The 56985-nt window shown below is 38.2% G+C and carries 62 protein-coding genes, 3 tRNA genes and 1 pseudogene (1 of these 66 only partly in view); 23 read left to right on the forward strand and 43 right to left on the reverse strand.

What is annotated here, in order from left to right:
* The 3 genes from V4596_13860 to V4596_13870 form a co-directional block, all read right to left on the reverse strand.
* On the reverse strand, positions 1-540 hold a 540-nt coding region (locus tag V4596_13860; protein ID MES2770226.1), incomplete at its 3' end, for a site-specific integrase.
* Complete coding sequence (locus tag V4596_13865; GenBank protein MES2770227.1) at positions 530-796, reverse strand: helix-turn-helix domain-containing protein; 267 nt, start codon at positions 794-796, stop codon at positions 530-532. The genes V4596_13865 and V4596_13860, both read right to left, overlap by 11 nt.
* 192 nt (positions 797-988) lie before the next feature.
* Positions 989-2392: a phage/plasmid primase, P4 family gene (locus V4596_13870; GenBank protein ID MES2770228.1), complete on the reverse strand. Its 1404-nt coding sequence runs from the start codon at positions 2390-2392 to the stop codon at positions 989-991.
* Between the two features lie 113 nt (positions 2393-2505).
* Here V4596_13870 and V4596_13875 point away from each other — a divergent pair, with 113 nt between their 5' ends.
* Positions 2506-3366, forward strand: a complete 861-nt coding sequence (locus tag V4596_13875; protein MES2770229.1) for a hypothetical protein — start codon at positions 2506-2508, stop codon at positions 3364-3366.
* A 130-nt stretch (positions 3367-3496) separates the two neighbouring features.
* Here V4596_13875 and V4596_13880 read toward each other — a convergent pair whose 3' ends face one another.
* The 10 genes and pseudogenes from V4596_13880 to rpsU form a co-directional block, all read right to left on the reverse strand.
* Positions 3497-6091 (reverse strand): S8 family peptidase, encoded by a 2595-nt coding sequence (locus V4596_13880; protein MES2770230.1) that lies wholly within the window; start codon positions 6089-6091, stop codon positions 3497-3499.
* Positions 6091-7071 carry an ATP-binding protein gene (locus V4596_13885; protein ID MES2770231.1) on the reverse strand — a complete coding sequence of 327 codons (981 nt, stop codon included), beginning with the start codon at positions 7069-7071 and terminating at the stop codon, positions 6091-6093. Before V4596_13885 ends, V4596_13880 begins: the two co-directional genes overlap by 1 nt.
* A 132-nt stretch (positions 7072-7203) precedes the next feature.
* The gene (locus tag V4596_13890; GenBank protein ID MES2770232.1) at positions 7204-7539 is read right to left on the reverse strand and encodes a hypothetical protein; all 336 of its coding nucleotides are present in this window, start codon (positions 7537-7539) and stop codon (positions 7204-7206) included.
* On the reverse strand, positions 7536-7823 hold the full coding sequence (locus tag V4596_13895) for a helix-turn-helix transcriptional regulator (GenBank protein MES2770233.1): 288 nt from the start codon (positions 7821-7823) through the stop codon (positions 7536-7538). Before V4596_13895 ends, V4596_13890 begins: the two co-directional genes overlap by 4 nt.
* Before the next feature lie 403 nt (positions 7824-8226).
* A tRNA-Ile gene (locus V4596_13900) sits at positions 8227-8303 on the reverse strand.
* Positions 8304-8407: 104 nt separating this feature from the next.
* Positions 8408-8707 carry a hypothetical protein gene (locus tag V4596_13905; GenBank protein ID MES2770234.1) on the reverse strand — a complete coding sequence of 100 codons (300 nt, stop codon included), beginning with the start codon at positions 8705-8707 and terminating at the stop codon, positions 8408-8410.
* Positions 8708-8834: 127 nt separating this feature from the next.
* Complete coding sequence (rpoD, locus tag V4596_13910; GenBank protein ID MES2770235.1) at positions 8835-10658, reverse strand: RNA polymerase sigma factor RpoD; 1824 nt, start codon at positions 10656-10658, stop codon at positions 8835-8837.
* Between the two features lie 28 nt (positions 10659-10686).
* A complete protein-coding gene (gene dnaG / locus V4596_13915) occupies positions 10687-12486 on the reverse strand; it encodes a DNA primase (protein MES2770236.1) in 1800 nt (599 codons plus the stop codon).
* Between the two features lie 54 nt (positions 12487-12540).
* Entirely contained in the window at positions 12541-12987 is a 447-nt protein-coding gene (locus tag V4596_13920; protein MES2770237.1) for a GatB/YqeY domain-containing protein, read from the reverse strand.
* Positions 12988-13166: 179 nt separating this feature from the next.
* Positions 13167-13361, reverse strand: a pseudogene (rpsU, locus tag V4596_13925) (30S ribosomal protein S21).
* Between the two features lie 114 nt (positions 13362-13475).
* Between rpsU and tadA the strand changes: the two are divergent.
* Entirely contained in the window at positions 13476-13946 is a 471-nt protein-coding gene (gene tadA / locus V4596_13930) for a tRNA adenosine(34) deaminase TadA (protein MES2770238.1), read from the forward strand.
* An 18-nt stretch (positions 13947-13964) separates the two neighbouring features.
* Here the strand turns inward: tadA and V4596_13935 are convergent, their stop codons facing one another.
* On the reverse strand, positions 13965-14399 hold the full coding sequence (locus tag V4596_13935; protein MES2770239.1) for a hypothetical protein: 435 nt from the start codon (positions 14397-14399) through the stop codon (positions 13965-13967).
* Positions 14400-14497: 98 nt separating this feature from the next.
* Between V4596_13935 and V4596_13940 the strand changes: the two genes are divergently transcribed.
* Positions 14498-14872, forward strand: coding sequence for a hypothetical protein (locus V4596_13940; GenBank protein ID MES2770240.1), 375 nt, complete (start codon positions 14498-14500; stop codon positions 14870-14872).
* Positions 14873-15023: 151 nt separating this feature from the next.
* Here V4596_13940 and V4596_13945 read toward each other — a convergent pair whose 3' ends face one another.
* The 5 genes from V4596_13945 to V4596_13965 all read right to left on the reverse strand — a co-directional run bounded on the left by V4596_13945 (position 15024) and on the right by V4596_13965 (position 19134).
* Positions 15024-15515 carry a hypothetical protein gene (locus V4596_13945; protein MES2770241.1) on the reverse strand — a complete coding sequence of 164 codons (492 nt, stop codon included), beginning with the start codon at positions 15513-15515 and terminating at the stop codon, positions 15024-15026.
* Positions 15516-15841: 326 nt separating this feature from the next.
* Positions 15842-16438: a DUF1579 domain-containing protein gene (locus tag V4596_13950; GenBank protein MES2770242.1), complete on the reverse strand. Its 597-nt coding sequence runs from the start codon at positions 16436-16438 to the stop codon at positions 15842-15844.
* Positions 16439-16550: 112 nt separating this feature from the next.
* On the reverse strand, positions 16551-17339 hold the full coding sequence (locus V4596_13955) for an ABC-2 family transporter protein (GenBank protein MES2770243.1): 789 nt from the start codon (positions 17337-17339) through the stop codon (positions 16551-16553).
* Complete coding sequence (locus V4596_13960) at positions 17336-18133, reverse strand: ABC-2 family transporter protein (protein ID MES2770244.1); 798 nt, start codon at positions 18131-18133, stop codon at positions 17336-17338. The genes V4596_13955 and V4596_13960 overlap by 4 nt, the downstream gene beginning before the upstream one ends.
* A gap of 20 nt (positions 18134-18153) precedes the next feature.
* Entirely contained in the window at positions 18154-19134 is a 981-nt protein-coding gene (locus tag V4596_13965; protein ID MES2770245.1) for an ATP-binding cassette domain-containing protein, read from the reverse strand.
* A gap of 81 nt (positions 19135-19215) precedes the next feature.
* On the opposite strand from V4596_13965, the gene V4596_13970 reads away from it, so the two are divergent.
* The gene (locus V4596_13970) at positions 19216-19650 is read left to right on the forward strand and encodes a hypothetical protein (protein ID MES2770246.1); all 435 of its coding nucleotides are present in this window, start codon (positions 19216-19218) and stop codon (positions 19648-19650) included.
* 10 nt (positions 19651-19660) lie between these two features.
* On the opposite strand, the gene V4596_13975 is transcribed toward V4596_13970, so the two are convergent.
* A complete protein-coding gene (locus V4596_13975; protein MES2770247.1) occupies positions 19661-20194 on the reverse strand; it encodes an NADPH-dependent FMN reductase in 534 nt (177 codons plus the stop codon).
* A 183-nt stretch (positions 20195-20377) separates the two neighbouring features.
* On the opposite strand from V4596_13975, the gene V4596_13980 reads away from it, so the two are divergent.
* A complete protein-coding gene (locus V4596_13980) occupies positions 20378-20959 on the forward strand; it encodes a YceI family protein (GenBank protein ID MES2770248.1) in 582 nt (193 codons plus the stop codon).
* A gap of 78 nt (positions 20960-21037) precedes the next feature.
* On the opposite strand, the gene V4596_13985 is transcribed toward V4596_13980, so the two are convergent.
* From V4596_13985 to V4596_13995, 3 genes are all read right to left on the reverse strand, one after another.
* Positions 21038-21754, reverse strand: a complete 717-nt coding sequence (locus tag V4596_13985) for a hypothetical protein (GenBank protein MES2770249.1) — start codon at positions 21752-21754, stop codon at positions 21038-21040.
* Between the two features lie 135 nt (positions 21755-21889).
* Entirely contained in the window at positions 21890-22789 is a 900-nt protein-coding gene (locus V4596_13990) for an EamA family transporter (GenBank protein MES2770250.1), read from the reverse strand.
* An 8-nt stretch (positions 22790-22797) separates the two neighbouring features.
* On the reverse strand, positions 22798-23799 hold the full coding sequence (locus tag V4596_13995) for an EamA family transporter (protein MES2770251.1): 1002 nt from the start codon (positions 23797-23799) through the stop codon (positions 22798-22800).
* A gap of 80 nt (positions 23800-23879) precedes the next feature.
* Here V4596_13995 and V4596_14000 point away from each other — a divergent pair, with 80 nt between their 5' ends.
* On the forward strand, positions 23880-24326 hold the full coding sequence (locus tag V4596_14000) for an Lrp/AsnC family transcriptional regulator (GenBank protein MES2770252.1): 447 nt from the start codon (positions 23880-23882) through the stop codon (positions 24324-24326).
* On the opposite strand, the gene V4596_14005 is transcribed toward V4596_14000, so the two are convergent.
* Both V4596_14005 and V4596_14010 read right to left on the reverse strand, forming a co-directional pair.
* Positions 24323-24784: a DUF4442 domain-containing protein gene (locus tag V4596_14005; GenBank protein ID MES2770253.1), complete on the reverse strand. Its 462-nt coding sequence runs from the start codon at positions 24782-24784 to the stop codon at positions 24323-24325. The two genes, V4596_14000 and V4596_14005, sit on opposite strands and share 4 nt — an antisense overlap.
* Before the next feature lie 2 nt (positions 24785-24786).
* A complete protein-coding gene (locus tag V4596_14010) occupies positions 24787-25113 on the reverse strand; it encodes an SMR family transporter (GenBank protein MES2770254.1) in 327 nt (108 codons plus the stop codon).
* Positions 25114-25177: 64 nt separating this feature from the next.
* On the opposite strand from V4596_14010, the gene V4596_14015 reads away from it, so the two are divergent.
* Positions 25178-25267: transfer RNA gene (locus V4596_14015), tRNA-Ser, on the forward strand.
* Between the two features lie 206 nt (positions 25268-25473).
* Here V4596_14015 and V4596_14020 read toward each other — a convergent pair.
* The 5 genes from V4596_14020 to V4596_14040 form a co-directional block, all read right to left on the reverse strand.
* On the reverse strand, positions 25474-25674 hold the full coding sequence (locus tag V4596_14020) for a DUF2892 domain-containing protein (protein ID MES2770255.1): 201 nt from the start codon (positions 25672-25674) through the stop codon (positions 25474-25476).
* A gap of 20 nt (positions 25675-25694) precedes the next feature.
* Positions 25695-26132, reverse strand: coding sequence for an OsmC family protein (locus V4596_14025; GenBank protein ID MES2770256.1), 438 nt, complete (start codon positions 26130-26132; stop codon positions 25695-25697).
* 132 nt (positions 26133-26264) lie between these two features.
* Positions 26265-27122 carry an MBL fold metallo-hydrolase gene (locus V4596_14030; protein MES2770257.1) on the reverse strand — a complete coding sequence of 286 codons (858 nt, stop codon included), beginning with the start codon at positions 27120-27122 and terminating at the stop codon, positions 26265-26267.
* 15 nt (positions 27123-27137) lie between these two features.
* Entirely contained in the window at positions 27138-27353 is a 216-nt protein-coding gene (locus V4596_14035; protein ID MES2770258.1) for a hypothetical protein, read from the reverse strand.
* 78 nt (positions 27354-27431) lie between these two features.
* Entirely contained in the window at positions 27432-27803 is a 372-nt protein-coding gene (locus tag V4596_14040) for a rhodanese-like domain-containing protein (GenBank protein MES2770259.1), read from the reverse strand.
* A gap of 54 nt (positions 27804-27857) precedes the next feature.
* Here V4596_14040 and V4596_14045 point away from each other — a divergent pair, with 54 nt between their 5' ends.
* Positions 27858-28172, forward strand: coding sequence for a metalloregulator ArsR/SmtB family transcription factor (locus tag V4596_14045; protein MES2770260.1), 315 nt, complete (start codon positions 27858-27860; stop codon positions 28170-28172).
* A gap of 205 nt (positions 28173-28377) precedes the next feature.
* Here the strand turns inward: V4596_14045 and V4596_14050 are convergent, their stop codons facing one another.
* From V4596_14050 to V4596_14060, 3 genes are all read right to left on the reverse strand, one after another.
* Positions 28378-29622, reverse strand: coding sequence for a DnaJ domain-containing protein (locus V4596_14050; GenBank protein ID MES2770261.1), 1245 nt, complete (start codon positions 29620-29622; stop codon positions 28378-28380).
* Positions 29623-29641: 19 nt separating this feature from the next.
* On the reverse strand, positions 29642-30430 hold the full coding sequence (locus V4596_14055) for a hypothetical protein (protein ID MES2770262.1): 789 nt from the start codon (positions 30428-30430) through the stop codon (positions 29642-29644).
* 205 nt (positions 30431-30635) lie between these two features.
* Positions 30636-31328, reverse strand: coding sequence for an SAM-dependent methyltransferase (locus V4596_14060; GenBank protein MES2770263.1), 693 nt, complete (start codon positions 31326-31328; stop codon positions 30636-30638).
* A 180-nt stretch (positions 31329-31508) separates the two neighbouring features.
* Between V4596_14060 and V4596_14065 the strand changes: the two genes are divergently transcribed.
* From V4596_14065 to dbpA, 3 genes are all read left to right on the forward strand, one after another.
* Positions 31509-31742, forward strand: coding sequence for a hypothetical protein (locus tag V4596_14065; GenBank protein ID MES2770264.1), 234 nt, complete (start codon positions 31509-31511; stop codon positions 31740-31742).
* A 171-nt stretch (positions 31743-31913) separates the two neighbouring features.
* Entirely contained in the window at positions 31914-32465 is a 552-nt protein-coding gene (locus V4596_14070) for a hypothetical protein (protein MES2770265.1), read from the forward strand.
* A gap of 49 nt (positions 32466-32514) precedes the next feature.
* Positions 32515-33909: an ATP-dependent RNA helicase DbpA gene (dbpA, locus tag V4596_14075; protein ID MES2770266.1), complete on the forward strand. Its 1395-nt coding sequence runs from the start codon at positions 32515-32517 to the stop codon at positions 33907-33909.
* A 123-nt stretch (positions 33910-34032) separates the two neighbouring features.
* On the opposite strand, the gene V4596_14080 is transcribed toward dbpA, so the two are convergent.
* The 5 genes from V4596_14080 to V4596_14100 form a co-directional block, all read right to left on the reverse strand.
* The gene (locus V4596_14080) at positions 34033-35061 is read right to left on the reverse strand and encodes a hypothetical protein (GenBank protein ID MES2770267.1); all 1029 of its coding nucleotides are present in this window, start codon (positions 35059-35061) and stop codon (positions 34033-34035) included.
* The gene (locus tag V4596_14085; protein MES2770268.1) at positions 35061-36302 is read right to left on the reverse strand and encodes a hypothetical protein; all 1242 of its coding nucleotides are present in this window, start codon (positions 36300-36302) and stop codon (positions 35061-35063) included. The genes V4596_14080 and V4596_14085 overlap by 1 nt, the downstream gene beginning before the upstream one ends.
* Positions 36303-36307: 5 nt before the next feature.
* Positions 36308-37264, reverse strand: a complete 957-nt coding sequence (locus tag V4596_14090; GenBank protein ID MES2770269.1) for a hypothetical protein — start codon at positions 37262-37264, stop codon at positions 36308-36310.
* Between the two features lie 246 nt (positions 37265-37510).
* Positions 37511-38419 (reverse strand): hypothetical protein, encoded by a 909-nt coding sequence (locus tag V4596_14095; protein MES2770270.1) that lies wholly within the window; start codon positions 38417-38419, stop codon positions 37511-37513.
* A 92-nt stretch (positions 38420-38511) separates the two neighbouring features.
* On the reverse strand, positions 38512-39135 hold the full coding sequence (locus V4596_14100; GenBank protein ID MES2770271.1) for a hypothetical protein: 624 nt from the start codon (positions 39133-39135) through the stop codon (positions 38512-38514).
* A 76-nt stretch (positions 39136-39211) separates the two neighbouring features.
* Between V4596_14100 and V4596_14105 the strand changes: the two genes are divergently transcribed.
* The 5 genes from V4596_14105 to V4596_14125 all read left to right on the forward strand — a co-directional run bounded on the left by V4596_14105 (position 39212) and on the right by V4596_14125 (position 43179).
* Entirely contained in the window at positions 39212-40039 is an 828-nt protein-coding gene (locus V4596_14105) for a hypothetical protein (protein MES2770272.1), read from the forward strand.
* A 59-nt stretch (positions 40040-40098) separates the two neighbouring features.
* Positions 40099-40173: transfer RNA gene (locus tag V4596_14110), tRNA-Asn, on the forward strand.
* Between the two features lie 411 nt (positions 40174-40584).
* On the forward strand, positions 40585-40872 hold the full coding sequence (locus V4596_14115; protein ID MES2770273.1) for a helix-turn-helix transcriptional regulator: 288 nt from the start codon (positions 40585-40587) through the stop codon (positions 40870-40872).
* On the forward strand, positions 40869-41552 hold the full coding sequence (locus V4596_14120; protein ID MES2770274.1) for a hypothetical protein: 684 nt from the start codon (positions 40869-40871) through the stop codon (positions 41550-41552). Before V4596_14115 ends, V4596_14120 begins: the two co-directional genes overlap by 4 nt.
* Positions 41553-41673: 121 nt before the next feature.
* On the forward strand, positions 41674-43179 hold the full coding sequence (locus tag V4596_14125) for a hypothetical protein (protein MES2770275.1): 1506 nt from the start codon (positions 41674-41676) through the stop codon (positions 43177-43179).
* 15 nt (positions 43180-43194) lie between these two features.
* Here V4596_14125 and V4596_14130 read toward each other — a convergent pair whose 3' ends face one another.
* Complete coding sequence (locus V4596_14130) at positions 43195-47340, reverse strand: hypothetical protein (GenBank protein ID MES2770276.1); 4146 nt, start codon at positions 47338-47340, stop codon at positions 43195-43197.
* Between the two features lie 262 nt (positions 47341-47602).
* On the opposite strand from V4596_14130, the gene V4596_14135 reads away from it, so the two are divergent.
* The 5 genes from V4596_14135 to V4596_14155 all read left to right on the forward strand — a co-directional run bounded on the left by V4596_14135 (position 47603) and on the right by V4596_14155 (position 51643).
* On the forward strand, positions 47603-48310 hold the full coding sequence (locus tag V4596_14135) for a hypothetical protein (protein MES2770277.1): 708 nt from the start codon (positions 47603-47605) through the stop codon (positions 48308-48310).
* A gap of 81 nt (positions 48311-48391) precedes the next feature.
* Positions 48392-49846: a hypothetical protein gene (locus tag V4596_14140; GenBank protein ID MES2770278.1), complete on the forward strand. Its 1455-nt coding sequence runs from the start codon at positions 48392-48394 to the stop codon at positions 49844-49846.
* Positions 49836-50189, forward strand: a complete 354-nt coding sequence (locus V4596_14145) for a helix-turn-helix domain-containing protein (protein MES2770279.1) — start codon at positions 49836-49838, stop codon at positions 50187-50189. The genes V4596_14140 and V4596_14145 overlap by 11 nt, the downstream gene beginning before the upstream one ends.
* Positions 50179-51276, forward strand: coding sequence for a site-specific integrase (locus V4596_14150; GenBank protein MES2770280.1), 1098 nt, complete (start codon positions 50179-50181; stop codon positions 51274-51276). Before V4596_14145 ends, V4596_14150 begins: the two co-directional genes overlap by 11 nt.
* Before the next feature lie 232 nt (positions 51277-51508).
* Positions 51509-51643, forward strand: a complete 135-nt coding sequence (locus V4596_14155) for a hypothetical protein (protein ID MES2770281.1) — start codon at positions 51509-51511, stop codon at positions 51641-51643.
* A gap of 243 nt (positions 51644-51886) precedes the next feature.
* Here the strand turns inward: V4596_14155 and V4596_14160 are convergent, their stop codons facing one another.
* The 4 genes from V4596_14160 to V4596_14175 form a co-directional block, all read right to left on the reverse strand.
* The gene (locus V4596_14160; GenBank protein ID MES2770282.1) at positions 51887-52711 is read right to left on the reverse strand and encodes an undecaprenyl-diphosphate phosphatase; all 825 of its coding nucleotides are present in this window, start codon (positions 52709-52711) and stop codon (positions 51887-51889) included.
* Between the two features lie 104 nt (positions 52712-52815).
* Entirely contained in the window at positions 52816-53196 is a 381-nt protein-coding gene (locus V4596_14165; GenBank protein ID MES2770283.1) for a hypothetical protein, read from the reverse strand.
* A gap of 41 nt (positions 53197-53237) precedes the next feature.
* Positions 53238-53666: a hypothetical protein gene (locus V4596_14170; protein ID MES2770284.1), complete on the reverse strand. Its 429-nt coding sequence runs from the start codon at positions 53664-53666 to the stop codon at positions 53238-53240.
* Positions 53654-54244: a hypothetical protein gene (locus V4596_14175; GenBank protein ID MES2770285.1), complete on the reverse strand. Its 591-nt coding sequence runs from the start codon at positions 54242-54244 to the stop codon at positions 53654-53656. The genes V4596_14170 and V4596_14175 overlap by 13 nt, the downstream gene beginning before the upstream one ends.
* Before the next feature lie 667 nt (positions 54245-54911).
* Here V4596_14175 and mdh point away from each other — a divergent pair.
* Both mdh and sucC read left to right on the forward strand, forming a co-directional pair.
* Positions 54912-55853, forward strand: coding sequence for a malate dehydrogenase (gene mdh / locus V4596_14180; GenBank protein MES2770286.1), 942 nt, complete (start codon positions 54912-54914; stop codon positions 55851-55853).
* Positions 55854-55872: 19 nt separating this feature from the next.
* Positions 55873-56985: the 5' portion of an ADP-forming succinate--CoA ligase subunit beta gene (sucC, locus tag V4596_14185; protein MES2770287.1), read on the forward strand. 54 nt of this gene lie beyond the right edge of the window; the window shows 1113 of its 1167 coding nt (coding positions 1-1113); it begins with the start codon at positions 55873-55875; its stop codon lies off the right edge, out of view.

The raw sequence follows: 56985 nt of genomic DNA on the forward strand, positions 1-56985 counted from the left end.
CTTCCGAAGTAAAATCAAAATTTGTTCTTCATTTAAAACAGCTCTAATTTTTTCATTTACTTTGAATTTTATCACAGGCGTTGGATTGCGTTGTATTAATCCTCCACCAAGAGCGTAATTGAAAGCACCACGCACACCTTTCAAAATAAACTTTCGATGAGACTCAGAATTCTCACTCAATTTTTCTCTAAGAAGAGAATGAATGTCTTGAGTCGTTATCTCATCTATATATTTATTTTCCCATAAAGGAAGCGTGTGCCTTCTTAAAACTTTATCTCGCTTATATACAGTGTCTTTCGTGAGAACATTTTCAATTGAAAGATCATTAATGTAATTATCAAGTACAACTGGCCAAGTCGGAACCGATCGTCTCTTTATAGCTTCATTTACTATAATAATTAGTTGAGCTTCAGTACGCTTCGCTTCCGCTTTAGCTTTTATACCCTTTCTCACCCGGCTCACTGGCTGCCTTGTGATGGTGTGTCTCTTAGAATAAGACACTGTAAAGGTATTCGTTTTATTATCAAATTTAATTCCCATATTGCTTTCCTCTTTTTTGTGAAAGCAACAGAGCTTCAAGTTCATCTTTGCGATAACGATTTCTGCGTCCCAATTTGTAAAAAGGGATCTGACCATTAGAAGTCATATTTCGCAGAGACTTTATAGACACTCGCAAAAACTCCGCTGACTCAGTCGTATCTAACCATTCAATTTTCAAAGAACCTTCTCCGATGTCATGGGAAGATGCCGGAACTAAGTAGAATGCTGGAGAAGCAACAGAGTTTCTATTTCTCATGGCGATCCCCCCATTGGCAATACAGTAATTTATATTGCTTTTTTTTGGGGGTGGGGCTCAGCTGACAAGGCACTAAATGCACTAAAGATTTTATTCCTTCTTTACATAAGTATATATTCCATTTTTTATCTTTACTTAAAACGCAAATAAATCTGTGCTTTCTGTGCGTTAGATTAAAGGTGACTTTAGATTTCATTTTCTTACCTTTATGTTTTCCCAAATACGAGATCGTCTTACGAAATTAGAATTATCTCTTACTTTAGTTGCCTTTGGGTGTCTAGAGAGCCGCGCCTGTGGAAAAACTCTTTTAACCTCACGAGTAAAATGCGATTTACCAAGAGGCTTTCCACCGTGCTCTTTTACGCAGTCGCTATATTGACGATAGAGTTGCTCTGAACAGGTATTTCCACTTACTTTTATCATATAATTTTCGAGTAAAAATGTGACCGCAGGATTTGCCTCGGCTTTATATTCTTCTTTCATATCTAAGCTAGCTTTAGGTTCTAAAAAGTGTCCTCTATTAAGTAGGCTTAGAAGTCCTTCTAGCGCCCAATTCAAAATACCTTCGATTTCTCCCGATTTAATCCACCAATACTCATCCACAAAATTCTTATTCTGTTTTTTAGGGTCTAAAGTTTGAATAATGAACGGTAAAAAAATTATTCGTCTCCATAAACCATCACTTCTATCTCTGAAGCGAGGAACGACATTCGTAGCAAAAGTAAGTTTAGTTTTAAACTTCATTAAAAATGGATCTTGGCCCTTCTTTTCAACAGATAGCTCGCCTCCGCCAACAATAATTTTAAGAATATCTTCTGCAACTTTGTCGACGTCACCAATCTCTTCTACAATGTTTGCGGTTTTTCCCAGCATTCCGGTGAGTGGAAATGTTCGTGTCGGATTAAGCTGCTCGAGGCCTACGCCAGATGTATTTTCTTTTCCATAAAGCGCTCTCATTACTGTACAAGCAATGGATTTTCCATTGGCTCCGGCGCCTACCATCAACACAAACTTATGAAAACTTGTATCGTTTGTTAATCCATAACCCACCCATTCTTGAAAAGCATTCTGAACATCTAGGTCAGGCAGAATTTCATTAATAAGCTTTTTCCACTTTGGACACGTTGCTTTTGGCGAATACGAAAATTTTAGAGAATTAAGCGAAAAGAAATTGGGATTGTGCGGGAGTAACGGATTTTTTCCCTTTAGATAACGATCCAAATCAAAAATACCGTTTTTCATACTGATAAAATGGGAACTATTGTTTGTTGCTCCTCCTAATAAACATGGAATTTCAATATCATCAGGTATCATTACTATAGCCGCAATATTTGTTAACACCTCTTTTGCAAAATGTGTTTTGGTTTTTTCTCCAAGGTCTGGTTGATCTTGAAGAAATCGAATTACTTCCAAAAGCATGTTGTTGTTTGTTGTGGCTTTATAGTGTGTGCCGTAATAAATAAAAAACTGACCTTTATAATTTTTAATTTCGTATAACCCGTTTTTTAAATATCCCTCGCTATATAAAAATTCACGAGCCGCCTCATGGGGTGTGGCGGTTGACTTAAGTTTACTAAATTGTCTTTCTCTTTCCATATATCCTCCTGTTACGCTTCTAAGGCTTGTAGCACAAAAGTCTGGATTTCTAGATATCGCATTAATATCGGATTTAATTTGAAAAATTATCTATTTAAATCCGATAGGTTAATATGAGCAAAAACAAAAGCTTTGAAGCAGATTATCTGAATTCATGGAAAATAATTTTTGAGAAAGAATTAAGAAGAACTATCATTATAGAAATGGGTTACGGTGGATTGGATACGAATACCAATATTCGCTTTAAAAATGATCGTCAAAAAATCCATAGTAAGAAAATCGAAAGCAAAGACCTGATTAAATTCCAACAATCCTTTAAGTCACTTTGTAAGAAGCATAATATATTTAAAGAAGGACCTCGAAATAAATTAGAAAATGGTCCTGTTAGAGTAGAATCAAAATCGGGTTTAGGTTGGTATGGGTTACCTCGGTTTTTAGTTGAAGATTGCAGCCGTCTTAATATCAAACTTGAGACTTATATTAATGAAATTAGCGAATCAATAAAGAAGAGACACCGAAGACGCATCCCTCTCGACGTTGCAACGTCTTTACTCTGCTTAATGCATAATTGCAGTAATGATAAAAGTAAGCTTGAGGATCTCAAAAATCTTCTTAAGCCAAAAGGATATGTAGATAAGACCATTGGAAAAACTATAGAAATTATGCGGGATAAAGTTCTGAGTCAGAAATTAAATAGCTCAGAGGTAGCGCGTATTAAGAAATTTAAAATCACATGGAATCCTTGTGAAAGCTCAAAAGGAAGCCCATTTAATACGGTATGGATTAATCATCTAAAGCATCATTTAATAAAAGTTATACTGTCTGAGGGAAAACCTAAAATTATTAAAAATTTCGATGGTGTAGAAGTTGAAAAACAAAAACTTCTGGAAAAAATTGAGCTTTTTGGTTTAAAAAAACCTAATGATGGACTAACTTTTCTTCATGAAATTGGAAAATGGGCACAAAACCTATAAAGATATAACACCAATTAATCTATCTATGGCGATCTAGGCTAAAACTTTATTTGTGCAAAAATTCGACGACCACACGATAAGACGCTAAATAGCTGTTCGTTCATCTACTCCCCCTGGCTATTGTCTAAGATTATCTAGAAGTAACCCGTGATCTTGCTTGGATTGCTGCTTTTACTTCGTCATACACAGTTTGTACTACTCTATCTGCGGATTCTATTGTTACAGCCAAACCATATTTAATTTCAGAAGGTAATCGGCCTGCTTCGGCTTTGCAATTTACCATAATTTTCATTGCTTCCTCGGCGCTAAAGGTAGTGAGGTCTTCTCCCTCATATATTTCGTGCTGTAAAGTACCTCTTCGGGCTGTTTGCCAAGCAACTTCTTGAGTTGATATGCGCAGAGGATTCTCAACTATCTTACCAGCTCGCGAAAACCATAACTGAGCCTTTCTATAGCGCCTATTCATAATCTCTACAGGGGAAATCCAAGATAAAGTTACAACCATTCTTTTAATAGTCCTGACACCGCTCAAACCTATCGGAAGAGGAATCTCAAAAATTTTTGCTTCATCTGCTCCAATCGAACCAAATCCTATTGTCGTAGCTCGATGATTCTCACAAAGTAATGATCTAGATTCTTCAATTTCTCCATACCCTAAAAATCTAGTGACCCAATTTCTTAATCTTGTATTTCTGAATGCAGTAGGCGCTGTTGCTTCAATTAATTCTTTAGCTTCTTTCCACGAAGCACCATGGGCTAAGAGAGTTTTGGCGAGAACTGTGAAATATTCTTCAGGGATTTCATTTCCAATTGCTTCGTACTGCTCCAAGCTTTCTAAAATTTTTGCTCCTAGACGAGTTACCAAGGCCGCAGAGTTGCTAGTGCCATTACTATGGTTATAAAGGTTTAAAGCTCCCTGAGAATTAGATGGAGACGCAACTTTTTGTCCAGGCGGTTTAGTTAAAGATTGAGATGGCCAATATTCTGTAGAATCTTGCTCAGTCTTACGAGCAGAGAACAACATTCTACCTCCGGGAGCTAAAATATCTGGCTTCACAGCATTTCTGTAACCTAACCCAAATGAAGAAAATGGGCTGAAAACCGAACTGTCTTTAAGTAAATCAATTCGCATAGGATCGGTAGCGAAAGTAGAATTATCAGAGTAGCTTGATCCAACAGTTAAACCGTTTAAAGATTCAGCTGGGGAAAGAATTTTTTTTGTTATAGTATCTTTTGTTAAATTTAAGAGAGCATGCTCTTGTCGATTCTCCAATGACAACAGTTCGATACTTCTTTTTGGAAGAGGAATTTTTATATCAGGATTGTAGTTGCCAGCACTAATAACAAAAAGAACATTATATTCCCAAGATAACCAATCTATAAGGCGCGCCAAAGGGCTCATAAAATGAAGAAAGGGCCGATACTTTTCGCAAATGGATAAATTTATTATTTTTACTTTTTTTGCAGTAGGGGTAGACCCCTCGCCATCTCTAAACATGCGTATAACGGCCTGATGAATAATATCTACTACAAGTTTATTTTCTGGAACAATCTCTTCATTCATTGAGCCTTGAGACTTGGAAATCATAACTGGTCTTACGTAGATTGGTTTCTCTAGGCGATTTTGACCACTGTCATCATCTCCGTTGATAATAAGGCTGGCCATAGCAGTTCCATGATATCTTTGTTCAGTTGAAACTAACGAAGAAATTCCATCTGGATCATCAACAATAATTCGATCTTTCAACCAACTATGATTTTGAATTGGCATTCCATCAATTAGAGCTACAACAGGCTCATAGGTGTTTGGATCATAGGGAAATTGTGTAGTAGACGCAGGAGACTCTATTTCGGAATCAGTTTCGATTTTAATAAAGGACTGTCCTGTTGGCCTAAAAAACATAATTTGATCAGCTTTCGCTAAACTAATCTGCGGTTGAGTATGAAATAAATTTTCTATTGCCGAAATAGGCAGATTAACCAAAATAGAGTGATATCTGATTGATTCAATTTCACACGAAGTAATGTGCGTCCCTCCTGCTTCTTCAACAGCACTTAAGACATTTACCTCAGACTCTTCTCGAGCCTCCTGTGTTTTTCGAAACCATAATTCTATTTCTACATTAATATTTTCTTGATCAGTTTGAACTCGATCTTCCCAATCTTCTCGAAGACCAGTAGCCAAGAGTCGATCTTCAGTATCCCAAGTGCGGAGAGAATATAAATGCTCGAAAAGATCTCTCCATTTAGTTTTACCTCTACCATAATCGGCGGAATCACCATCTCGCTTATACTTTCTCCACATAGCCATTAGCTGGCGCATGCCCTCTTGATTAGACATTACAAAATAAACACGGCGACTCAACTGCCCAATTTCCTGGTTTTCCTCATTTTCCCCTAGAATATGAAAATCTTCGTTTTCTGCGACTTCTTCCCCATTAAATTCAGTTAGCCATTCTAAACCTTCTATATTTTTTGAAGCCTTGTAAAAATCTTCAACGGAACCAATCGTTTCAAAAACAATTACATGTTCTGGTTCAATTGCATCTATGGAAGTAGTTAGCTGCATTTGGGACGATAGAATTTCAAAATTGCTATCTAGACGCTGCGCCTGTCTTACCTTACCCGGTAAATATAAACCGCCCCCCGAACCTCCCGGAGGCCGACCTCTTCTTGAATTTGTGGGCTTCGGTAAAATCAGAAGAGGCTTATTGGGTAGAGCCATTATTTTTTAATTTTTTTTGTGTTTAAAAATGATTCAGATTGGCGTTTTATAATTGATTCCATTTTAGAACTTGGCTGTTCAAGAATAAATCTTCTAAAAACATCTAAGCAGAAATTTTCGACATCAGAAAATGAAGATCCAGTCATCAATTTAGGTAAGCTTTTTTTCGACTGTCCAAATTTAAGCTGGAATCTACTTTCAAAAATTGTAAGAATTTTTTCAATTTGAGTTGTTGTTGGTAAATCTAATTCCAACTTGACTTGAAATCTTCTCCAAACGGCTCTGTCGAGTAGTTCAGGATGGTTGCTGGCAGCCATTACAATCACATGAGAAGGTAGGCTATCTATCTGCATTAATAAAGAACTAACGACTCTTTTTATTTCGCCCGTTTCATGCTCATCGCCGCGTTCTTTACCGACGGTATCGAACTCGTCGAAAAAGAGTACGCATCGCTGAGTTTTAGCGTAGTCAAAAATTTGTTTTAACCTTTGATTGGTCTCACCTAAAAAGCTGGTTATGAGGCCATCATATCGTACTGTAATAAAGGGTATAGAAAGAGCTTCAGCAACTGCTTCGGCCAAAGATGTTTTTCCGTTTCCCGGAGGACCCGATAGCAGGATTCTGTTTCTTGGTTCTATATTGTATGATTTTAGCAGGTCTGAGCGAATTTGTTCTTCTATTAACTCAACACAAGCAGAATGAATATTTTGGTTTAAAACCATTTTATCTAAAGATTTTTGTGGAATTGTTTCAAAAATTAATGATTGTAAACGAGAAGAGTTAGTTATGAAGCCGATATCTTTTGTCTCACGTGGCTTAGCACTAGGAACTTTCATTTCAGCAATTAGTTGGTTAGCAAGAGTATGATGTTGTTTAGATCTTTCCTCTGCAATAATTGCTTCAACAGTTTGTTGAAAAAGACGTTCATCACCTCTGGTTTTAGAACGTATTAAATTAAGTAATAGATCAGATCTCGCCATTATGCATTGCCCCGTATGTATCTTTAAAAAAAATAAAATACTTTGCTAGTTTCTACAATACAAATTGACGTGCGGTACTTAAAGTATGTGGCGCGCTATGGTCATTCTGGATCGTGGGAGATATGGCTTCCCTTAAATTTCATAGTCCTGTCCTTCAATACGAATTCGGCCGTCTTCGCATTTAAACGTAGTTTTGGAATTCTGTCCCCATGCTTCAACTATAACTAGGTCTACCGACTCTTTAAGAATTTTTACAGGCCAACCTTCTTCCGCAAAACCGACACGCTGTTCGGACACAAACTTCTCACAGGCGTCCATTGGGAATTCCTTGTCACTAACTTGTACCACTCCAAGTTTAGGGTATTTCTTTTTTGATACCATTTTCTTAATTTCATCTTTTGTATAACTCTTAGCAAAAGCAATTTCTGAAGCTAGTAATACTAAAAGAAAAATTCTTTGAAATTTCATTTTTTCACCCTTCTTAAAACAACCTCAAAAATTCCAGCGTTAATTTCATCCTTAAAGACTTCAAGTTTGTCGGCTTCGACTTTTGATTTTGTTCCAAAACATAAATAATTAATATCAACTCCTAAACAATCGGCGACGGCTTTAAGTTGACGGATACTTTTGGGCTCACTTCCACTTAGCCAACCATGCAAAGTTTGAACAGGCACCTTTGACTTCTTGGACAAAGAAGTAATGGTTAGCCCTTTTTCTCGAATGATTTTACGTAAGATTGTTTTCAAATCCATAGATCATCCTCGCTATGTATAGGCGGGAGTTGAAGACCATTTCCGGCCATCAATAGTAAAATCCCATCAACCATAAGAAAACCTATGGCCAAGCAAAGTATGTATGGACGTTTGATAGCGGTCAAAAATACCTCCTTTGATTAATCAAACGCTCGATGGAAATTGAATGGCGGATAGTTAGAGGCGACGTAATGATGACTCTGTAGTTGTTTTTGTAGTTTGTGAAACTACAAACTACAGCGCGAACTACAGAAGCATAGCAACTCACGTGATTTCGCGGGTTCTTGCGGGATATCCGAAAAGATGAAACTTTGAAGCAGATGTTGCTTAGTTAATTGAAATGATTTCGAATTTTTGAATTTGGAGCCACTTCTCTCATTTCTTAAAAAGTGGCTTACAAATTTGGTAGGCCGTCCAGGACTTGAACCTGGGATCCTCCGGTTATGAGCCGGATGCTTTAACCAACTAAGCTAACGGCCCTCAGTTGATGATTCTTATAAAATCATAAAATAGTTCTCAAAGCAAGGCTGACCCTAGTGTGTCGGAACACACTTGGGCCCATCAACGTTCACAAAGTTTTGGATTTACTTTACAGTAGCTTCGCAGTTTGCATGCCAAATAAATTCAGATCCCGTAGAGTTTGCGTAAGGCCTAAAAGTATAAACCGGAAAACCCTTCTTAATCTTATCATCCACGTAGATTTGGCACTGACCAATAGCATTCGTTAATGCTTGGTCCGCAGTAGAGCCCACAGTGTCTCTAGGCATCAATTTCAAAATCTTAGTCACAGGCAGAGGACTCACAATAATTTCATCGCCATAAATTCGAACAGCATAAGAAGAAAGACTCGCTAAAGAAATCGCACAAAAAACTAAATATTTCATAAAACCCCCTATTAAATTATGCGTAATTAAAAATTACTCAATATAGTTTGCATAAAATTTAAACAAAGTAACCAAAAAAAAGCGACATTTCTGTCGCTTTCTTAAGTCATAGGAATTTTAAAAGTGATTAATCAATGAAAGCCTTTAGCTTCTTAGACCTAGAAGGATGTCTAAGCTTACGCAAAGCCTTAGCCTCGATCTGACGGATACGTTCTCTCGTTACGTTAAAGTCCTGACCTACTTCTTCCAAAGTATGATCGGACTCTTCACCGATACCGAATCTCATACGCAAGACTTTTTCTTCTCTTGGTGTAAGAGTCGCAAGAACACGTCTTGTTTGCTCAGCAAGGTTTAAGTTGATGATAGCTTCTGAAGGATTGATAACCTTTTTATCTTCAATAAAGTCTCCAAGATGAGAATCTTCTTCTTCACCCACTGGAGTTTCTAGAGAAATAGGTTCTTTTGCAATCTTCAGAACTTTTCTAGCTTTCTCAACTGGCATTTCCATCTTCTCAGCAATTTCTTCTGGAGTTGGTTCTCTACCCAATTCTTGAACTAGATATCTCGAAGTTCTAACTAATTTGTTGATCGTTTCGATCATGTGAACAGGAATACGAATTGTTCTAGCTTGATCGGCAATTGCTCTTGTGATCGCTTGACGAATCCACCAAGTCGCGTAAGTCGAGAACTTGTATCCTCTTCTATATTCAAACTTGTCCACGGCTTTCATCAAACCAATGTTACCTTCTTGGATTAAATCCAGGAATTGTAAACCACGATTTGTGTATTTCTTAGCGATAGAAACCACAAGTCTTAAGTTTGCTTCAACGAGTTCAGACTTAGCTCTGTCTGCTTCTCTCTCACCTCTCCAAATAGAAGTGTAAGTGTCTTGCAACCATCTGTGGTTCATTTCAGTTTCTACTAATAATCTTTCTAAACGCTTAGATGCATCCGCAGCTTGGATTGCAAACTGTCTGAAAGCATCGTAGCTGAGTCCCGTTTCACGGATGACTTTTGCTAGCTCTTGGTCACTCTTTTGTACCAATTGGAATTTTTGAACTAGATCAGCAACGTCTTTAGAGAACGTTCTCTCTACGCCAACTTTTACGCGTTTCTTCAATGTCGACATTCTTCCAGAGATGTTTTTGAACTTGATCACGATTCTGTTGATGATCTTTCTGTTGAAAGATACTTCTTCAAAGTTCGTCATTAGTTTTTCAACTTGCGTGTTTAATTCTTCGTTTAATTTTTTGTACTCAGCATCAGTGATTTTTTCTACTCTTAAAGCCTCGAACGTGGGCTTCATTTTCTTTTCGAATTTTTTAACTTCGCCAATCAGCGTGTGAATTTTTTCGATGTATTCTTTTTCGTCGTATTGAGTTTCTTCGTCTTCAAGACCACGGAAGATAGCTTTAATTTTGATTCTGCCTTTAGTAAGATATTCACCCAACTGGATCAATTCAAAAGTACCCAACGGAGATAAAAGAATAGCTCTTACGATCTTTCTTTCACCTTCTTCGATACGTTGAGCGATCTCAACTTCACCTTCACGAGTTAAAAGTGAAACGCTACCCATCTTTCTAAGGTACAATCTTACGGGATCATTACCCTTAGCATCGGTCGCTTCTGCTTTTTCTTCTGCTTCGTCTTCATCATCATCGTCTTTGCCAGAATCGAGAGAGAACTCTTCCGATTCTTTGTCTTTAATACCCGATACCTCAATAATTTTTACACTATGAGTATCCATACCAGTCATGAACATATCAAGGGCTTCAGCCGATGTAATATCCGGTGGTAAAAGTTCGTTGATCTCTTCGAATGTGAGAAACTCTTTTTGCTTAGCTAAAGCGATAAAGCGCTGAATTTCTTCGTGAACTAGCGTCTTTTGCTCTTCAACTGTAAGCTTTGATGTCTCAACATTTTCTGTATCCGATTTATTGTTTTTTGCCATTTTTAGGGACTCCAAATACGTCTATTTCTCAATCCTTGAGCTGTTTTATTGCATGTCTATTACGAATTACATTCATGAACTGTTCCAACTTTTGGGGATCGTTATCTAGCTTTATTTCGTTTACAAGGAAACGAGCTTCTTTTTGGCTAGAACGAGCTTCAACTCGCTGTAAACAGTCAGTTTTTAGCTTTTGGATATCTAAATTCGACTCCCAGTCTTGATCCAAATGCTTTGTAATGATCGAAGGATCATTAATGAGGGAACATAAATTGCTGGTCAGTGTAGCAAAAATTGCCGGATTTTGTCTATACTCATTCGCTGCCTTTTTGAAGACAATATCTAAACCTGACTTAGTTAATTTTTCTTCCAAACCCCATTCGATAAGTTCGTCCATCATTTCCTGTTTGGCAAGCGCAAGATTCACTAAGAAAACTTCTTCTTTGAGTGGATTCAAAACTTTGATTTTCTCGAATGGAATATCAATTGCTTTTTGCACTTCTGGCATAGAATTTGATTTAGAATTTGTAGCTTCTTGTACTTTTGTATTCTTTAAAGCCTTTAAAATCCAATCGGGAGTCACATTCAGATCCGTTGCAATTTCCTGAATGTAAAGTTCCTTCAAAGATTGATCTTGGATACTTAAAAAATATGAAGCGATGAGTTCAATTTTATGCACCTTGTCTGTCGGGCTATCAGAAAGACCTTTTGAAATTCTATTCCAGATTACGAGGAATAAATCCGTAGCAGCCTTCAATTTGTCTCTCAAAGAGTCTGCACCCAATGCTCTTAAGTACTCATCCGGATCTTTTTTATCGCCGAGGGAAATTGCCTTTGGCAAAAGCCCTTCGTTTAAAAGAATTGGAAGACTTCGTTCTTGAGCAAATAGCCCCGCTTGGTCTGAGTCAAAGAGTACGATTACGTTTTTAGTAGATCGTTTTAAAAGTTTTGCGTGATCAATTGTAAGTGCTGTCCCAAGTGAAGCCACTACGTTTTTAAAACCGTATTGGTAAAGCGTTACAAGGTCCATGTAGCCTTCAACCACGATCACCTGGTCTTCGATGCGAATGTGTTTTGCGGCTTCATTAAGACCATAAAGAACTTTTCCTTTATGGAAAACTTCTGATTCTGGTGAGTTTAAATATTTTGGATTTTCATTGGCAATTGTTCTTGCGCCAAAGCCCAAAACTTCCCCTTTTGGAGATAAAATTGGGAACATGATTCTGCTTCTGAAGATGTCGTAGTATTCTTTTTTGTAGGGTTTTTGTCTTGTTAAGCCCAAGCTTTGAGTCAAATGCATAGGCGCTTTTTTAGACATGAAATACTTTACTAAATTATCCCAGCCTTCAGCGCTAAATCCGATTTTGAAAGTCTCGATAATCTCAGGAGTTAATCCACGATTCTTCAAATACACTTTTGCTGGATGAGTTTCGGGTAATTTTGCCAATTCATTTTTGAAATATGCCCCGGCCATTAAATTTAATTTTAGCAATGTGGTTTTGTCAGATTTCTTTTCATTCTTGTATGAATTTTCCTCAGGCAGCGCAATCGATGCACGATTTGCGAGATATTCCACCGACTCAGGGAAACTCATTCCGTTGTAGTCCATTAAAAAATTGATGATGTTTCCGGACTTCTTACATCCGAAGCAATAGTAAACTTGTTTGTTTTCAGAAACAGAGAAGCTTGGAGTTTTTTCTTTGTGATCTGGGAATGGACAGAGGCCCACATGGTCTCTTCCGGTATGCTTGAAGGATGAGTATTGTGATAAGACATCGACAATATTATTCGCATCCCTGACTTTATCTACAAACTCAGGAGTAAACTTCAAATTTAAATTCCGCCTATTTATTACTAAAGTGGTCGTCGTTCTTTTAAAAAATGATTACGAAAGCTTTTCTTTGATGTACTGGCTTAGAAGTTTATTGTCGGCTCTGCCTTGTGCTTTCTCTGCTGCTAATTTCATAACTTTGCCCATATCTTTGATCGTTGAAGCGCCTGCTTCAGTGATCGATGCCTGAACAAGTTCTTTGACTTCGGCCTCAGAGAGTTGCTTCGGTAGATATTCCTTCAAAATCACTAATTCAGATTCTTCTTTCGATGCTAGGTCTTCGCGGTTTGCCGCTCGGAATTGCTCGATCGAATCGATTCTTTGCTTAGTTAACTTTTGGATCACAACCATAACTTCTGAATCAGAAACTGGGTTGGGTCTAAGTTCGATTTCTCTGTTCTTGATTGCAGCGTTCAAAAAACGAAGCACCTCGAGGCGCTCCGGTTGTTTGGCTTTCATTGCAATCTTGATATCTTCTAACAGTCTCTCTTTGAGTGCCATAAATTCCTTGTAGATTAATTTTAGTATCCGCCGCCGTTGTCGTCGAATCCGCCGCCACCGCCGAATCCTCCTCCTCCGCCGCCGCCGTAACCGCCGCCGCTTCCGCCACGACCTCCGCCTCTTCCAGGCTTATCGCCTCGATCAGGTTTCATGTCGTAAGAACCGCCGCCTTTTCTTGGTTCGCCAAATTTCTTTTGTTTTTTCAAAAGTCTTTTTTGAGCCGCGATAGATTTCTTTTTCAAACGTACGCTTGGTTTTTCGAAGTGTTCTTTCTTTTTAACATCAGAAAGAATTCCAGCCTTCTCACATTGTTTTTTGAATCTCTTCAAAAGTTGTTCAAAGCCTTCGCCTTCTCTAGATTTTACCATTGCCACTTAAATCACCTACTTCCAAATTTGTGGATAGAGATTGTTAACAAAATCGGCACTTTGAGTCAATGGAGCGGAACCTCGATTGACTTTAATAAGTAAATAACACATAGCATTGTTATGGAATTGGATCAGCGAGATGAATATTGGATGGCGAGAGCCCTCGAAATGGCGGAAAAAGCCAAATATCTTGGGGAAATCCCTGTGGGCGCTGTGATTATCTCTGGCGATCAGCTCGTAGCCGAAGCCTACAACGAAAAAGAGCAAAATGCCGATTCGACAGCTCACGCAGAAGTGTTGGTGATTCAACGTGCTAGCAAAGAACTTAAGCGCTGGAGGCTTTCGGAATGCACGATGTATGTGACGCTGGAACCATGCTTGATGTGTTTGGGGGCTGTGATTTCTTCGCGTGTGGACCGCTTAGTGTATGGAGCTTTGGATAAAAAAGCAGGGGCCGTGGAATCCATTTATAAATTTGCCGAGACGACGCACTTTAACCATTATCCTAAACTAACTTCAGGTGTGCTTGCGGATCAATCTAGCCAACTGATCAAAAATTTCTTTCTTGAGCTTCGTAATAAAAAATCTTGATTGCTTATTCAAATAATTTTAAGGATTTAAAAGAGACTTTTTAAAAATCTTGTCTAGAGAATCTCTCTCCGAAGTATTCATCAAAGTTTCAAAGCGATCATCATGCTTATTAAATATGGAAACCAGCTTTGGAACTATTTTTTTGCCCTTTTCCGTAATGATTAGCTTATATCTACGCTTATCTATTAAATTGATTGATCTCTTTAATAAACCCTCTGTTTCCAGTTTAGAGATTGCGTGGCTTATTAATGATTTTTGATATCCAAAGATTTTGGATATGTCTCCCAAGCGTATTTCATTTTCGTCCTCAGAATATAGAGCAATTAAACTTAATGATTCCGCTACGGAGAGTTTAAATTTTCTTAAGTCACTCACCAAGGGAGCTTCAAGTTCTCGAGATAATACAATAATTCTAAAAAAATAACTTTTCTTTCTGAAGGCTGTGATTTTCATGAATAGTTCAATACTGAACTATTCAAGTTTAAACAATTGTTTTTTCTGTTTATTTTATTTTTTGTTGCTTCTATAAGGAATTCAACAAAGGAGTATCTATGAAATTATTTATAGCGAGTTTAATATTTTTAAATTTTTCTAATATTGCATTGGCAGTAGGGCCCGATACAAAAGTCACATGCAAGATTAGCAATGGCTGGACGATCAACACGGACTATTACTGGGATGGGCATCCACAAGGCCCAGGAGGATGGAGCGGAGTTTCGCAAATAAACGATTGGGGGAAATTCATCGTTACAGTAAATGAAATTCCAAATTGGAAAACTATGGGTCACACGACTGGACAAACTAGATTAGAAAATATCCAAGTTGAATATTCTCTAGACGAAAAAAAAGAAGGGTATATCAAACTAAAAACTACAGACGTCATGGGAAAAATTCATCACGAGCAACACACTTTAAAGTGTGAATGATTAGAAAAAAATCCTGACCATTTGAGTCTTACCCATATCTTTTATAGGTATGGGTAATTTTTTGACACAAAACTTATAGCAGTTCACGACCATTTTTCACTGACTATCAAGTCAGCGTCTATTTGAAAATATTTTGATTATAAAATCAGGGTCATTTTATTAAAATTTCAGTCGTCCCTTTCCAGTTACTTATGGCCACGTGTTGTGCTTCTATTTTAAGTGAATGCTGGTCGAGAGATGAGACTGTATAGCGGCCCCATATATATGATGTGCCATCATGACGCAACTTTGACCATGTTCCAGCAATTACGCCATTATTTACACTCTCTACGCAATAACGGTTACCCACAACATCCATGCCTTTTATAATTTCTTTATAAATAATGTCATAACAACCATCATAAACGACATAAACATAATTAGTAAATTCATCTTTGTCGAAATCATCAATTGATTTTACAACAAGCATCTTTCCTGTATTGAGAAGGTAGCCAGTACCTGTAGCTTTTTCCGGAAGACCAGTATTATCATCAATACTATACTTAATAGAGCCACTTACAACCTTCGTTGCGTCTCCTGCAAACGACAAACTCGAGAATAAAAACAAACTTAAACTTGCAAACAAAGCAAATAGCATTTTCATAAATCTCCTTTTAACACGTGTATGACGTTCTGAAAGTTTGTTGGATATTTCCGCTATTCAAACTGAACGACTCATTATAATAGCGGGTAATTTAACAGATTAAATTGAAATAAGATAGATGTAATGATTCTGACATTATGACGATAAATGGCACCTTCAAAGGAAATAATTTTAGGCCTAAAATTAGCTTAAAACTTATAGACTAAATTGGCGCAATGACAGTACGAAAAACCAAGGGGTACATTTTGTCGCTAAGAATACCCATACCTAACAAAAGATATGGGCATATAGTAAGATCATTTGAGTTAGCATTTTATTTTTTAAAATTATTTCTTACGTTTATAAACCATTTCCATGGATTTATATTCTTTTCCGCCAGCATCTTTAGAGTACATGGTATAAGTATGTTCGTTTTTGTCTTTGATTTTTAATTCCGTGCGGAACCAATGATTCTTTTCATTTTTGTAAGGATTAGAAGCAGTGCCTTCTTCTTTGATTGTTTTGGTCGTTGGAGAGTTTGCTCCTTTTGTTAACATGATCGCCGTGCTCATATTGTCGACCCATGTGCTTTGGAATTCACCGGTGAAATTATCGTAACCTGTCATCCCGATACCTTCAAAGTCTTGTCCCATAGCGCGGCCTTTGACTTCTTGCTGAACAAATCTTCCGCCCAAAATCCATTTGTTTTCGCTTGTTCCGGTCTCTTGTTCTGGTTTGGCCTTAGGGTCCATCCACATTTTGATTGTGTAAGTGAAACTTCCTACAACATTTTCTAAAGTTTTTTTGTGCGCTTCTCCTGGTTGCGTGTACTTCATCCATTCTGGTGGCGCTTGAGTGGTTGTCGTTGATGTCGACGTTGAATCTTGAGCATTGGCCATAGAGGCTGCGAATGTAAGCATAGCTGTAATGAGTAGTGTTTTCATGAATCTCCTTCGTTGATTAAATTGGAATAGAAAGTTTATTCTCTCAAGCAAGACTCGAGCAACGGATTTAGTGTTAACTTTTGTACAAGAATTTTATTTATTTGCGTAATTATTAAGACGAAGCCGAGCTATAGCTCTTTAGACCGAAGTTCCAAATTTTTACCATTACAAAGTGCAGAACCAAAACAACAGCTACACAATATCCTGCCACTTCCCAAGTATTTTCTTGGAAAAGGGCCCGCGCCGGAAACGAACTCATAATGGCAAACGGCATAATCGAAACTAAAACTAATCTCACCACTCCTCTAAAAATTCCGTCAGGACGCTCGCCAAATTTTGTCAATGTCCAGTAGATCATTTCTAATCCGCGACCAGAGTGCGTCCAAAAGATTGGAGCAAGAGCTATAATTCTCATTTGGAAAAACAAGTATGTTCCATTCAAAGTTAAAAATAAAAATATTAAAATTTTATAAAGTGGATAAGTCACAGGGCTAGTCACAAACGCCCAAACCAAAATACCTGCTGCCACGAGAACGTTGATGAAGGAATCAAAGGCAAAGCTTCTTGTCGATAGAAAAAATAAAGATGAAACAGGTCTCAATAAATAATAATCCAACTCACCTTTATTCACCAAACCCGGAATCATCCAGCAACCACTAGAAATAACCGTCATCTGAATGGCGTCTACCATTAGAAATCCGGCTAAGAAAATCATCACCTGAGACTCAGACCAGCCCGCAAGCCCACCCGTATGAGCGAAAAGAATTTTGTAAAACAAAATATTCACAAGATAGAAAATGCAATCCATCGCAATTTTAAAAAAGAAATCAAAACGGAATTGCATCGCTTGCATCAGAGAAAACTTAACAAAATGTTTATAGAGTCTAAGATATCTCATCATATGCCGATACCCGAATATTGTCTTAAGCCTTTGCGGTAGGTTCCAAGCATAATGAGGGCCATAGGAATAACCCAGAGTAAGGTGATTCCTATTCCTTCTAATGATTGATAGAATGTGTTCTCACCAATAAAAGTTTTGATCGTATTTGAAAATAAGTATGGAAACGGCGTCATCATTAAGATTTTTAATGACCACTCCGGAAACATATTCAAAGGAATAAATGCTCCGCCAAAAAACATAGCGATAAATCTCAGCATGACACCCAAACTCCAAACCGAGTCGGCCCAAAAGGCAATCATTTCCAGAGTCATCAGCATCATCCCGTAAAGCAACATCGAAGCATAAGCAGCAACTATGCCTAAAGCAAAATTTGAAATATCAAAGTTCACTTTGATTCCTATGATGTACGCCACGATAAAAATACCTAAGAACGACTGCAAAATCGCAAGCGACGTATACACAACTTTCTGCATGATTTTATATTGAATGAAAGAAAGTGGATAAATTAAAAATTTGTTGAGTCCGCCCTCTCGAATTTCGGTGGCAAGTGAGAAATCTTCTAAAGATTTTACCATTCTTCCCACAAAGGGAACAAAAAGATAATACATCAGCATTTGGTGAAAAGTATATCCACCGATGACCGTCGTAAGACTGCCTTGATAAATCGCTTCCCACAAAAAATAGGCCACGGTGATTTCTGCCATCACATTCACCGCAAATTGCAGCCAGAAGTCTACCCGATAGGATAAAAATCTTTTCGCTTCTAATTTTCCTGCTTCTAGTACCCAAGACATATTTATCTCTTCATCCGATCTTATCTTTTCATGAGTGCTTCAATAATATTTTCGATATCTTCTTCTTCGATTTTAACGTCGCTCACATCGAATTTTTTTACGATTTCCGTCAGTGCGCTGCCAACGTCATCTTTGGAAACTTTAAATTTTGCTGTAGATCCATCTCTACTTAATAATTCTGAATTCTTCATTTTAAAATTTTCCAAATCCATATCTTTCAAAGTATCCGGATTAATTTGCACACTCAGAACTTTAGACTGGCTGTGCTTGTCTAAAACTTTCTGCAAAGATCCATCGTAAACAAACTCCCCATTCTTCATGATGATGATTCTTTCACAAAGTTTTTTGATATCTTCCATGTAATGAGATGTCAGAATCATTGCCGGTTTATGTTTTTTTCTGTACTCGGCCAAGAAATCTCTCACAGCTTTTTGCGCGGTGATGTCCAATCCAATCGTAGGCTCATCTAAGAAAACAACCTTAGGCTGATGAAGAAGAGCTGCTATCAGCTCCATCTTCATTCTTTCACCCAATGAAAGTCTGCGGATTTGAATATTAAGAACATGTCTGACATCTAGAGCCTCAACCAGTTCATTTAAATTCTTTTTGTATTCATCATCTGGAAGCTGATAAATTTCTTTGAGTAAAACAAAGCAGTCCTCTGCGGGTAAATCCCACCAGAGTTGAGCCTTTTGTCCCATGATCAAAGAAATTTGTTTTCTGTAATCATTTTTTCTTTCCCAGGGCTTAAATCCAAGAACACTCACCTCGCCACCAGATGGGTGGATAATTCCTGAAAGAATTTTTACCAGCGTGGTCTTACCGGCTCCGTTAGCTCCAACCAAACCCACGAGTTCTCCGGGCTTGATTTCAAAAGATGCACTTTTTAAAGCGGCTTTCTCGGTCCATTCTCTCCAGAAAAGAGATTTAATGGAATTTAAGAGTCCTGGTTGCTTCTTGTGGACTTTGAATGTTTTAGATAGGTTTTTAGCTTGAATCATAAGTCGTCGACCTTAGCATTGAACTTTCCTTTGCGCAAAAGTTCTCCTTTAAGTTACGATTATTTACATACAGGGGTTTGAGTGAAAATTAATACGATTTTATTTCTGATGGTTTTTGGTTTTCTAAACATTGCCAACGCATCTGTGGATGGAAAGTGGCGCGGTTGGGCTTATTGGAAGTATGACGGTGACGGCCCCAAATGCATAGCTCACATGATTTTTAAAGAAACGGCAGAAAGCTTTTCGATGATTATGGGTGATTTGGATTGTGACTTTGTCGCTATGCAGATTCCTGAGCGTCATTTTGTAAAAGAAAATGGCAAGCTCATGCTGGATGGAGAACCTGTCGGCCAATTCACCACAAATACTTTTGCCTGGTCGGAAAGATACAATGAACGTACAGTGATCAATGTATCCATCAAAGTTAACGGAACAAATCTTGATTACGTAGAAAAATGGATTCAAGACGAAGAAAAATTACTGTATGACATTTCTGGCAGACTCTTTAAAGATTAAAGTGTCCTCTCTAAATAAAATCAGAAAGATATTTTATATTTTTGACGATAAAATCTTTGGTTTTATCTGAAGCAAAGTCTCCCGTCTCGCTAAGGGTCTCGCTCTGAATTAAATAGATTTCTTTGGGCATAACGAGAATTCCTAAGTTCATTAATATTGTTCTTAAATGAAGTTGAGCCGAAGTTGTTCCAGCTTTTCCAGGGCTGATTCCCATGATCAGTGCTTTTTTATCTTTCCAAACGCTTTTCCCGTAGGGTCTCGATGCCCAATCAATGGCATTTTTTAGTACACCCGGAATGGAGCGATTGTACTCTGGTGTGATAAATAAGATACCATCGGCAGCTTCAATCTTAGATTTTAGATCTACGACCGACGGAGGAGGATCGTTTTCGATATCTTGAGAAAAGAAAGGCAAAGTACTTATGTCGAAATCTGAGAACTCAACTCCTTCTGGTGCCGCTTTTTTTAGCGCCCGATAAAGTTTTTGGTTTATAGAGCCCTTACTGATACCACCGACGAGGGTTAGGATTTTGTGCGTTTTCATTTAGTATTCACCTTAATTGTTATAACGTTGCTATGACAGTTACAGATTACGCTGCTAGACCGCAAAAGAGTATGAATATTTCTTTAAGAAATTACTTTTGATTGAAAATACAAATAATTGAAGTTTAACTATTTACTTCTGTATTTTCGTAACGAACAGAAACAACTTTAAGGAGAATTTTAAATGAAATTATTTATCGCACTTGCATTAGCTTTTGCCGGACAAGCAAACGCTGAAGTTTTAAAAGTAGACACAACCGCTAGTAACGTAGAGTGGAAAGGCACAAAGAAAATTGGAAGCTTTCACGCAGGTAACGTAGCGGTGAAAGAAGGCCAAGTAGAAACAAACGAAAAAGGTGATATCACCGGCGGAAACTTCGTTTTGGATATGACTAAAATCACAAACACAGATCTAGCTGCAGATCCTGACTCACAAAAAAAATTAGTAGGTCATCTATCTAGCCCAGATTTCTTTAATGTTGCCAGTCACCCAACCTCTACTTTCAAGATCACGAGCGTGACTAAAAAAGGCAAAGAGCATCTAGTAAAGGGTGATTTAACTATTCTTGGAAAAACAAATCCAATTGAGTTCCCTGCAAAGATCACAACTACTGCAACGTCAGCGACGGCCGATGCTAAAGTTAAAATTGATCGTACAAAATGGGATCTAAAATACGGATCTGGAAATTTCTTTAAAGAGTTAACTGCAGATAAAATCATCAATAACGATATCGAGCTCACTTTAAAATTAGCAGCTAAGAAATAATTTTTTAGATAGAACTTATTAGATAGATTTAGTTTAGCAACTATAAAAAGAGGATGCATTGTGCATCCTTTTTTTATTTTAGTTACAGTGAGTGCGCTTTAAAATTTGATAGTAGTGATATTCTCTAGGGCGTCCCTCAGTGTCATCGCACATCAACGATCTTTCATTGCAACGATCATGTATCAACACTGTTCCATACTCATCATCAAGACCCATCATATGTCCAATCTCGTGGGCATACATGGCTGGCTGCCACAGATTGCTCCATTCTGAATAATAAGGACCGCGGCTAATTTTTCCTGTTAAACGAACCGAAAAATCGGCTTCCTTTGCATTTTTCACAACCAAAAATTTAAATTGAAAGAGATCGTTTGGTACTTTTTCGCGCCAAATTTCTGCGGCCAGATTAAGGTTTGTTTGAATTTCACCTAGAACTTGCGCACCAAATAGATTTTGATTCTTAAAGTGGACTTTAACTACAATTTCATAACCATGAACTTTAGAAGGAGTAACACTGTAGGAATATTTCGCCGGCCAAACTCCTTCATATAAAATATGTCCTGTAATTTTTTTTGTTCTGCTTAATAGAGGATCGCCAAAGGCAACTTCCTTTTTGGGCTGGCAAATCTTTGTATCTCTTAAAATATTTTGTTGATAATAAACACAATCGTAATCACGACACTTTTCTGCAAGCGCCTTGAGAGCTTCCGTAATGTGATTATCAACGGCAAATGATTTTGAAAAAGAGAAAATAATAAAAAATGATACTAATAAAAAACTAAGTTTTTTCCCCACTCTATCCCCCCGGATAAATACCCTCTAATGATTGGATATATGAAAGTAGGGAAATTAAAGCATCGGGAAACTAGGCATTATACCTTTTTACTTAGCGGGTGCGTTTGATTTAAGGGAAAACTTTCCTAGCAGGACTTAACTTCTCGATAGTTCGATTTTTTTAGCGGCAATCGAGCGTCTTCTGATGTCGTAAATATTCATGCAAAGGCCCGTGATCACCAGTAAACCCGCATGAATTTTCCAATCTGTGATTTCTTCTTTTAAAATTATAGCCGAACCCAAAAATCCAAACACCGGTACAAGTAAGGTGAACGGCGCAACATTAGAAGCGCTATAGCGTTCCAATAGCCAACTCCATAATGAAAAACCAACGTGCGTAGAGATATAAACGATATAAACTAGCGCCCACCAAGTGCTGGATGAAATCGCGGAGATGTTGGTGAAAAGAAGCTGATCGGCTCCTTCCGCGAAGTAAGCCAAAATACCTAAGAATGGAAATGCCACCAACCCACCCCAAACCACAAGCGCAAAAGAGTTTACCGGCCCTAAACTTTTTGAAATGATATTTCCTGAAGCCCAAGAAAATGCACCCAAGATCAACATAAGCAACCCTAAAATATTCACCTCTTTGCTAGTATGAAGACCAATCATGGCAACACCAGCAAAGGCCACAACTGCACCGATAATCTTGAGAGGACCCGGTCGTTCTTTAAATACGATGGATGCAAGTCCGATGGTGAAGAAAACTTGAACCTGCAACACCATCGAAGACAACCCTGCCGACATTCCCAATCTCATACCCGTAAATAGAAAACCAAATTGCAATGCAAATATAGTGATCCCGTAGCCCGCAAGCGCAATCCATTTTACTTTGGGTCGTGGAATAAAGAAAACAAACGGAAGTGCCGTAAAGAAAAACCTTAAAAACCCCAAGGTGATTGGCGGAATATCATGGAGTGCTAGTTTTATCGAAACAAAGTTAAAACCCCAAACTGCCACGGTAAGAATCGCAATTAGGATATGTTTGAATGGCATTAGCTCTCCTAGCTGACTTTGACTGTGGCGATTTTTTTATCTGTAGATGTTTTTGGCTTGAAGATCACAAAATACAATCCCACCAAAACAACTAAGGAATAAAGCATAGTATTTAAGTCCACATGTTCATCTGCAATGGCCCAGCCCAACCATACCGCTACGACAGGATTTACCACGGCATAAGTGGTAACTTTCGAAGGCTCCACGTTTCTACTCAACCAAACGTATGACGAGTAGGCCACCGCAGAACCAAAGAAAATCAGATAGAGCACGGCGAGCACGCCCGTTGTAGTGATTTTAGAAACATCGAACTGAGCCAATTCACCACGAGTCGCTCCCAGTATTCCTACCAAAAATGAACCAATCAAAAGTTGATAGCCTGAGAAGGTAAAAATATTTCTAAGTTTCCCAGCTTTTCTTTGCATTAGGGTTCCTATGGCCCAACTGAGAATTGCAATTCCTAAAAGCCCTACGCCTACAAGTTGTGTCGAATCCGCGGAAGACATATCACCTTTGGTGAGCATCACGATTCCAGCTAGAGAAACTAAAATTCCAAATACTTGTCTAATCTGTGGAACAGATTTTTCAAAGAAAAACCAATTCAGTAACATGACAAATATAGGAGTTGTGCCGATAATGATGGCTGCAAACCCTGAGGGAATTGTCATCTCGGCGATACACACAAAACCATTTCCTAAAACCAAAAGCATTCCACTGATGCCTGCGATTTTTTTGTCTGCCGGTAAAAGCTTTTCTTCTTTTCTAATTTTTCCAATCGCAAACATCACAAGTGCTGCTAAGAAAAATCTCATTGAAGACATTAGCAATGGCGGAAAGGAAAGGACCGCGTATTTGATCGCAAGATAGGTCGATCCCCATACGATGTAGACGCTTAAGAAATTTAGGATGATGCTGGTTCTAGAGGGAGTAGAGAGATTATTCATGCTCAGTGTGCCTTTGAGAATTGCTTTGATGTAGCTTGATGCAGTTAATATAGATATGTTATACACTTAATGAGCTTCGGCCGAAATAGCGATTATTCGTTATTTGTTAAATATAAACCGTATTAGGCAAAGTAGGGGGAGATCCCATGATGTTGGACCAAGTAGACAAAAAGCTATTAAGTTTATTGAACCAGAATGCTAGACAACAGTACTCGGACCTAGGGAAAGCTTTACACCTTTCGGCGCCGGCGGTGCACGCTAGAGTGAAGCGCTTAGAAAAAGAAGGCGTCATCGAAAACTTCACCATTCGAATTCGGCCGGAGGCTGCAAATAAATCTGTTTGCGCTTTTGTGAGAGTGAATGCCGGAAGTGAATCTTGTATAGACACGGCAAAATTTTTAGAAAAATTCCCCGAGATCGAAGAGTGTCATAGTGTGGCTGGAGAAGACTGTGTGTTGTTGAAAGTGCGCGTGGGCACTCCGGGTGAATTGGATGAATTGTTGCAAAAAGTAAGAAAGGCTCCGGGCTTTCAAAGAACACTCACGACAGTGGTTTTGAAGAGTCACTTTGAAAGAGGAACAACTATTTCTTAAGAGGGTTTTTTGATTTTATCTTTTCGTTTTACATAAATCAGGCGATCAACTTCGGCAATCACATTGCCTTCATCGTCTTTGATTTCCACTAAAAATGTTGGCTCGTATTTTGGATTTTCATCGGCAAATTTTTTGATCTCGGCGATTTTTTCTTTGGCTAATTCAAACGTTGCGTAGACGGTGTCCTTAGCAGGTTTTTTGTAACGAATTGCTCCGGCCTTATCCCACACGATGTATTGCTTTCCTAAATGTTCGATGAGCATCAGCATGTAAAACGGATCAGTCATTGAAAAAAGTGAGCCGCCATATTGTGTACCTACGTAATTTTGACTCCAAGGTCTGCGCTTCATTTGGACCACTATGCGCGTGAGGTCTTTATTCATTTCTTTGATGCTGATACTTGAACCTAAGAAGGGCGGCCAGAGCCACATCCATTGGAATACGTTTTTAAGTTTCATCTTTAAACTCCACTCGTTATTTTAAGGCCGATGATGGAAGCTACCAATAGCACGAGGAAAAAAATTCTCCAAGTAGTCACCGGTTCCTGGAAAAGAATTATTCCTAAAATTGCTGCACCCGTCGCACCAATCCCAACCCAAACTCCGTACGCCGTCCCAATCGGAATTTCTTTTGCCGCCAAAGCCAAAAGATACATACTGCCGGCCAAAGAAAGAGCCACCAGGAGGCTGGGAAGGAGTCTTGTGAAACCATAGGTGTATTTGAGTCCCACGGCCCAACCAATTTCGAGCAGGCCTGCAAAACCTAATAAAATCCATGGATTCGACATAAATACTCCTTGATGTTGCTATGATAGTTTTATAAAAAATGAAGCTCAAGAAGTTTTCTGATACGGAGAGGTGGCCGAGTGGCTGAAGGCGCACGCTTGGAAAGCGTGTTTACGGTTAAACGTAACGTGAGTTCGAATCTCACTCTCTCCGCCACTATTTCGAATCTCTTTCTTTGCCCCGTGCTATAATAGAAAATAAAAAAGGGCTGATTATTAGTCAGCCTTTTCACAACTCATACTCAATAAACAAGTGTATTAGATTCCTTTTAATAAAATGCGTTATTCATCACCAAAAAATGGGTTCTCTATACTTAGTATAATTCTATCAACTTTGAACTTTGCCTTTTTAATTAAGTAATTTTATTTAGGCTTTGTAGCCAGCGGGCAAGTATCTAGTCCTAATATTTTGTATAGAGGACAGAATCCGATTATTCCTGTTAAAAGTGGAACTATACCAATCAGGCCCCACATTGTTTGTGGTCCAATAAATATTAGGGAAAGCAATCCCACCCCTACTACAATACGAATAATTCTATCAATTTTACCTTCATTTTTTTTCATATTACTTCCTTTTGTTAAGATTAAAATTTTGCAAAACCTTCGCCGACTTCTTTTCCATTTAGAACAACGTGGTATTCGATCGGAAAAGATTTTGATAGCATTGCACTTACTCCGCAATATTTGGTCTGCGAAAGTTTAATAGCTTCAGTGAGTTTCTCTGCATCCACAGCCCCATCCACTACAAAATTCAAAATCGCTTTTTCAAATACGATTGGATTAGCACCAGTTGAAGCTATTATTTCAACATCTACGCGAAAGGCCGCAGGCAGTTGCTTATACTTTTTCAAAAGGGCAATCACGTCCATAGCAGTGCATCCGCCCAAGCCCATCGCCACGAGTTCTTTCGGAGTAGCAGCAGAATCTTTTCCAATGGGCGACTTGGCGTCCATTGGAACAATGTGATTGCTTTCTATTCCGTCAAAACTCATTCCATCTTTCCAAATTACAGTAGTCTTCATTTTTAACTCCAATACTCCACTTAAAAGCAATTTATAGGCCATTCAAACCGAACATTGTGGTGGCTTACGTTTCATCTTTGAGCCAACTTGTCTCAAAATGTGCTAGAATGTCTCAACTCAGTTGAGGCATTCTCAGCTGATCGGAATACGCAAATATCTTTTACCATTTTTTGCTGGCGCTGGAAGATGGCCCGCATCGATGTTGACCTGAACCGATGGCAAAAGCAGTTTCGGCACGGCAAGAGTACGGTCCCGTTCCGTACGAAAGCGAACAAACTCTTCAAGTGAAGTCTCTGCATTAAGCTGAATATTTTCCTTTTTTTCTTCTTCGATCGTCGCCATAAATTTCAGTGGACGACCATTTGGAAGATAATCGTGGCCTGTATAAACTTTTGTATTCTCAGGCAGTTCGTAGATTCGCCCATGCACCGATTGATAAAGTTCAACAGCACTTCCTGCTGGAAAATCACATCGGCCTGTTCCGTAATCAGGCATGAATAAGGCATCGCCAACAAATACGTTTCCATCAATATAGTATGAAGCACATGCCGGTGTGTGGCCGGGTGTAAAGATTGTTTTTATTTTTATCGATCCAGCACTAAACTCTTCACCGTCCTTGAGTAGTCGATCAAATTGTGAGCCATCGGTTTTGAAATCTTGTGGCAAACCAAATACATCTTTAAAAATTTCTTGAACCTTCGTGATCTTTTCTCCAATCGCAATATAAGCATTTGGAAATTCTTTTTTAATGATTTGTGAGCCGCTAAGATGATCCGCATGGGCATGAGTTTCTAGAATAAAATGAAGCTTGAGTTCCTTCAAGTGCAAGAATTCGATAACAGCCTTTGCCGATTCCTCCGTTGTCTTGGATGAGGCTGGATCGTAATCCAAGACCGGGTCGATAACGATCGCATCTCTAGTTTTCTCATCCCACAGAACGTAAGTGAGAGTCCAAGTGTTCTTGTCGAAAAATTCTCTGATTTGAGTCATGATGTTTCTCCTTTGTTATAAATAAAGATGACGAAATTGCTCGATCAAAATAGTTGTTCCTAGAACGAGAACAAACCATCCGAAAGCGGTTTTTAAAGTTTGTTCTTTGACTTTGTGTGCGATCATAGAACCCGCAACAATTCCTGCGACTGCAACTGCTGCGATAATCCCCTTTACTTGGTCTTGAAAGAGATGAAGCCAGGATACCGCTGATTCCCGTAACCCTGCCATTAAAGAGCAACATCAGAGTTACAGATACGCCGATGAGAGCGCCCCCAAGAAAAGAATAAAGTGTTGAGTTGCGTTCCATTATTTGACTCCTGCTTTTTGTTTTTCGACTGGATATTTTCGTTCGTTCCAAAGAAGCATCCCACCCTGAAGATTAACGCTCTTAGAAAAACCCATGGTGCGGCTTTGTAAAGTTGCTCGACCTGACCGTGCCCCGCTTCTGCACACAAATACAATTTCATCGTCTTTATCATGAGTGCTTAGAAAGGCATCCAAATCTGGACCAAGCGTAATGAGCTTTGCTCCCGGAATATGTGAAAGCTCACCGTCAAACTCATCGGGACGACGGACGTCTATAAGAGTAATTTTGCCTGTGTAATTTTTAAATGCTTTAGGCGTTATCTCAGGTACGCCCTCAACTAACGTTGGATTAAAAATTTGTTTAGAGGCCATGTTTATCTCCTAATTTTACTTGCTTCTTACTTTAATATATTATAATATCATAATATGAAAAGTCAAGATAAAGCTAAATCACTTTCTAAACTGAGACAACAAAGCAAAGATGTGGCAGCATTACTCAAACAACTTTCACATCCCCAAAGACTACTCATTCTATGCAGTATGGCCGAGGACGAGAAATCAGTGAGTGAAATTGAAGAGGCCTGTGGAGCCTCACAGTCGGCTGTATCTCAATTTTTAAAGGGAATGCGCCTAGAAGGACTAATTGAATCTCGACGTGAGGGTAAACAAGTTTACTATAAAATTTTAGATAAAAGAGTTCTAAGCCTTATAAGATCTCTTTATCTTATCTTCTGTCGCTAGACTCTAATTGCCTCATGTTTATTGACGCCATAGCTCGAAAGTATCTCTGCCGATACCGCAAATATCAAACATTAAGTTATAAAATCATCTACTCGTCTCCGCCACTATTTCGAATCCCTTTCTCTGTCTCGTGTTAATTTTAGCTTAGAAAATAAAAAAGGACTCATTTTTAAGTCAGTCTTTTTGATACAAGGTTTGAATTGTACTAAATTCCAAAAAGAGACTTGCATGTGATTTGATTAGTAAGCAATCTAGGCTTTTCTCCTGCTGATATAAGCGCAGTTTTTAGTTTCGCAGTAGATATATAAGGTAAATCACGAAACTCTGGTAAACTTCGCATTGTTTGTGACCAAGGAGCAGAACTGCTATCAAATTGAATTTGATCTAATCTCGCTAAAGTAGCTTGATCAGCTACTAAAATTAATTGTTTCATAAGCTGAATTCCTTCAGGTAAATTACGCCAAGTTTCACTTCGTACAAATTTACCTGTATGATCTACAATAGGCATATCACCAGCCAATCCCAATGATTGGGCTACTTGAGCACTATATCCTAGCTCAAGAAATTTACGTAAAATTTTTGCACCACGCTTATTAACCCATTGAGGGTAATAGAAAAATGCACCAATTCCATGATTAACAATTTTATTATTTTTAGAAATAATCTCTAATAATAAATCTTCATGTTGATCCCAACCCGGGATATTAAGCATGCTCATCACGACTTGTCTTAAAAGAAATGGATTACCAGTTCTTATTACAATTTTTACGGTGTCTATATCTGTTGGCCACAAATAAAAGTCTTCTACAGAATCAACCCATATCCTACCTTTAGAATTATAATTGGGATCAAATGGATCGTAGTAAGGATGGCCTTTACTTACGACATAGTCTCTAAATTTCAATGCCGCTTCTCTCAACTTTTCAGCTTCTGCGGGATACTGCAAATCAAAATTTTTTCCCAACTCCTGATATTTTTGGTATTGTTTTATTACTTCTTCAGGGATTCCTTGTTTTATCCATTTACTTAAAACGTACTCTCCTAAGCTTTGTAACTCAGGATGTTTTTCCATTAGACGAAAGATTTTCTCTTGTTCCTTCCTATAATCAAAATCCTCAGGAAGCCAACTATCAGCTTTCATGTCGTGTGTATTTGGTCTTAGTACTGTATCATATTGCGCACGCTTTGCTGAATTGCTTAAAGTATCATAGGCTTCTTGAATTTTTTTAAATGGCTCAGTAACTTCTTCTTCACTACCGAGGTTGCGATCTGGATGTAACTTGAATGCTAATTTTCTATATGCCGTTTTAATCTGTGCGGTAGTTGCATTTTGCTCAATTCCTAATCTTATGTAGAGATTTGGTGAAAAATATTGATCATAACTTTTTTTAGCTGCAAATGCATTTGGTGCTAAAATTATAAAAGAAAAAATTATTACCAATGCCTTCATAGTCACCTCTTAAATAAATCTAAAGAAACATTTTTGTACAAACACTTTTGTCTGATTCGGTCGGGTTTTTGGTTTTTACAAATATTAGTGCGTCTGCGCTTTCTGTGCTCCGAAGAAGCTTATTATATTCTAGTTGCCATCCTTCTAATGCTTTTCTCTCTCGCTTTAGGGCGGCTTCAAAATCATTCAGCACGCTAGATGGTAAACTTGAATGAAACTTTTCTATGAATTGTTCAATAAACTGGATACCCGCTTTATAGGCATGAATTTCCGATTCTATCTGTATCGATTTTTCGCCCAAAGATGAAACTGATGAAGATAGTTTTCCACTTTTTATATCCTTATTTAATCGGAAAACATTCCCATACAATTCATGAGCAAGAGTCACAGTCAACCGAACTAATCCATCCGCTAATTCACGTTGAGATTTATCATATAATATTTTATCCCAAATCAGTCGAACCAGTAATACGGTATTTCCCTCTACGGAGATTACCACGGTGTAGGCGTCAGCTGAATCAACTCCCACCGCTCCGTTTTTTTCTAAATTTTTATTAAACTCTTTAACTTTCTGGGAGTCTGTAATTTCAATTATAAAATCCAATTGCTTTGCCTGGTCTTGAGTAAAAGCTACGCCATTCACAGGAGCTGCTTTAATTAGATTCATTGACGTTGAAAGAAATTTCAAAGTGGTATCTTGATCTAATTGAATTGCATTATTAAACATCAAATCAAAATACAGAGTCTCTTGTGGAGACCCAAATGAAATAGAACTATAAAATAAAATAAATAAGCTTATTTTTTTCACACAAAGGGTTTAATAGCATTTTTTATGCCACGCCCAACTTAACCTATTAAAAATTCAAGGTAAAAAACTGCCTAACAGAGTTTTTTTGAAGCGTAAAACGGCACCCTGATAATGTTGCAAAAATGTTGTGTTAATCTCCTTCTCCCACTGGCCAGATGGAATAAATGCTGTATTTGAGTTCAACTTGCTCACCGCTAAAGGCCTACTAGATAGACTGATATATCGAAAAATAAATATATGATCTAGGCAGCGCCCGCTTGGCAAGCCAAGGATGGTAGGCCTTAATGAAATCTCTCGAATCACGTCCTCGAGCAACTACCGTAATAGGTTTCTCTAGAGCTATCTTTTTTAGGTCAACGAGAGTCTTCTGAATGGCATCGGTGGTCCCGTAATCGTATATAAAATAATAATCCGCAGTGACGGGCTGAAATTCCGTAGAACTCAAATCCGCATGCTTAAACTTCACAAAGGGATGGTTAAGGCGCTTTAGGCATTTACTACTTTCTTTGACCCGTTCACCGACATACTCGTATCCGATAAATTTTATTTTTGGATAATGTCTCCCTACAACAAATCCCATTCGCCCGTAACCCGCGCCTAAATCAACAATCGTAGAACCTGGTTTGGGCTCGAGTAATGAAAGCATACTTCTAATTTCGGTGTAGGGAGTGAGAAACCGCTTCGCCGCCAATCCGATCCACAATTCCTGTGGTTTTCCAGAAAAATCCGAAGCCTTTAATTTGCATCCGTCGATGCGAAGTTTTTTTTCAACTTCTTCGATTTGCATGCCAAGATACGCATCTACTTGATCGGAATGAGCTCGTATCCTCGCTGGGGTGATGCTTTTATCAGTGGATCTAAGGAGTGGAAATGGATTTCTTGAGCTAAACTTCAGCATTCAAAATCGTACTGCTCTTCGTGATCGGTTACAAGAATTGAATCGCCGCCAAATTAACAGAGGTCGTTCTAGAAAGCCTTTACTTACAATCTCACTCTCTTACAAAGCAATAGTTTGACCGCGAGACTTTATTAAGATTAAAAGTAGGGTTGAAATAACTTAACAAAACTGGAGTACAAAATGGCAGACAAAGCAGTAAAAGAAAAAAAAGTTCCTAAAGTAAAAGTAACTGGATTTGCACCTATGAAATTCAAAGATTTTACAATTACACAAAAAGGCTCTGGACGTTATGCAATTGTTAACAGCAAAGGTAAAAACGTAAATGGATTAGAAAAAGAAAAGCTTTTGGTAGAAGCAAAATTACTAAAAGGCTCATTTAAAAAAGCCGCAACGGCAGAAGTTCCTACAACATAAATAAATCTTAAATAGGGAGTCTGACTTGACTCCCTAAAATTCCAAACATTGAGTTAAAAGCTCACTTTTAATTCAAAGCTGACAAAAAAGGTCCCCTCAAGTTAATCCATTATCATGCCGATAAGTACTGAATATAAATTGTACATAAAAATCTTTAATTCAGGAGAGAAAATGCAGCAAAAAAAATCAAGTAAATTTTATTTAATATTTTTTTTGTTTTTAAGCCTCATTTTAACAAATCTTTTATTTGTTAATTGTGGAGGATCTAGAACCGCATCTAATAGCAATACAAATAATGGTGACTCTTTACAAAACATATCTTCACTTGATGGAACGTGGGTCCAGGACTTTTGTTCCTCTCAAGGTGGACAGTCAAATAAAAATGTTCAAATATTGAATCAGATAGATAACAAAAGCATAACCCTTAATGTCGATGTACTGGCTTATTTTAATTCTAATTGCGGTGGCTCTGGAAATCTGGTTGGAAGTTCGTCATATGGAACTATTGTGTTTTCAAGCACAGCTATTGATGGCGTTGGAAATTATTTTCGTGGCACGTGGACATCACCTACTTCTACTACAAAAATTATATATGCTTTAAAAAACTCAACAACTCTTTGCATTATCGGTGACATTGAGCCAACAGTTTTTCCGAGCTCTGCTAGTATCACAGATCAGGTAAATCTAATGGTAAGTCAAAATATCTGCTATAAAAAAATATAGATGAAGATCTGAAGTCTCCTTTATTAGACTGAGTCAGGATTAAATTAAAATGCAATCACACAACTTTATCCACTTGGCTTTACGGTCGGAGCTTCAGGCCGCAATCAAGCAACTGGGTTACGCAAAGATGACACCGATCCAGGCGACAAGCATTCCGCTTTTGCTTGAAGGCTACGACCTTATCGGGCGATCGCAAACAGGCACGGGCAAGACTGCGGCGTTTGCATTGCCTATTTTACAGAAAATCAACGCAACAGAGAAACATCCGCAGGCTTTGATCTTGGCTCCGACACGCGAACTCTGTGAACAGATCCTGCAAGAGATTAAAAAATTATCCAATGGACTCGCCGGAGTCTTATCCATGACGCTCGTGGGAGGTCAGTCCGCTGCCGCTCAAATGAATTTACTAAATCTCGGCGCGCAAGTGATCGTGGGAACTCCGGGTCGCACGCTCGAATTTTTGAACAATCGAAATTTCGATCCGCGACGTTTGAAAACGCTCGTCTTAGATGAAGCCGACCGCATGCTTGATGAGGGCTTCACAGAAGAAGTCGCGCAGATCATTGACCTTTTACCTACTGATCGGCAGACGGTGTTTTTCTCGGCGACGTATCCGGAGAGCATTGATCTTTTGAGTCGCACTTACCAAAAAAATCCAAAAACGGTAAGCGCGCTGACTGAAACCGACTCAGGCCCGCAGATCAAACAATTTCTTTACTCAGGCGAGAAGGCTGAGAAAATTAGAATGCTCATGAACATTCTAGGGCAACACCCCGCTAACAGCGTTTTAATTTTTTGCCGAATGAAAGTCACTGTCGACGAAATCAATGATCTGTTAAATGAAGCAGGTGTAGCCACACGTGCAATTCACGGTGATCTTGAGCAGGCGCAGCGGAATCAAACGATGGCTCTGTTTCGCAGCGGAAGCTTGCGCGTGCTGGTTGCTACCGATATTGCCGCACGCGGGATCGACATCGATCATCTCGAGCTCGTCATCAATTTCGATCTCCCTTCGAGCCCTGACGTTTACCTTCACCGCATTGGCCGCACCGGGCGCGCCGGCAAGACCGGGACTGCCGTTTCAATCGCTGAGCCCGCTGAATCGCTAAAAGTAAGTGCGATAGAGGCTGCGATTGGTGAGAGCTTGATCCGCGACGAATTAAATTCTGAAAAGACCACGGCCGTTACAAGTCTTTTGCAACAGCCAAAAATGAAAACGATCTATATTTCCGGTGGTCGCAAAGACAAAATCCGCGCAGGCGATATCGTTGGCGCACTGACATCGGCCCCGACGATAATCTCTGCTACTGATATTGGAAAAATCGACCTTCACGACACATTTACCTACGTCGCGGTCTCATTTGAGTTTGCCGAAAAGGTTCTGCAAAAACTCAGCTCCAGCAAAATCAAAGGCCGCAAATTCAAAGTATCTTACGTAAAATAAAAAAGTTATAAACACTATTAAGTTTGAGTCTATCCTTTTCTCCTTACTGTAAAATCGACTTATAGGGGATTTACCCACAATACGCGTGTATGACACTAAAAAATATTTTTTTGTTCTTGCCACCTACTTAATGATCCTTACAAAGGTGGCGCCCACCGCTATTGATATGATTCCGACAAAGCCACTAAGGTAAATATGGGCCGAGTAATCTCGGCTGAGATAAACTGTGATGAATGAGCCAACACCGACCATGATTTCTTTATAAAAAAGATATCCGTAATCCTTTGCTAATTTGTCGTAGCGACTTAGCGCGCATTCGCCTAAAGTCAAAAGCAATAGCCAAATTACAGCCATCCCAATTTGTTCAACATGCATAACCGCGGGCATAGCCAATAGGGCCATCGCAGAAATTGAAAATACAAAAGTCATATTTTTTTTTGATTTACCTAAGTAATTTAAAATTTTATGCTGAAAAAAAATAACTCCCACGCTGTTCAATATAATCATGGAACCATACCAAGAGGGCAAAGAACCTGTTTTGTGAATTAGATATTGAGGCAAGATCGAAAAAATCCCGGTTAACTTTATTCCTGTGGCAACTCCAATTAAAATCCAACCTACCAATGGTACCATTTGCACTTTGGTTTTTATTTCTAAATTTTCCGTAGCTTTTTCAGATTCTAATATTTTATTCCAAGGAATTTTCATTGCTAAATAAAATCCATACAAAAGTAGCACAATTGATCCGCTCAAAAGTAAAGATTTATCTGCACTAAGTGCCACCAACCCTCCCGCAATTAAACTCCCGACATTCAAAGAAACTTTATTGTCTGCAGCCCCTCGACTCGTGTTGGAATTAACATATTTAGAAATATATCCCGAAACCGCCATACTGAGAGCGAATAAACCCATAGCAATATAATTAAAAGAATAAAGCGAGAACCCTAAAGCTAGCGCACCAATAAGAAGTGAAGATCTCATTCCATTTGCTATTCCAAAATACATAAAAAATGGAGCCGCTAAAAGAAAGGTACGATATCCTACCGCTAAAACAAGGTGCGTTTTTGTATCTGCCCATAAGTTGGCTTTAGCAAGCACCATAAATAAAACGATGGCAGTAATAACTCTTATCAACATGAATTGATTTCTCATTAAGATACCTCGATACAATTTAAAATAATTTTTTCGGCTAGTTCTAGATCGCTAAGGAGCTTTTCATAGTTTTTATTTTTAATAGCGATAAAAGCTAAAAAATCAGAATTGTCTCTAGGCTCTTTTCTGACGATAGACTTTTCTTCTTTCAAAAAAGACAATCTAAAATTGTCTCCGAATATTTTTGCTAATTCTTTTGCAGCCCTTTCTTTTTGCAGAAAATGAATGGCTCCATCTTTTTTAGAAATAACGCCTCTTACTCCAGCAAAATTGTTTTTCTTTAAATCTACGCCTTTAGGATTTCTATTTGAGCATAGGTCTATCCATTGTTCCCATGGGTTAAACCCATCGAAGGCCCATGAAGCCAAGTCCCAAAGCCACATCCCAGCGGGTCGGCGATTTGGTTCTACGCTAGCCACTCGATTATCATCCAAGATGAAAAATTCGTGATGAAATGCTCCGCCATTTGAACCCAATTTTTTTAAGAAAGGTGTGAGTATAGAGTAAATTCTATTATTTTCTTCTGTATTGAATGGTGCCGGTACAACGTGTTGGTATTCTGCTCTGTAAGAGCCCTCCGTTGTGAATTTTTTTGTAATCCAATAGGCTCCATTCACACCATCAAAACTATATTCATTTTTGTTGCTCAGCACTTCTTCACAAATTACTCCCACCTTTAAAGAGTTCGAATGATCTATCATCCAAATATCTAAATCACGAGTGGTTTCAATCTTCATGCAACCACGGCTATTGCCTTCGTTAGTGGGCTTTAAAAAATAAGGTCCTACCTTGCTCAGCAATGCTTCCAATTCTTTTTTAGAATGCAAAATATAAAAGAACGGCTTTTTATATTCTTCCGCATTCATTTCAATTTTTTGTTCTAGCTTTCTGAATTCTAATTTGTCGAGCATGGCCAACGATGTGGCTTCACTATCTCCAAATAAATTTAATTTTTTTGCGACGTGTGCAGCACCAACAACGCCTTTATCAGAAAATGGCAAGCAACCAATCAAATCTAAAGAGTTCTTATCCAGATAATTCATTAAAGGCAGAACGATTTCATGGTCGCTGGGCTCAAAATCAAAACAATATGGACTGACGTCTCTATCTAAAGAGGTGATATTTTTTTTGATCAAAACAATTTCTGCATTACATTTATTTTTTACTAGATCTTTGATTTTATAAACATCATATATACGATTGTTATTGTAACCAAATACTGCTACTACTTTTGTTTTCATAAAACCTACTTAATTCCTTTACTGCGATACAAAATGCGAGATGATTCACCCTCATACAACATCATCGGGTTAAGCGACGATCTGCCATGCAATACCTTAAAGTTAGATAAGATGGAAACCGACCCTGTTGACGGATTGGCTGACAAAGGTTTAATTGTTTTAAATCCTTCTCTTATTTTTGTTATTATGTTTTTTATATTTTCATCTTCAAATCTCATTCTTGGTCCAATTGAATCATCCACTCTAAAATCCAATCGAAGCCCCAATCCTTCGACTTTATCTTGTCTTAGAATTGGTTTCTTATTTTCAAGGGTAAGTCCTTCAACATTTGTCCCAGAATAAAAATTAGCCTCGGCTAAAGCCAAAACACCCAACTCTTCATTTGTGATTGATGCAATCACATCTTTGATTTGCCAAAACCAGGTAGGAGTCTTAGAGGTGTCCTTGCACACTGTTAAGCTCATGATGTTGATGTCCCGTGGTTCGTAGAGATCATCACTGTGTGGACGGATAATTCCCAAACCTTTGCCCCAGTCACTGGCTAGAGAATCATTTTGCTTAGGAAATAATTCTTTATGTTCTTCGTAAGGATATTTTATATCAATGATACCGCCTATTTTTGACATTGCTTCGTGGACAAGCTGTGCCAATTCTTTGGATGGAATATTAAAAATGTATTCCATAAATACCGCTGAAATTTTTTTGTTATCACAACCCACGGATTGAATGATCTCCAAATCTTCGCTCTTTAAAGTTTCAATAATCAGAGTGTAAAGTTTAGCGAGCGCAACTTCGGATTTTAAAGTGCTTCCGCCCTCGTCCCACCATTGATCAATCCCTGAGGATAGATAAGATAAATTCAATCGTTTGATTTGTTCTTTTTGAAATTCTCGGCGAAGAATACCGCCTATGATTTCGTAGTTGTTCATCGCCCTTGTTTCGCTCCAAAGCTCATTTTCCATTTGCATACTCCTTCTTCCGTATTTCGGATATTGCAATGGATGGACCAGGAGAGATTAAGTCTTAAGTATTTAATATTACAGCGCTTAGGCACTATTCGAACGTCCAAGATTACGGACACATCCAAGATATTAGATAGGAATTAAGATTGAATTAGAACGGTCGTCCATAGGGGTTTGCTACGGGGCAGATCTTGCGATTAGTAATTTGACCTTGTTTGATGTAAGATCATTACTAATGAACCTGGATTATTTTATATATTGAGACATCTTTTTAACATAATGATCCCGGCGTAAGATTAGATTTTCAATTTCTTGCTTTGGTAGTTTTGTATGAAAGTGATTACGAATTTCCCCACTGGTTGGCGCTTTAAGCTTAGCGAAGACTTCCCGGGATGGCGCAATATCTTTTAGTGATAGTTTTTCTTTATTTAGCGCATAAAGCAATGTTTCCCATTCTTGCGCTAGAGCCTTGTTTCCAGATTGCCAGTCTGTATTAAATCCAGAAGCATTATCGATTAGAATTTGTCGGTCTTGGTTATCTAAAAGATAATTGTCGGCCTTATTACGAAATCGACTAGAAACCATATCTGAATATGCAATTAAATAATCCGTTAACCACGACTCTGGATGATAGCGATGGCTTCTCGAAAATCCGTTTGGCAAATCTCGAACAAAATATTGCACCGACATTTGCTGGCCTCTGATTTTTCTCTTCACCGTCATCGGTACGTTGTGGAGTTGAAATAATTGACTTACTTCGTAGGCTGCAATCTCACTTCGTGGAGCATTTCTGTTTTCTCCGTCACCTCTTTTATATTTTGCAACGGCTGAAACTCCTGAGTGAAAAAGAATATGCAGCGCCTCGGTAGTCCCATCATTTTCACTTAATATCTCACCCAGAAAATGAATTCTTTTAATTTTATCTGTCACGAGAATGCTTCTCAACTGAGATTCTAATTTCTTTGCATCATCAGGAAATCCCTGCCTTCTGATTTCCCAGATAGCTTCTTGCAATTTATTCTGAGAAATTAAAGAAGAGATAGATTCATCAAACGAACTATTGGAAGTTGAAAACAAACTCACACAAGCCTGTTCGGCTCGCGCAGTTAGAGCAAAGATAAAAAGAAATATGAATAATACAACTATACTTTTCATGCCTGATAGTAACATGCTCTAGAAAACAACATAAGTGTCAGATTTTGATCAGCTAAAAGTTACAGTGTCCCATCAAAAAATCTCAGCTACCCCTAAGGATTTGAGTTGTTATAACAGCTGATGACGTCTTGTCGTCCCATTACGTTATTAAAAACAGTTAGATCTAACTCATATCTATTCTTGGGTTTCGAGTGAATGTACATTTCTCTGATGTAAACAATTGGACTTATTGAATCATTTAGTGAGTTTGTACTTTTAGTTAAATATTTAGTTATGAATTTTTCTCTGAATTCAGCATCAAGGTTCAAAGCATTAATTTTTTCAATGATATATTTGGTTTCTACTTCAGAGAGTTTTTCTCTTTCTCTCTTCGGCGTCCATCCCCAGCTCCATACATACTTGAATTTTACTGGCGAGAAATTCCCGGCCTTAACCCCATTGTAAATTAAGTTTGCCCAAAAGTTTCCAGCAACGTCTCTGACGCATTCTCTCAGTTGCACGTCAGAAAACTTTTTATCTTCCCCTGCTCCGCCGAACCAATATCTTAAATCATGTTCAAAGCAACAATGCGCCCATAGATCCGGCTTATCAGATGGCCCGTCTACAAACATTGTGCAGCCATCGGTTTCAAAATCTTCTAGAATTTTTGGAGTTTCTTTCGCATTAGCAAAAGCAGATAAAGACAAAACAAATAAAAGGCCAACTTTAAATCTCACGAAAATTTCCCCCACATCAAAATTGTAGCCATATAAAGACCGTGACTGCAAATCATAAAAACACTATAAAATCTAAATGGGTTTATTTTTTAGAGTTTCAATAATGATAGTAGCAATGGCGAGTGTGGTTTTCGTAATGTGGAAACTCAATACTGCTGGCATTGATACATCAGTCTTTCACCTGGATTCCGGCTATTCGAATTCTTTTGATCCCGCTGAGGTAACTCGTTTTGAATGGAAGAGCGTAAATAAGATCTTCTCGTATGACAGAGATAACGGCGGCAGGTGGTTGCCTCAAAAGAACGAGGAAAGCCTAAAATCCCTACTGAAATTCTTGTCGCAAATCCAACTGAATCAAGTTACGCAAAAAGGAAAATCCTCTTTGAATGTCTCCCTAGATATTAAAGGAAAACGCTGGGATGGGTCTTGGGATGGACTTTCTTTTGTGTGGAAAACCGGTCCCAACACCGGTAAGGGCGAGATCTTGAATGAACAAAAAAACATGGTTTTTTTTAAGGGCGCTCATATTTTTGAAACCGCAAGTATTGATCTGTGTAAAAATCGAATCACAAGAATCCTTATCCAAGCACATGGAAAAAACTATCAAGTAGATCAAGTCGGCAGAGGCTGGCAGGTTATGCGGCCAACGCCTCAAACTCTGGACCCTATTTTCATAGAAAAATGGCTTATTGGGCTTTGCAATGTGAAGGCAAAGACCATTCTTGATTTGAGTTATGCGCAGAGCAATACAAAACAAGGTGCCGTTACTTTTGAGTTCGTAGATGGTGAAAAATTAAGCCTTCTACAGGTGGAAAAGGACTTTTTCGTGTTAGATGAAATGGGCTTGGTTCTGGAACAGCTTAATAACTCTCTGGAAGAACTCAAAAAACAATTGCAACCTTAGACCAATCCTTGACAAAAAGACCCAAAATCTATTGAATGGGCACTTCATCTACTTTCTGTTCAGGCGTAGCTCAGTGGTAGAGCAACCGGCTGTTAACCGGTTGGTCGCAGGTTCGAGTCCTGCCGCCTGAGCCATTTTCAATCCCCACTTTTTAAGAAATGATCTAAGTGGGTAGAATTAAAAAATTCCAAATCATTTCAATTAACTAAGCAACATTTTGCTAAACTCTCATCTTTTCGAATATCCCGTGAAAACCCGCAAAATCATGCGAGTTGATGTCATTCTGTAGTTATCGTTGTAGTTACTAACAAAAAAACTGCAAAGTAACTACAGAACCGTCATCCTCGTCATGCCTGTCACCTCCGACTATCAACCATTCTTTTTTCATCGAGCGTTTGATTTTTATATTTGGAGGTAGATTTGTTTCTCATCAAACGTCTGTTCTATTTCCTGTTAGCCATAGTTTTTAATATGGTTGACCGGATTTTTATATCCTTAGAAGGAAATGGTCTTCAACTCTCGGTTATTCGTAGCGAGGATGATCTATGGAGTTGAAAACAATTTTACGAAAAATCATTCGAGAGAAAGGACTTACAATCACTTCTTTATCAAAGAAGTCGAAGGTTCCTGTTCAAACTCTTCATGGCTGGTTAAGTGGGAGCGAGCCCAAAAGTATTCGACAATTAAAGGCTGTCGCGGATTGCTTGAGTGTCGACCTCGATTATCTCTGCTTTGGAATTAAATCTAAAACAGAAAAAGATAAAATTGAAGTATTCCAGGATGAAATCAATGCTGGAATTTTTGAAGTTGTTTTAAGAAGGGTAAAGAAATGAATAGAATTGTTTTTCTTATATTAATACTTTTATTATCTTCCTGCGCACACAGAAATATGACTCGCGAGGAGTGGCTAGAGGTGGGTCAAAGAACCTATTCCAATACCACAAAAGAACAGCTTATTAAAAATGCTGAAAAGATTTTAGTTTTAGCAGACGGCGATGACTTTAAATTTATTCATAAGCCTAACGGGTTTGTGGCCTCTAGAAGTTGGCTAATATACTTGGTTATCTCAGCCACTATGGGGACAGATCATTGGAATTTTGAAGTTCAAGAAAAGGATGGAAAACTAATTGCTACTGTTAACGCTTCACAAACAGCGGGGTCTGTCACTGGCTATGCCGTTAATAATCAAGCTGGAACTGTCACAACACCAACTATGGGAACGCCAATACAAGGAACCGCAATATACGATACCTTTTGGAATCGACTAGATTACCTTCAAGGATTAAAAAATGATTGGATGGATTGCAAGAGGGCAAACCGCAAGATCAAAGACAAAGAAACATGGGGCAACATTGAACCGCTTTGTTTATCTATTAACGTAAAAGATGATTTACCTAACGATCTTTCTGATATCGAAGTAGATCGCATTTTTAAACAAACCAGTCTTGACGATGATCGTCCTGCTCGGGCAAAGAAAAAATATCTTAAGAATCGAAACAAGGAACACCGATAATACGAGTATCCAAGTGAATCCTAAGAAAACTGACATCCAATATCCAGACCAATTGATAGTCGTAATAAAATTTATTTAATTAATTGAATGTTTACCTGTATCTTATTTATGGGAGAAAAACATGAATCGATATATTAAGTTATCAGAAATAAATTTTGGGAGCCTTGATGCGGAAACCGAAGTCACTTTAGAACATGGGAAGTATTTTGATATTGTATATCACGATCCATTTAATACAAAAGATAGAATTCGAAATGGTAAAATTATAGTACACGGACGAAAGGGAACTGGAAAATCGGCTCTCGCTTGCTATCTACAAAGATCCTCAGGGCCCAACTTATTTGTACAAAAATTTGAATATTCAATGAAGGATCTTGAGCAAATTGTGCAAATACCAGATGTTGAAGATCCTTCTGCATCAATGTCTCAATCTTTATGGCACTGGATATTTCTTTGTGCTCTGGGTAAATTTATTTTAGATGATCAAAGTATAGCGCTATCTTCTGCTCAAAGAGAGGAATTTGGTCGATTTTATAAAATTAATCAGGGTTATTGTTCTCCCGGGTCTCTAGAGTTAAAACAACAAGTCGAAAGCGAAAAACTACAGGTACGCATCGCCGCGCTAAACAGACTCCTTAGTATGTCTGGAATATCAGAGGTAGAGTCTATTCAAGGACGTGCAAGTTTTTTGAAAATCATCAACCCCTTGCAAGAACTTATGAAAAATACTTTTATGTCTTGTAAAAGGGATGTAAAAAATGAGTATTTTATAATAATTGATAATCTAGATATTGAATACACTGGAACTGAGAATCAAAAAAATGCGCTGCTGGGCTTGATTCGAGCTGCAAAGAATCTTTTCACCACTTTTCGTGAATACGGAGTGCGTATTTGTCCAATTGTACTGATCAGATCGGATATGCTAGAAGAACTAAAATACGAAGCAGATACTAATAAAATTGCTTTAGCAAATGGCTTGAAACTCAATTGGTACGACCATGATACTTATTTAGGTGACGAGCAAAATGTTCCGCTGCGAAATCTTATTTCATCTCGTATAAAATATTCTTATAAGAAATCATCAATTTCAATTACCGATGGCTGGCATGAACTATTTAGAGATTGGAATCATGATAAACCCAGTTTTAAATACTTAATTGATAAAACACTCTATCGTCCTCGAGATTTAATTTGCCTGTTTAATTTATTAAGCGAGAAGTTTCCAAAAGCCGATGCTGTCACAAAAGAAATGGTTGATAAAACATCTAAGGAGTTTGCCGCTTACATGGTAGGAGAATGGCAGAATGAGCTCTCTGCCCACCTAAGCTCTGAAAAAATAAATAAATTATTTGATTCTTTAAAGCTCGTATCAAATAATAAGTTTACATTTGAAACTTTCAAACAAAAAAACCAGTTTGATAATCCTACGGCAGTTGAATTTTTAGAAACCGCATTCATATTTGGATTAATCTGTGCCTACCCGGTTTCTAATAAAATTGCCTGGTCACATCGCCCAAGCCCCGATTTTGATAACTTAGATTTAACAAGTGGTATTGAAATGGGTCTTCATTTTGCTTTCAATGATCATTTTGTTAAACCTTCCAGAAGAACTTTTTGGACTCTATAACCACCATAAATTTGCTTAACTTCTAAATGTACAATCAAGAAGTATTGTTTCAATGGCCACCTGCTCTTGCTCCGTAGCTAGATTTTCTATCTTAGAAAAATTCGCTCTAACTTCATTTCTCTTCGATTTATTTTTTCTTAAATCTTCATCGGTCCATCTTTCGCATAGGCAATCTGCAACTACATATATCCCATGCCTAGTTGAATTTTGTTTCAAATATCGATCTACAAGTTGCGTCTGCAGTGCTTCGTATACACCATCATTCCAGCATCCCTTTACTTCTACTATAACAGTTAGGATATCGATGCCATCTTTACCTTTTATTGTCGCATCAATCTGAATATCTGTTCTCTGGCCGGTTCCAGGTCCCACGCTCGGACGTATTTGAACCTCTCGATTTGCAATAATGCCCTTCGATTTAATGTCTCTATCAAAATGCCTCTTGAGATGATCAGAAATTTCATTTTCGTCTTTTGGTCGACATTTATCTCGCTCAGTATTCCAAATATCTGGAGTGCTTGGTGGAGTCCCTTGTAAAGACTCTTGATAGCGTAGTATCGACTCCAGTATTACTTGCATGAGTTCTTCTTGGTTTCTAACTAGCCTCTTAGATTTATTTGTTATGGTTAACAGTAAATGACTTGGCTCAGGAGAAACCCATTCAAGCGATCGATTACGTTTCTCCGCCTCTGTTAAATGGTAGTTCAACCACGGAAGTTCTTTATGTCTTTGAACCATTTTTTTCAAGGCATCACAACTAGATCGAGTTCCTCTATTCACTAATATCCTAAAGCATGCGTCTCTAATATCACCCGCTCGCTCCTTCGGTCCAATAGCCCCGCCCATTCTGGCCGAGTAAGGAAATAAATCGATCATCCATGAATAAAAATCTACTAACTGCTCGTCCGATAATTTTTCGACAAAAGCAGTCTCATGAGCATTTTTGGCTACAATATCTAAGATTAATTCTTGCCCGAATTCTTTATCTTTTTCAAGAATCGGCCATAAAATATTCCATCCTGATTTTGAAGATTCAGCTACTAAATTCCTTGCGGCAGCTAAGACGATATCTCTTTGCTCTCGATCTTTAGGCAAAGGAGAAGAAATATAACTTGCCAATAAATGTTCGGCTTCAGAATAACCTAAACTTAAAATTTCACCCAATAGAGCTATCGCTGAAAGAGGGGGTAATGAACGCGCAAGAATATGAAGTTTTTCTTGTAGGTCTCTGTTTATGTAGGAACTAAACCTACTTATAACAAAGATATTGCCGTTACCCTCTCGCCCCTCTTTATCTGCAACTTTTAATATCGTTTCTTCAAAAACGTCTTGTGCATATGGATACCCGATTTTGAGAGCATTTTTTTGAGATTCTACTTCGTCTGCTCCAAAGGTTGGGTAGGCTACAATTGGAGATAACCATTTAGGCCATATGCCCTTACCCTTCTGGGACAAAAATTCTGGCGAATACTTATTTATCAACGAAATTGCCTTAATACCTGCTGACACTACAAACTCTATCGAGTTTTTCTTTAGATATGACTCAATATTTGGCTCAACCTCTTCCAAAAATTTCTTTGCGTAGGAAATAATTTTTTCTTGTTTTCTATTGTCCAAAGAAAGCCAGGAAGGCGAATCCTCTATATGTTCATCTCTTAAAGCATATTCACCCGTCTCTTGGTTAGCAGTTAACAGGCGAGCTAGATGATAAAAATGCTCAATCTTTCCTTCTTCGATTTCTTCTATGGTTTCATTAATAAAACCAGAAATTTTGTTCGCCCAGTCGACTTTATCTTTTTTCTTACTTAGATTCTTGAGCTCTATTCCCTGTTCATGCAATTTTCTCATTCTCTTTTCGTCTTCGCTTTGAAGAATAATCGGTCCATACAATGATTTGAATTTCTCATTTACAGATGAATTATTCTGATAAAGCGGGAAAAGCGCGTCTGTGTGATCTGTATTGGCCCAATCAAAAACAAATCTTAAGGTTTCTATAATTTTCTCAAATTTTGAAGGATCTAACTCTTTATTAGCTAATTCTAATAGCCAAAAAAAATCTCTATTATCGAGTAGGCGCTGGGCGTGGACTGCTTTAAAATCATCTAATGGAATCTGAATAATAGATAAAAATATTTTCCTCCGTTTTTCTACTGCTTCGTAAAACTCCTGGGCATATTCTTTAGATTCAAATCTACTCGCTATTGGGAGGTGCTTATCCAGCCTCTTATAAGCTACTTTCGCAAAATTTGGATATAAATCAATCGCATCAAGCTTATTCCAGCAATGATAAATAATTTTTTCTATGGCCCTTCCCATTTTGCTGTGATTTGTATGTTTATCTGCGTGCTCCTCAACCCAAGCCAGTGCTATGGGTAAAGCATCGTCGGGCATCTCCTCTATTAAGTCATAAGATATGAAGTGTGCATATGAACCATGGTAAAAATCGTTTTTCGGTGGGATTATATACTTAAACAGCTCTTCAGCAGTTATTTGCTCTGGCCACAGTGACTGCAAAGCATATCCCTTTAGCTGGTCGTTTGGATCTTCTTCTTCGAGAAGTTTTTTTAACTCTGCCTTAGTTTTTGTGTCTCCCAAAATACTTATCGTGCTCGCTGAATTAACACGTAATTGGTAATCCTCAGATTTATCTAAAGCTTGCTCCAGTAAAACTGGCATTAATGTATGTAGCTCACAGATTTCTGCAATATCGACAGCCAGTTTGCGGAGATTAAAAGACAGCTTTTTATCTAAAATAATTATAGCTAATTTATCATCTAGCCCCTCGTACTTTAAACCCTTAAATCGCTCACGAAATCCCAAATCAATATGCAAATAACTATTGCCAGTTTCTTCTGCCTCCAAAATTTTTTGAACAGTTTGTTTTTTATATTCCTCAGGTAATCCAGATAAGTCACATTGAAGTAAAACTTCAGGGTCTTTATTTAGAATAAGATTAAAAAAATCTCTATTCATCGACGCAAGGAAAGCAGCTCCTTGCTGTAATTGTGGAACTAGCTTTGGGTTAGATGGATTTGGATTAAAAAATAATGAATTCAATTTATTAGTCTCAATCTTAAAATTATTCAGTCCTTGAGCCATTAAAAATTCTGCATATGTTTGATGAGCCCATCCCATTCTATTTATTCCACGAGATGTAAATAGGCCAGAATCTAGCGTTTGCAATAGCTCCTCTGCAGTTATTCGATCTAAGCCATCCAAGTCTTCAGCTATATCCTTTATTGTTAAATCGTTTTGATCTCGTTCATGTTCAGGCCCCAACCAAATTGAATTTTTATTGGATAGAATTGATAAGATTGCTATTCTCTCAGCTATAGCCAATTTTTGTGTGCCCTCCATTCCTTTTGTTTTCGGAGACACTAATCGACTTTTGCTCTGTTCTTCACAAAGCTGTAAACACCCAACAGAATATATAGTTTTTTGATCGTCTGCTAATTTTTGCTTTGATTTAAAAGTGTTTAATAAAAATTTTAAAGTAACAGGCTTTATCGCCAATGGAACCACTCCTCGCTCTTTGACTTCCTTAATAAAACTTGCTGGGTCTACTCCTTCGTTCTCGCAGGCAACAACAATATCTTTTTCTAGCAACGGAACCATTTCGTAAACTGATAAGGAGCCAGGAAATATTGTTTCTAATTCTTTTTCTAAATATTGTGGCCATACTCCAGTTCTACAGGATATTCGAACAAACAATCTTTCTTTAGGTAGTTTCGAAATTTCTCGTGCTAAAATGTGAGATACTGTATCAACTCTTAATAAGCATTCATCCAAACTATCTATATATAAATAAAGATTTTTTCCGTTATTTTTCCACTCTTCTATTTCTGCAGAATGAAAAATCTCTCTAATCAAGCGTTCTTCTGAGCCGAAGTTGTTCAAATTTTCATGTATTATTATAGTATTTGCATCAGCTTTAGGCCTCTTTCCTGAAACGGTATCTAGTAAAATCTGTGACTTTCCTATGCCTGGCTCACCAAGATAGATTGTGCATTTAGACTCTTCTGCTTTTTCAATTGTATTAAGGTTCGGCTGCAGATCTTTTCCATATTTAGTTTCTGGGTCGATGATAAATCCATCTGGATCTGTGTGATAAGACCCCTCTCTTGAACAAACATATCGTTGCCATAAATAAGATTTACTCATAGTAATTCTCCCCTTGCCCACCGTAAGGTATATTACCACAAAATATAAAAACATTAACTATTAAGATTAGACCTCTCTAGGGGGAGCCAACGAACAATCACGCATTCAACTCCCTATCGTGTGGACCTCGAATCTTTGTGAAAAATGAATTTTGGCTAATTTCGCCCACCTTGATATATAGTAAAAATGATAATTCCTATATATTAGGTATTCAATAGCCGTCCTTTACTTTATCCACTTCCATATGAAGAAACATAAGACATTGAACAATGAATTTGCTTTAACAGCAATTTTTAGTAAAGATTTTCAACTTAGCAAATCCTTCTTATCTATGGATGAGTCGGAATTTTTTTCTGAACTAACACTCCTATTTGAATATGAAATCAATCAAATCGCCGCGTTCCTAGTCCATGAAATATTCTCAGGTGAAACCACAATATTTTTTAATAAGATTAAGGAGATGTCAGAGCGTCTCACAAAAAATAATAGTTTAAAAATAGACAAAAAAGCTTTTAAAAAGGCCGAGTGGGATTTAAAAACTAAAGATTTTAATGATATTAACTTTATACTACCTTGGAATGAACCCACGTATTTACTTTCTGATGTCTTTACGAAATCATTTGAATACTTAAAAGAAATTGAAAATAAAATTGAACGAAAGCCTTACAAAGGAAAACCATTCTCCTCTCCTCGGACTTATACTAAATACGAATTCTATCGAAATTTATGCTTAGTTGAAATCGCCATGAAGAAAAAGCTTGGCAGTAAGCAGGACGATTCATTCAAACGTTTTGTGGAAGAAAATGTTTTACAATATAAAGACTATTGCCTTGTCCTGCGAGACGGAGAACGAACCAGCACAGATGACAATGATGACGGTTTAATATCTTACGATAATTTTAGAAGGTCCTTTAGAAGATACGCCCGAGAGCATTTCAGAGATTTACAGAAAAAAGCGGACAGAAGCTAGTCTCTTTTTCTTTCCACTGTCCGTGATAACTCAATTTGTTTCACATATATACCCCTCCTAACAAACCAAAGGAGGTATTGTATGGCTGAATCAACAGTCGAATTAAAAGAAATTCTCGATGTATTAACAGAAGAATTGTCAGCAAAACTTTTTCGTGGCGATAATGGCGAGTCCTGCATCACGATAAACGACGATAGCAAACAGAAAACATTTATACTCAGCTCTTCCCAATGGAGAGACTGGTTTATTCAATTCGTGCGCAAGAGAGAGTGGGGCGTATCATCGTATCTCAGAGACGAGCTTATTGAGGAATTGTTGGCACTAGCAAGTGTACATATAGAACAGGTCAATGTGCGCATTGGGAGAACAGAAGAAGCTATTCAAATTGATTTAAACGACGACTCGTATAATGTTGTTTCTATCAACGAAAAAGGGTTTAGAGTTCAACAACCGAAAAATGTTCATTTTCTTCGTCCAAACAAACAGCAACCTTTACCAATTCCCATTAAAACCGACAAAAAGATCTTCATCCCATTATTACAAACAATATTTCCAGTATCTTTTGATATGTTGATTTTGATTTTAACTTTTATGTTGAAAGCTATTGATCGTGATCGTGGTTCTTTTGCTCATTTAGTTGTTGAAGGGCCTCAAGGATCTGGAAAAAGCATGCTGTCCAAGAGAATAAAGGCTTTGATCGACCCCGCGTCTCCGTGTTTTTTTTCATCTCCTAAAGATGTGAGCGACATTTTAGTGGCCTCAGTTCACTCTTATTTATTAGTCTTTGATAATCTTTCAGGGCTTACACACTTTATGGCAGATGTTTTTTGCAGACTCTCCACGGGTGGAGGACTTTCAAAAAGAAAACTATACTTTGACCACGAGGAAATGTTCTACAAGCTGCATCGCTCATGTATTCTTAACGGCATTGATGAGCCTAGCAATAGACCCGACTTTCTAGATAGATGCATCACCGTTCAGTTAAAAGAATTTAAGAATAAAAATAGAGTTGCTGAATCAGAGCTTGATCGTCAGTTTGAAGAAAATAGACCGCAACTCCTTGGCGGACTTTACGGGCTCTTATCAGAATGTTTGCGCGTGCTACCCTCAATCCCAAACAATAATCTTCCTAGAATGACGGATTTTTGCCGCATGGGTTTAGCATTGGAAAAAGTTTTGAAGCTTGCTCCTGGTTCGTTTATGGAAGCCTACGAAAAAAATCGCTCAGAGCAGACTGAAAATGCATTCTGGGGAGACGAGCTCTGTTGTGCTATTTTTGATAGACTCCAACGCGAGGAAAAAGGAGCCATAGAAGGAACCGCTCACTCGCTAATGGGACGTTTGTTTAGAGACCGTCGTAAAACTGGAGGGCCACGCAGCCCGAGAGCCTTTTCTGGATGGCTAAAAAGAGTTGAGCCCTTATTAAAAACAAAAGGAATATTGGTTAAGCGTCTACCACGCACGGCTGACGAAAGAACAATTAGAATATACTTTAAAAATCCTCCAGAGCGCAAAGAGGTTAGTTATGAGTATTAAAATTTCAAGCAATCTCCATAATGACGAACCTGACAATTATGACGATTGTAAAACCGCACCTTCTATGAGAAATAAGATTACTCAAGTATGGGGGCTCAGCGCGCCCCCTGAGCTTAATATTTTATACGCATCAAATGACGACATCTGTGAAAGTTCTTTGAAAACTGAATGGTTAGATAGTCGTGAGGCCGCCGAATTTTTAAGAATTTCGGTGAAGGCTTTACGGAATGCGAGTTCCAATGGCCAAATTCCATTTTATAAGTTTGGTCGAAGAAATCGTTATCGAAAAGAAGAACTCAGCAAATTGTTGCTTACTCACAGAAGAGGTAAGCATGAATATTAAATTTGACCCAGAGACCGAAGCTTATTCGGTTTCTTTCTCTAAGAGAAACCCAATTACTCGTCAGCCAGTTAGCTTGCGAAGAAAGGGGATTAAAAGCAAAGTAGAAGCTCAAAGAGTTTATCGAGAGCTCGTGATCGAAGTTGAAAAAAGAATTCAAGGGCAACAAATCCCTACTTGGGAGCTTATGATATCTGAGTTTCTTGAAGATATGAGAGAACGCGGCCTACTTGAGAGAACAATCCATACTTATGGTTTTTGCCTTCGAGCCCATACTTTAGAAGAGTGGGGTGAGCGTTTAATAAATGAAATAACAACTCACGAGATTAGAATTCTAGTACAAAAGCGTGTTGGCCACAAATCCGTAGCCCATCAACAAAATCTTGTGAAATTCATTAAAGCAGTCTTTGTCTGTGCGATTGAACGCGGGTACATCAAGTCCAATCCAACACCCAGATATCGCTTTAAAATTAGTGATCGAGTTAAAAAAGTTCTAACCGAAGAACAAGTTAAAGCACTTTTATTAACAGCAAAAGAATTTGGAAGTGAATGGTATGAAACATGGGTTTTAGCAGTTTACACCGGCCTTAGAAGCGGTGAGCTTTATTCTTTAACTTGGGATAAAATCAATTTTGAAACCAAGCAGATTACCGTTGATACTGCTTGGAACTCGAAAGATGGATTTAAATCAACTAAATCGGGACACGAGAGGGTTGTTCCTATTAATGAACATCTTTTATTAATTTTAAAAGAACTAAAATTATCAAAAAACTCTACTCCTTTTGTTCTCCCCCGCAATCCTTATTGGGATAAGGGTGGGCAGGCCAAAGAGCTTCAAAAGTTTTTGATCGGTCACAATCTCCCTCCAATTCGCTTCCACGATTTAAGAGCTACTTGGGCCACTATGCTATTAGGAAAAGGTGTCCCTCCTGCTCAAGTGATGAAAATGGGTGGATGGAAGGATATGACCACGATGATGATCTATATGCGTATGGCTGGAATTGACGTGCAGGGCGCCACAGATTGCTTGAATTTTTATCAGAAACCGACAGATGGGCAGGTTTTAAGCCTATCCAACGCTAATTTATAGGACTCAGTAGTTATTCGTAGTTGCCTTAAATTTTTGTTCAATATAAACAATTATTTATAAGCGGCTCACCGCCTGAGCCATTTTTTTGCGGTCCATACTGGACCACTTCTTCTATTCAGTCAGATCAAAATACAAGTCGTTGTTAATTCACAAGGCTCATATTGATATTTATCAACAGACATACCCTTTATCATATGGAAGCATAACTTAAATGCACATAAGGGGAAAAATTATGAGAAATTTATTTTTAATACTTGCGGTTACTATCTTCGGAAACTTTGCTTGGGCAGGTTGCAATCCCTGTATCTGCCAACCCGAAGAATTTCCTGAGTGTTCTAAAAAAATTCATATCCTAGAAACAAAATAGACTGCGAACAGCCCGTCTGTTTTCGGATTCTAATTCACTTTTCGGACACAATTTATTCTATTAGAGAATCCATTGAGTTATACCTAGGCCCTTAAAATGCAAGAAGGAAGCTTGCTTAGCAAGCTCCCTCCTTGGATGAACCTCATTTGTTTCGCAAACAAAGGAGGTCCGAATGAATAAACAACTATTGATTATTCTTCGGCATATTTTAGAGATTATTAAATCTGTCCTTTGGATAGTTTTTTACATCACAAAAAGACAGATGATGGCCCATATCCATACGTAGGCTGCGAAAAGTTCTAATCTGTTTTTCTTTACCGCAGCCAATACTACTTTTAATCCGATCAATCCAAAAATAAATGAAGCAACAAAACCTATCGAATAACTTGGTAGGCGCTCACCTAGATTTTCTACCTCGCTGAGCTTTAAGACCGCTGCTCCCAGAATTGTTGGGATAGATAGCATAAAACTAAACACACTCGCCGCTCCGCCAGTCATTCCAGCAAACAATCCCGCAGCGATAGTCATTCCAGATCTGCTCACTCCTGGCAAAAGAGCTAAACATTGAAAACATCCAACGATCAGAGCTTTACCATAAGACACTGTTTCGAATTCTTTTAAGAGTTGGTCGGGAGCATCGGAAATCATATTGATGGACTTAGATTTAATTCTTCTTGTTAGAAAAAGAATCAATCCCGTCCAAATAAATCCGTAGCCTAGCACCGTAATGTTTCCAAAAAGACTTTCAAAAAATGATTTGAATTTCAAGCCAATAATTCCAGCAGGAACTGTCGCAAACGCAACCATCAGCGCAAGCCTCATACCGGCATTCATTTTTCTTTCTTTGATCGATATCCAACACTGAGCAATCAGATGAGCTAAGAATTTCCTGAAAACTACGAAGATCGCAAGTAATGTAGCAAGGTGAAGAACAAGATCGTAGGCAAGGTCGTGAACCTCGTAACCCAAAAATTTTTGAGCTAAAACTAAATGGCCTTTACTAGAGATTGGCAAAAATTCTGCCAAACCCTGAACAATACCCAGAATAATATCGCCGATGATACCCATGATGTTTCTCCATCTTTAATAAAACTATATATAAGAAGAATAAATCCTTACATATATATAAGAGAAGTAAATAGTACTTTCCATTAGAAAGTACTGCATCAGGCCTAGCGTAAAACATCCTCAGGGCTTGCCTCAGATTGCGTATATTGAATGTCCTTGTTCTTTTTATTTACAAAGTCAGCACATCTCTTGCTCAAACCCACAAGACTTACAGGTTCATTTATTTTCAAAGATGCTCTTTCGCAAGCTTGATCGAGGATTTCCTCTTTTTCTTTCGTGTGCTTTAATCGATAACAAGATTTAGGAATCATTTCAGAGGAAAGTTCAAACCCACAAGCTACTTCAGTTTTTTTAAGCCCATTCATAGAGTTGATCTTTATCTTTAAGCTTTTGACATCTCTGGCAGACAATAGCATCTGCGCGCGATCATCCAGAGTCGAAGCTTTGCCCGCAAAGCTAATTAAAACCAGTATAATTAAATACATCTGTATCCTCTTTTTCTTTTTGGCCGTAATTCCTACGACAATTAAAGTTCTCTTAAAAACAAATTTAAAATCGGCCCCAACAACAAAAGTAAATAAGCTGGGAACATAAATAATAAAAGCGGGATCATCAGCACATAAGGAAGTTTATCCAGCTCCCTTTGAAACTCATCCTTACAAACCTCAATGAACTCTTCTTCCACGGCCTTGATTCTTTCATAAATAGAATGTCCTGCGAGCCCTTGAGAAAGAATCTCCAGAAAGATTTGCGTATGATGATTAGCAAAAAAGCTCTCCGCTTGGTTCTCACCGTCTGATTGATCAAAATGCGTCAGCCATTGTTTGAGTTTGAGATGATGAATAGAATCTTCTAAATCCCCAAATCGGAGGATAGAAACACGCAAAGCTTCTCCTCCCTCGATCGAAACACGTACATGCAAGCACAATTTTAGTAAAAAACTTAAATCTTCCATTGCTTTTTAACTCCTAAATAGAAAAACCCTGCCATCCCAACGGCAAAAAGCGCCATCGACCATAAAATAATTTTCATATTCTCGATAAAACCAAACCTCATGCCGACAAAAATCATCACTCCTACATACATAATGAACAAAAAAGTGATTTGTATGCGCACTTGTCTAACAATTCGGCCGGACCTACGTCGAAAATCATCTTCAATTTTAATTTTTCTGCGAAATGCGCATAGCCGATCCAATGTTTTATGTGGAAAACGCTGCACTGAGCTCAATTCCTCGAAGATTTCGCGCACAAAAGCGTTTGAAGTTTCTATTTTTTGAGAAAAATGTACTACTTCGATTATTTTTTCGATCTTTAAACGACTTGATGAAGGTGTTTTTGTGTTGGAAACCTCTAGTGAATTACGAAAACTGCTCCCTGATCGTACCTGAAGTATCAATCGATCAATGAAATCGACAAAATCTTGACGAAATTTTCTCTCGCGAAAGTGTGCGGTGACAAAAATTGTAACTACTATCGAAAGAATTGCTACAACAACAGCGATCCATGCGAAAAAATATCTATCAAACAACATCGAACAACACAAAAGTGTCAAAAACACGATAATCGTGAGTGAGTTTTTAAGTATTTGATTATCAAAAATGCGATTTCGCTCGTTGAAAATGTAAATTCGAAGTACGAACAACAATCCGAAAATCAAAATTAGCGCGTGAATAATCATGCAAAGGTCCTCTTTTTGATAGAAGATGCAAAAAAAAGACTAAAAAATTAAAATTTACTATTGACGATAAGGGTCACGAGTGTAAACTAAACCTAGATTGAACAACATTGAACTAACAACAATGTTAAAACCACCATAGGGAGGAAAACCATGGCTAAGAAGAAAAAAGCTACTAAGAAAGCTACAAAGAAAAAAGCTACTAAGAAGAAAGCTAAGAAAAAGAAGAAGTAATCTAACGATTACTTTTCGTCTTGAAAGCCTCTAGGGAAACTTAGAGGCTTTTTTTTTACCCTCCGCCCGTCCGAGTATCGAATCTTTCCTATGCGCAAGTTTCTACCATGAGAACTGTCTGAAGGCTTTCTGTCAGCGTGGTCTTCGTAAGAATGGACCTACGCCTGAAGTCATTGTTTGTTTATGTCTGAAGATTTGATATCCTTAGCTGATTCCAAAATTCATTCTATTCAGGGTTATTACCCTCTAGAAAAACACAGCATTAGATATTAAGTCGAAGGAGACTATTATGTTACACCGTAGAAAGAAAATTTCGGTTATTGGAGCAGGCTTTGTGGGTTCAACCTGTGCTCACTGGGCGGCGCAAAAAGAATTAGGAGACGTTGTTCTTCTTGATGTGAACGAAGGAGCTGCAAAAGGTAAGGCTCTTGATCTCTATGAATCCTCTCCCGTAGAAGGTTTCGATTCTAAGATTACAGGAACTTCAGATTATAAAGATATCGCAGATTCTGATGTTGTGATTATTACGGCAGGAATTCCAAGAAAGCCAGGAATGTCGAGAGATGACTTACTTGCTACAAACTCAAAAATCATGAAAGAAGTTTGCCAAGGTGTAAGACAATACGCTCCAAACTCAGTGGCGATCATTGTTTCTAATCCACTTGATGCTATGGCTTTTGTTGCAAAAGAAACTTTGGGCTTCCCACGTGAACGTGTTATCGGGATGGCCGGAGTTCTCGATGGCGCAAGATTTAGAACTTTTATTTCTGAAGAATTAAATGTTTCAGTAAAAGACGTTCAAGCTTTCGTACTGGGTGGTCATGGTGACACAATGGTTCCGATGCCAAGACATTGTTCGGTTGGCGGAGTTCCCTTAACAGAGATGTTACCAAAAGAAAGAGTTGATGCTCTTGTGAAGAGAGCTCGCGAAGGTGGAGCAGAAATCGTTGGTCTTCTAAAGACTGGCTCTGCTTACTACGCGCCAAGCGCCTCAGCAGTGCAAATGGCTGAAGCTATTCTCAAAGATCAAAAAAGAATTCTTCCATGCGCGGCTCTACTTGATGGCGAATACGGAGTAAAAGGTTTATTCGTAGGCGTTTTATGTGTATTGGGCGGAAAAGGTATGGAAAAAGTTATTGAAATCAAATTGAACGAAGAAGAAAAGAAAATGCTCGACCACTCAGTTGGAGCAGTTAAAGAACTCGTTGAAGCCCTTAAAAAAATTAGTTAAGCAAAAGATCGGATGATAAATGAACATACATGAATACCAAGCCAAATCTCTTTTAAAAGATTTCGGCGTAAAAATTTTAAAAAGTGGAATTGCAAAGACTGCAGAAGATGCAGTTAAAGTTGCTCAAGGTCTCGGCGGAAGTGTTTGGGTTGTAAAAGCTCAGATTCATGCAGGTGGTAGAGGTAAGGGCGGCGGCGTAAAGGTTGCAAAATCTTTAGACGAAGTTAGAACTCATGCTAAGAACATTATTGGAATGACTTTGGTGACTCCGCAAACGGGTCCCGAAGGAAAACTGGTAAACCAAGTTCTTATCGAACAAGGTTGCGACATTAAAAAAGAATATTACATCGCATGTCTCGTAGACAGAGCGACTAGCCACGTGGCAATGATGGCCTCTTCTGAAGGTGGAATGGACATCGAAGAAGTTGCGCACAACACTCCAGAAAAAATCATCACAGTAACTATTGACCCAGCGGCAGGGTTTCAACCTTTCCACTCTAGAAAATTAGCTTACGCAATCGGCATTCCTCAAGAACTTCACAAGCAAGCTTTCCAATTTATGAAAGGTCTTTACGACTGTTTCGTAGCAAAAGATTCTGCGATGCTTGAGATCAACCCACTTGTTGAGACAAAAGACGGAAATCTTTTAGCTCTCGATGCAAAAACGGGATTTGATTCGAACGCTCTTTACAGACATCCAGAAGTTGTAGAAATGAGAGATCTTTCAGAAGAAAACCCAGAAGAAATCGAAGCCAGCAAATACGATCTTGCCTTCATTAAGTTAGATGGCGAAATCGGATGCTTAGTTAACGGTGCGGGCCTTGCTATGTCGACGATGGACATCATCCAATTGCACGGAGGAAGTCCTGCGAACTTCCTCGATGTGGGCGGTGGCGCTAATAAAGAGAAAGTGACGGCGGCTTTCAAAATTATTCTTAAAGACAAAAACGTAAAAGCAATTCTCGTTAACATCTTCGGTGGAATCATGAAATGTGACATCATCGCTGAAGGCGTGATAGCTGCTTCAAAAGAAGTAGGATTAAAAGTTCCATTGGTTGTAAGACTTGAAGGAACAAACGTGGAACTTGGTAAAAAGATGTTAAAAGAAAGCGGTCTCAACTTGATCACAGCG

The organism is Bdellovibrionota bacterium, assembly GCA_040386775.1.
In the GTDB taxonomy this organism is placed as follows: domain Bacteria; phylum Bdellovibrionota; class Bdellovibrionia; order Bdellovibrionales; family JAEYZS01; genus JAEYZS01.

Coding starts and splice junctions, on each gene's coding strand:
- V4596_13865 (MES2770227.1), bottom strand. CDS start 796: ATGAGAAATAGAAACTCTGTTGCTTCTCCAGCATTCTACTTAGTTCCG.
- V4596_13870 (MES2770228.1), bottom strand. CDS start 2,392: ATGGAAAGAGAAAGACAATTTAGTAAACTTAAGTCAACCGCCACACCC.
- V4596_13875 (MES2770229.1), top strand. CDS start 2,506: ATGAGCAAAAACAAAAGCTTTGAAGCAGATTATCTGAATTCATGGAAA.
- V4596_13880 (MES2770230.1), bottom strand. CDS start 6,091: ATGGCTCTACCCAATAAGCCTCTTCTGATTTTACCGAAGCCCACAAAT.
- V4596_13885 (MES2770231.1), bottom strand. CDS start 7,071: ATGGCGAGATCTGATCTATTACTTAATTTAATACGTTCTAAAACCAGA.
- V4596_13890 (MES2770232.1), bottom strand. CDS start 7,539: ATGAAATTTCAAAGAATTTTTCTTTTAGTATTACTAGCTTCAGAAATT.
- V4596_13895 (MES2770233.1), bottom strand. CDS start 7,823: ATGGATTTGAAAACAATCTTACGTAAAATCATTCGAGAAAAAGGGCTA.
- V4596_13905 (MES2770234.1), bottom strand. CDS start 8,707: ATGAAATATTTAGTTTTTTGTGCGATTTCTTTAGCGAGTCTTTCTTCT.
- rpoD (MES2770235.1), bottom strand. CDS start 10,658: ATGGCAAAAAACAATAAATCGGATACAGAAAATGTTGAGACATCAAAG.
- V4596_13920 (MES2770237.1), bottom strand. CDS start 12,987: ATGGCACTCAAAGAGAGACTGTTAGAAGATATCAAGATTGCAATGAAA.
- tadA (MES2770238.1), top strand. CDS start 13,476: ATGGAATTGGATCAGCGAGATGAATATTGGATGGCGAGAGCCCTCGAA.
- V4596_13935 (MES2770239.1), bottom strand. CDS start 14,399: ATGAAAATCACAGCCTTCAGAAAGAAAAGTTATTTTTTTAGAATTATT.
- V4596_13940 (MES2770240.1), top strand. CDS start 14,498: ATGAAATTATTTATAGCGAGTTTAATATTTTTAAATTTTTCTAATATT.
- V4596_13945 (MES2770241.1), bottom strand. CDS start 15,515: ATGAAAATGCTATTTGCTTTGTTTGCAAGTTTAAGTTTGTTTTTATTC.
- V4596_13950 (MES2770242.1), bottom strand. CDS start 16,438: ATGAAAACACTACTCATTACAGCTATGCTTACATTCGCAGCCTCTATG.
- V4596_13955 (MES2770243.1), bottom strand. CDS start 17,339: ATGATGAGATATCTTAGACTCTATAAACATTTTGTTAAGTTTTCTCTG.
- V4596_13960 (MES2770244.1), bottom strand. CDS start 18,133: ATGTCTTGGGTACTAGAAGCAGGAAAATTAGAAGCGAAAAGATTTTTA.
- V4596_13965 (MES2770245.1), bottom strand. CDS start 19,134: ATGATTCAAGCTAAAAACCTATCTAAAACATTCAAAGTCCACAAGAAG.
- V4596_13975 (MES2770247.1), bottom strand. CDS start 20,194: ATGAAAACGCACAAAATCCTAACCCTCGTCGGTGGTATCAGTAAGGGC.
- V4596_13980 (MES2770248.1), top strand. CDS start 20,378: ATGAAATTATTTATCGCACTTGCATTAGCTTTTGCCGGACAAGCAAAC.
- V4596_13990 (MES2770250.1), bottom strand. CDS start 22,789: ATGCCATTCAAACATATCCTAATTGCGATTCTTACCGTGGCAGTTTGG.
- V4596_14000 (MES2770252.1), top strand. CDS start 23,880: ATGATGTTGGACCAAGTAGACAAAAAGCTATTAAGTTTATTGAACCAG.
- V4596_14005 (MES2770253.1), bottom strand. CDS start 24,784: ATGAAACTTAAAAACGTATTCCAATGGATGTGGCTCTGGCCGCCCTTC.
- V4596_14010 (MES2770254.1), bottom strand. CDS start 25,113: ATGTCGAATCCATGGATTTTATTAGGTTTTGCAGGCCTGCTCGAAATT.
- V4596_14020 (MES2770255.1), bottom strand. CDS start 25,674: ATGAAAAAAAATGAAGGTAAAATTGATAGAATTATTCGTATTGTAGTA.
- V4596_14025 (MES2770256.1), bottom strand. CDS start 26,132: ATGAAGACTACTGTAATTTGGAAAGATGGAATGAGTTTTGACGGAATA.
- V4596_14030 (MES2770257.1), bottom strand. CDS start 27,122: ATGACTCAAATCAGAGAATTTTTCGACAAGAACACTTGGACTCTCACT.
- V4596_14035 (MES2770258.1), bottom strand. CDS start 27,353: ATGGCAGGGTTACGGGAATCAGCGGTATCCTGGCTTCATCTCTTTCAA.
- V4596_14040 (MES2770259.1), bottom strand. CDS start 27,803: ATGGCCTCTAAACAAATTTTTAATCCAACGTTAGTTGAGGGCGTACCT.
- V4596_14045 (MES2770260.1), top strand. CDS start 27,858: ATGAAAAGTCAAGATAAAGCTAAATCACTTTCTAAACTGAGACAACAA.
- V4596_14050 (MES2770261.1), bottom strand. CDS start 29,622: ATGAAGGCATTGGTAATAATTTTTTCTTTTATAATTTTAGCACCAAAT.
- V4596_14060 (MES2770263.1), bottom strand. CDS start 31,328: ATGCTGAAGTTTAGCTCAAGAAATCCATTTCCACTCCTTAGATCCACT.
- V4596_14065 (MES2770264.1), top strand. CDS start 31,509: ATGGCAGACAAAGCAGTAAAAGAAAAAAAAGTTCCTAAAGTAAAAGTA.
- V4596_14070 (MES2770265.1), top strand. CDS start 31,914: ATGCAGCAAAAAAAATCAAGTAAATTTTATTTAATATTTTTTTTGTTT.
- dbpA (MES2770266.1), top strand. CDS start 32,515: ATGCAATCACACAACTTTATCCACTTGGCTTTACGGTCGGAGCTTCAG.
- V4596_14080 (MES2770267.1), bottom strand. CDS start 35,061: ATGAGAAATCAATTCATGTTGATAAGAGTTATTACTGCCATCGTTTTA.
- V4596_14085 (MES2770268.1), bottom strand. CDS start 36,302: ATGAAAACAAAAGTAGTAGCAGTATTTGGTTACAATAACAATCGTATA.
- V4596_14090 (MES2770269.1), bottom strand. CDS start 37,264: ATGGAAAATGAGCTTTGGAGCGAAACAAGGGCGATGAACAACTACGAA.
- V4596_14095 (MES2770270.1), bottom strand. CDS start 38,419: ATGAAAAGTATAGTTGTATTATTCATATTTCTTTTTATCTTTGCTCTA.
- V4596_14105 (MES2770272.1), top strand. CDS start 39,212: ATGGGTTTATTTTTTAGAGTTTCAATAATGATAGTAGCAATGGCGAGT.
- V4596_14115 (MES2770273.1), top strand. CDS start 40,585: ATGGAGTTGAAAACAATTTTACGAAAAATCATTCGAGAGAAAGGACTT.
- V4596_14120 (MES2770274.1), top strand. CDS start 40,869: ATGAATAGAATTGTTTTTCTTATATTAATACTTTTATTATCTTCCTGC.
- V4596_14125 (MES2770275.1), top strand. CDS start 41,674: ATGAATCGATATATTAAGTTATCAGAAATAAATTTTGGGAGCCTTGAT.
- V4596_14130 (MES2770276.1), bottom strand. CDS start 47,340: ATGAGTAAATCTTATTTATGGCAACGATATGTTTGTTCAAGAGAGGGG.
- V4596_14140 (MES2770278.1), top strand. CDS start 48,392: ATGGCTGAATCAACAGTCGAATTAAAAGAAATTCTCGATGTATTAACA.
- V4596_14145 (MES2770279.1), top strand. CDS start 49,836: ATGAGTATTAAAATTTCAAGCAATCTCCATAATGACGAACCTGACAAT.
- V4596_14150 (MES2770280.1), top strand. CDS start 50,179: ATGAATATTAAATTTGACCCAGAGACCGAAGCTTATTCGGTTTCTTTC.
- V4596_14155 (MES2770281.1), top strand. CDS start 51,509: ATGAGAAATTTATTTTTAATACTTGCGGTTACTATCTTCGGAAACTTT.
- V4596_14160 (MES2770282.1), bottom strand. CDS start 52,711: ATGGGTATCATCGGCGATATTATTCTGGGTATTGTTCAGGGTTTGGCA.
- V4596_14165 (MES2770283.1), bottom strand. CDS start 53,196: ATGTATTTAATTATACTGGTTTTAATTAGCTTTGCGGGCAAAGCTTCG.
- V4596_14170 (MES2770284.1), bottom strand. CDS start 53,666: ATGGAAGATTTAAGTTTTTTACTAAAATTGTGCTTGCATGTACGTGTT.
- V4596_14175 (MES2770285.1), bottom strand. CDS start 54,244: ATGTTGTTTGATAGATATTTTTTCGCATGGATCGCTGTTGTTGTAGCA.
- mdh (MES2770286.1), top strand. CDS start 54,912: ATGTTACACCGTAGAAAGAAAATTTCGGTTATTGGAGCAGGCTTTGTG.